Genomic DNA, 56,231 nt, shown 5'->3' on the forward strand with positions numbered 1-56,231 from the left:
TCGCCACCATCGTCTGTATCCGGCTGTTTGGTGATCTCGGGGTCGCCATCGCCACCTTCGGGCTGACCTTGGTGGTACTGGTATTCGGTGAAGTGACCCCCAAGACCCTGGCCGCCATGTTTCCGGAGAAGATCGCCTATCCCGCCTCCTGGATCCTCAAGGGGCTGATGGTGCCGCTCTCACCGCTGGTCTGGCTGATCAACGGCATCACCAGCGGCCTGCTCAAGATGCTGAAGATCAATCCCAACAAGGATGACTCCCTCAACACCGAGGAGCTGCGCACCATAGTCAATGAGGCGGGTAACCTGATCCCCCAGCGTCATCAGGAGATGCTGTTGAGCATTCTGGATCTCGACAAGATGCTGGTCGAGGACATCATGGTGCCACGCAGCGATATCTACGCCATCGACATCAACGATGACTGGAAGAGCATCCAGCGCCAGCTGGCCCACTGCGCTCACACCAAGATCCTGCTCTATCGCGACAATATCGACGACGTTGTCGGCTTTTTGCACGCGCGCGATGCCCTGCGACTGGTAGCCAGGGATCAGTTCAACAAATCGAGCCTGTTGCGGGAAGTGGACGAGATCTACTTCATTCCGGAAGGAACGCCGCTCAACGTGCAACTGGCCAAATTCCAACGCAACAAGGAGCGAATTGGCCTGATCGTCGACGAATACGGCGATATTCAGGGGCTAATCACTCTGGACGACATTCTGGAAGAGATCGTGGGCGACTTTACCACCTCCATGACGCCAGCGCCGAGCGACGAGATCCATCCCCAGTCAGATGGTTCTTATCTGGTCGAAGGCTCAGCCAATATTCGTGAGCTGAACAAGGAGATGAACTGGCATCTGCCCATCGATGGCCCGCGTACCCTCAACGGCCTGATCCTCGAATATCTGGAGGAGATCCCCCAGCCCAACATCGGGATCCGGCTGGCCGGTTATCCTATCGAGATCCTCGATGTGGAGAACAACATGGTCAAGATGGCGCGGATTATGCCGGCATCGTACCGGGCGGAATCGGATTCGCAAGATTGAAAAAGGGCTGCCAGTGGCAGCCCTTTTCTATTGCTCATCGTCATTGCTCATCTTCATCATCCGGCTCCAGCACCAGCGTCGGGATCAACTCGCCGAAGACCCGTTGCAGCTCGTCACGGTTGGCCAGCAGGTCTTGCAGCGTATAGCTGTCCATCACCGCCAGAAACGCATCCATCGCCTCTTTCAGCGCACTCTTGAGCAGACAGACAGAGACGATGTGGCAAGCGGGCGAGCCGCAGTCAATGCCGTCCAGATTGCCTTCCAGCGCCCTTATCACCTGCCCGATATTGATGGTAGCGGGATCGCAAGCCATGCGAATACCGCCATTCTTGCCCCGCTGGGATTGCAGATAGCCCAGCTTCACCAGCTGATTGACCACCTTCACCATGTGGTTGCGGGAAACACCATACAGGGCTGATACCTTGGCAACGCTCGACAACTCCCCTTCCGGCAGGGTGGCAAGATAGAGCAGGGCTCTCAATCCGAAATCTGTATAACTGGTTAGTCTCATAAAACCTGATTAGCGCGATGCGAAAAGTGGAGTATTGATTCAAATCAAATAAACATCTAGGATGCCACTTATTAAATGACATTTTATATGTTCAATTAGAACGAGGCCCCTATGCTAGATCAAACCACCGTTGCCGTCATCAAAAGCACCATTCCGCTGCTCGAATCGGCAGGTCCTGCCCTCACCCAGCACTTCTACCAACGGATGTTCAGCCATAACCCGGAGCTGAAAGATATCTTCAACCTGGCCCACCAACGCAGTGGCGGCCAGCCGCTGGCCCTGTTCAATGCAGTCGCCGCGTATGCAAAGAATATCGACAATCTGGGAGCGCTCGCCGGTGCGGTCGAGCGGATTGCGCACAAACATACCGGATTCCTGATCCAGCCAGAACAATATCACATTGTAGGTAGTCATCTCTTGGCCACGCTCAAAGAATTGGGCGGAAGTGCGGTCACCGACGAGGTGCTGGAGGCATGGGGCAAGGCGTATGGCGTGCTGGCAGACATCTTCATCGGCCGCGAGCGGGAGATCTATCAGGAGAAGGCAAGTCAGGATGGCGGCTGGCAAGGTACCCGCACCTTCATCATCAAGGAGAAGCGAGCCGAGAGCGACCTCATCACCTCCTTCCTGCTGGCACCGGAAGATGGCAAGCCGGTACTGACCTTCAAACCGGGCCAATACCTCAGCATCAAGCTGGTTCACCCCGAGCTGGAATATCAGGAGATCCGCCAGTACTCCCTCTCCGATGCCCCCAACGGGCAGGATTACCGCATCAGCGTCAAGCGTGAGCCGCAGGGTCAGGTCTCCAACCTGCTGCACGATCACCTGCAGGCGGGTGACAAGATCGAGGTGATGCCTCCTACCGGCGATTTCTACCTGAAAGCCGACAGCCAGACCCCGGTGGTACTGCTCTCAGCCGGTGTCGGCGTGACGCCGATGATGAGCATGCTCAACCAGCTGCTGGAAAGTGCTCATCAGGCCGAGATCACCTGGCTGCACGCCTGCGAACAGGGCGCTGTACACGCCTTCCGGGAGGATATTCAGCAAAAATCCCGCCAGCATCCCAACTTGCTGAGCCGGGTCTGGTATCGGGAGCCGGAGGCCAGCGATGTACAGGGTGAAGATTATGACCTGGCCGGCACCATGGATCTGACTGCCGTGAAAGAGCGCATCACGCCGCAGGCCCACTACTACTTCTGTGGCCCTGTCGGCTTCATGCAAGAGATCAAGCGGCAGCTGCTGGCGGCTGGGGTGTCAGCCGGGCAGCTCCATTACGAAGTTTTTGGCCCCCACCAAGATCTCTAAGGCGCAGGCAGCCATATAACAGAGGGAGGTTCCGGCTTGTCATGGCACGGCGGCTGGAACCGGACCCACAGGTGCAGATCTGTGGGTCATTTTTTTGGATCAGTGCATCGCCTTGGCGCGGGCCACCACGTTGGCCGGCATCCGGTTGCCAAGACGGCTGAGCAGACTCGCCGCCTTCTGGTGCAGCGCCTTGTCACCTATGACGGAGCCATGGAGCCAGCGATAGGCGTCCTCATAATCAAGCGGACTGCCCATCCCCTGCAACAGCATCTCGACCCACTCGATGCGAGCCCGCAGAAAACCGAGGCTGGCCGCCTCGCGCATCAGAGTTTCGGCTCGCACCAAATCCTTCTGCACCAAAGTTCCTTTCCAGTAGTAGCGCCCCAGCTGCTCCAGCGCTGGCGCCAACCCCTGATTGGCCGCCTCCCACATATATTGCACCCCGAGTTCGGCATTGGATTTGGTACAGACACCCCACGCCAGCATATCCCCCCAGAGGAATTGATAGGCCGGGATCTTCATCACCGAGGCGCGCGCTTCGATATCCTGAGTCAGCTGACAGCGATCCTGCTTCACCTGAGTGAGGTGACGCCCCTGCTCAATCCAGTTGAGCAACTCGTCCTGACGATAGAGTGGCACCGCCTGCAACTCGCCAGCGGCCAGAGGTGCGGGAGGCGCCACCACAGCAGCAGGTTCCACCGGTTTTGGCAGCGGCGCGGCCCCCTCGCCACTGCTGGCAACGGGGGTGACCGGCTCGGCCGGGAGCAAGACGGGGACTGCCTCAGAGGGCGCTGGCGTAGCAGCAGAGACAGGGGCCGTTGACACCGCAGCACTGCTTGCTGTCGGTGCCGATGCACTTGCTGCAGGCACATCGCTCGATACGGCAGCCGATACCGCCTCGGCACCATAGAGGGGCGCGGTGAATGTACCGACAAGAATGAGAAGGGTAAGGGGTTTCATCATAAGGATCTCCTGCTGCACTCTGTTATCGGCACCAAGCCCCATCCCCTTAGCCTGCCGGGCGGATCTCATCAATACAAAAGGGAGCCGAAGCTCCCTTGTTGGCACGGTTGACCCGCTTACTTGACGAAATCGACACCCAGCTGGATATCGGCTTTCAGGGTAGCCAGCATGCCTTCCATCGCTTCCTGCTCGAACGCGCTCAGCTTGCCGTAATCCAGTACGGTTTCGACGCCATTCTTGCCCAGCAGTACCGGCTGTGCGAAGAAGGTGGCGTGCTCGCCGTTGCCTTCAACGTAGGCGCACTCAACAACGTTGGCTTCGCCCTGCAGACCCTTGATGAGGGAGAGACCGAAACGGCAAGCCGCCTGACCCATGGAGAGGGTCGCAGAACCGCCACCGGCTTTGGCTTCCACCACTTCGGTACCGGCATTCTGGATGCGCTTGGTCATGGCTGCCACTTCTTCAGCGGTGAAGGAAGCGCCTTCAATCTGGGAGAGCAGCGGCAGGATGGTGACGCCACTGTGACCACCGATCACGTTGACGCGTACCTTGTCGATGTTCAACCCTTTGGCAGCGGCCACGAAGGTCTCGGCGCGGATCACGTCCAGGGTGGTGACACCGAACAGGCGACGCTTGTCATAGACACCGGCTTTCTTCAGCACTTCGGCGGCGATGGCAACGGTGGTGTTGACCGGGTTGGTGATGATGCCGATCAGTGCTTTCGGGCAAGTGGCCGCGCACTTCTCGACCAGATTCTTGACGATACCGGCGTTGATATTGAACAGGTCGGAGCGATCCATCCCCGGCTTGCGTGCCACACCAGCGGAGATCAGCACCACATCGGCCCCAACCAGCGCAGGAGTCGGATCTTCACCGCAGAAGCCCTTGATGGCGACGTCGGTAGGAATATGACTGAGGTCAACGGCCACACCCGGAGTAACCGGGGCGATGTCATACAGGCTCAGCTCGGAGCCAGCCGGCAGACGGTTTTTCAACAGCAGAGCGAGGGCTTGACCGATGCCACCAGCGGCACCCAGAACGGCAACTTTCATGATCAACTCCATGTTTAAGCGTAGGTTTAAGGTTGTTTGTTGTTGTGCGCCCAACCTTAATGGATCCCCCCATAAAAAACAATCTGATAACAGTTGCAGTCACGGGTTCTGTGAGCCACGAAACATGCGGGAGCAAAAATTGGAGGGAAATACAAAAAGTTGGAGGAGAAGCACAGTTTTTCTGCACTTCTCCTTACCATAAAGAGGTAGATCTGAGGGTCTCAGGATTGGAATGCCAGCGCCCGTTTTTCACACCAGCGAAAACCAATTGTTAACAATCCGTTCATCGCCAGATAAAGCCCGCCAGCCACCCCGAACACCGCCAGGGTATCGTAGGTCTGGGCGTTCAACCCCTGCGCCAGCCCCATGATGTCCATGATGGTGATGGTACTGGCGAGGGAGCTCCCCTTGAGCACCAGGATCACCTCGTTGGAGTAGGCAGGCACCAGATGACGGGCGGCATGGCGCACCTTCATCCACAAGGTCTGGCGGCCGTTAAAGCCAAGCGCACGACACGCCTCCACCTCACCAGCCGGGATGGCATCGAGCGCCCCCTTGAACAACCGGGTGGAGTAGGCCGCCGTGTTGAGGCCCAGCGCCAGCACGGCGCAGAACCAGGGCTGCTTGAGCAGCGGCCAGAGCGGGCTGGCTTTCAGCCACTCAAACTGACCCGGCCCGTAGTAAATCAGGAAGATCTGAATGAGCAGCGGCGTGCCGGTAAAGAGCAGCACCCACAGCTGCACCAGCTGGGTCGCCACCGGCAGGCGCAGCTCCAACACCCAGGTCATCAGGGCTGCCAACACAATCCCCAGCAGCAGGCTGAACAGGGTCAGCTCCAGCGTGGTGACCAGACCGCCCAGCAACGTAACGAGATACTCTTGCATCAGTCAGCCTCCGTAGCGGCGGGTGTAGCGGGCAGCCAGCCCGAGGCCATATTCACTCACCAGACTGATGGCCAGATAGATGAGGGCGGCGGCGGCATACCAGGTGAACGGCTCATAGGTACTGGCCGAGGCCATCTGGGCCTGACGCATCATCTCGTTGACCCCGATAAGCGACACCAGCGCGGTATCTTTCAGCAACACCAGCCACTGGTTGCCGAGGCCCGGCAGGGCATGACGCCACGCCTGCGGCAACACGATGCGAAAGAAGATGTGGCTCTTGCTCAACCCCAACGCCAGCGCCGCCAACCGTTGACCTGAAGGCACCGCATTGAGCGCCGCCCGCAGGGTCTGGGTCGCATAGCTGGCGAACAACAGGGAGAGCGCCAGCACGCCACAGGCGAACGGGCTGAACTCCACATACTCGCCAGTGATGAGGAACAACACCTGGGTCGAGCCGAAGTAGATGAACAGCACCACCAGCAACTCGGGCAGGCCACGGATCAGCGTGGTCAGGGTGGCCACTGGCCACACCAATGCACGCTGCTTGCTGAGCTCGGCGGCACTGAACGCCAGTGCCAATACCATGCCCCCGACCAGTGATGCCAAGGCCAGCCCGAGGGTCATCCAGGCTGCATCCAACAACAGGCTCAACATGGCTTACTGCGCGAAGTATTTGTCGAAGATTTTCTGATAGGTGCCGTTGGCCTTGATCTCGGCCAGCCCCTTGTTCAGCTGGGTCAGCAGCGCCTGATTGCCCTTGGCGACCGCGATGCCAAAGCCGGTACCGAAGTACTTGGCATCGGTCACCGGTGCACCCACCACCGCATACTCCTTGTGCTGCTTCAGCCAGTCGGCTGCGACAGCGGTATCAGCAAACACACCGTCGGTACGGCCATTCATCATGTCGAGGAAGGCGCTCTGGTAGCTGGCGTACGGCACGGTCAGCAGACCCTTGCTCACCCAGTTATCCACCAGATAGGACTGGTGAGAGGTACCGTTCTGCACACCGACTGTCTTGTCGACCATCTCTTCCGGCCCCTTGAAGGCCCCTTTCTTGGCGACGAATACTGCCGAGTTCTCGTAATAGATGTCGGAGAAATCGACCTGAGCGGAGCGCTCCGGGGTCACGTCCATGGCGGCAATGGCGGCATCATAGCGACGGAATTTGAGGCTGGGGATCAGGCTGTCAAAGGCCTGGTTATGGAAGCTGCACTCCAGCTTGGCCTGCTCGCAGATGGCGCGCGCCAGATCGATGTCAAAACCCTGAAACTCGTTCTTGTCATCCAGGTATTCGAACGGTGCGTAGGTGGCCTCGGTGGCGAACTTGATCTCTTTGGCCATGACGGAGGTACTCAACAGGCCCATGGCAGCAACCAACAACAGACTCTTTTTCATGACAGCTTCCTTATCGATTCAATATCAATGCATCAAGAATTCGGCAAACCGGCTGGTTTGCGGGAATTGGAAAATGGCGGCGGTGCCGGATTCGATGATCCGCCCCTTCTCCAGATAGATCACCTGACTGGCCACCTTGCGGGCAAAGTCGACCTCGTGGGTCACCACCACCTGGGTAATGCCGGTCTGGCTCAGGTTGCGGATGATCTCGGCCACCTCCTTGGTGATCTCGGGATCGAGGGCTGCAGTCGGCTCGTCAAACAGCAGCACTTCCGGGTCCATCATCAGGGTACGGGCAATGGCCACCCGCTGCTGCTGACCGCCAGAGAGACGGGCAGGCCAGGCATCGCGCTTGTCGGCCAGTTGCAGCTGGGCCAGCAGGTAGGCCCCCTTCTCGATGGCGGCCTCCTTGCTCATGCCGAGCACCTTGACCGGCGCTTCAATCAGATTCTCCATCACAGTGAGATGTGGCCAGAGATTGTACTGCTGGAACACCATGCCCACCTTGCGGCGCAGCAGTTGGGACTGGCGGTTGAATTCGGCAGCAGAGAGGGAGTTCGGGAAAGAAAATTCACTTTCGCCAATCCGCAGAACACCCGCATCCGGGGTATCCAGCAGATTCATCATCCGTAGCAGGGAACTCTTGCCAGCACCGCTCGGGCCCAGCAACACCAAGGTTTCACCGGGGGATGTCCGAAAGCTGACCTGTTGCAGAACCGGCACCTTGTGCCAAGACTTCTCGATACCTATTAATTCAATACCCATACAGCCCAATTGAATAAGTTTTCAAAATTTCATCCCGATTCTATCCCTAATAAAGGTTGATGCAAGCCATTTTTGAATCAATATGCAGAACAAGCGCCGCTTCCTTGCAAAAAACGGCATATGAATGCAAAATGGCCCCGCTGTTCGTATCTGCCGCCTGTATCGCGCAGGCCGCCACACCTCCTCATTCGTGAGACCAAGATGAAACACAACGACAAGCAAGAAAAACTGGCCAAGGCCTTTAAAGCCTTGCTGAAAGAAGAGCGCTTTGGCTCCCAGGCAGAAATCGTCACCGCCCTGCAAGAGCTGGGCTTCGAGAACATCAACCAGTCCAAGGTATCGCGCATGCTGAGCCGCTTCGGCGCCGTTCGCACTCGCAACGCCAAGATGGAGATGGTCTACTGCCTGCCGGTGGAACTGGGCGTGCCCACCACCTCCAGCCCGCTCAAGAATCTGGTACTGGACGTCGATCACAACGGCGCACTGGTGGTGATCCACACCAGCCCGGGTGCAGCCCAGCTGATCGCCCGCCTGCTCGACTCCCTCGGCAAGGCAGAGGGGATCCTCGGCACCATCGCCGGTGATGACACCATCTTCATCACCCCGACCAGCGACACCGATATCGAAGAGCTCTACCTCTCCGCCCTCGAGCTGTTCGAACAGACTCCGTAATGGCCGCTACCGCGTCATAGCGGTCACGCCAGAACGAAAAATCCCGGCCAAGGCCGGGATTTTTGTTTTCTGAGTCTTCGTCAGGCGGGCTTATTTGCCCTGCGCCATCAAAAAACCTTCCGATGGGGCGAAGAAAGCCGCGCCGGTCACCGCCTTGGTAAAGCGCAGCAGGTGGTCGAAGTGGCTGCCCTCCCCCTTGTACATGCTGGCCAGCATGGCGTTGAAGTGCTGAGGAGTGCGGCAGCAGGAGATGAAGTAGAGCCCCTGCTCGGTCATGGTGCCCCAGGGCATGCTCTGGCGCAGGATCTCCATGGACTCTCCCTTCGGAGTCTTGAGATTGACCCGCTTGATGTGGGCGGTCAGCGGTTTGGCGGCAGACTCATACTCGATGTTATCGGGCTTGGTGCGACCGATAATGTCTTCCTGCTCTTTTTGCGCCAGCTTCTCCCAGTCGCTCATGGCATGGACCCAGCGCTGGACATGAATGTAGGAGCCACCGGCAAACTCGCCTTCCGCCACCAGCGCCACTTCGGCACGGTGCTCATCCTGCGGGTTCTCGGTGCCATCGACGAAACCGGTCAGGTCACGGCAATCCAGGTTGCGGAAACCGCGCACCTCTTCGGCCAGCTCGACCAGTCCGGCCAGCAGTGCCATCACACGGTGACCTGCGTGGTGCAGCACATCCACCCGATCGGCGCGCAGCTGGATAAAGAGATCAAACGGGGTGTTGGGCGCTTCCTGACCATTGGCGGATTGCGCCATAAAGCTGCGGAACTGGGGTGGACGGGCGGCAGGGTAGAGACCATCCCAAGCGTCGGCGCCAACAGCAACCAGACCGCTGAAACCGGCATCAGGGAAATCGGCGGCGACCGCCTGCCACAGGGCGGGCAGTTTGGCCAGACGGCCGACCAGTTCGGCGGCATCGCCGGTACGATTGAACATCAGATAGAGGGCGTGCAGATTCGGCTCTGCGCAGATCCCGGCTTGGGCTTTCATATATCTCTCCCCTGAATAGGCGTTAGCGTTACGGGCTATTTGCGTTGCGCGATTATAAACCAGAGTGGATCCAGTTCTTTGATTTCACGACGATATCACGCGTTCAGGGCAAAGGGGCAAATAACACCAACCCATGGGGGGCAACCTTGATCCGTGCCCGCATCCCATCAAGGGGCTCGCCAATGCTCGCCTCCAGTTGCAGATCGCCACACTCGAACAGCACCCGGCAGTGGTGACCGAGGAACTGCTGCTCCACCACCTTAAGCTCGCCATCTGCGGCGCTCTCCAGCAGCAGTTGCTGGGGGCGGAGCATCAGCTGCAACTGCTCACCCACCGCCCGGCCATGAGGCTCACTGCCACAAATGACCCCGAGCGCCGTCTGCACGCAGTGGCTGTCCACCACCTCGGCAGCCAGATAGTTGACCCCACCGAGAAACTCCGCCACGAAGCGGTTTTGCGGACGGCGATAGAGCTGCTCCGGCTGGCCCACCTGTTCGATGTGACCAGCGCGAAACAGCGCCAGCCGATCGGCGAAGGCGAACGCCTCTTCCTTGCTGTGGCTGACGAAGATAGCGCCGATCCCCTGCTGCTTGAGCAGGGCGCGGATCTCGAGGATCAACTTCATCCGCACCTGGGTATCGATGTTGGAGAAGGGCTCATCCAGCAGCATCAGCCGTGGCTTGCACACCAGCGCCCGGGCGATGGCCACCCGCTGCTGCTGGCCGCCGGAGAGCTGGTGCGGATAACGATCCCCCAGCCCCTGCAGATTGACCAGCGCCAACGCCTCGTCAACCTGCTGCTGGCGGGCGCGGCGATCGAATTTGGTCAGACCGAAACCGACGTTGTCGGCCACCGTCAGGTGGGGGAAGAGGGCGTAATCCTGAAAGATCATGCCGATGTTGCGCGCCTCGGGCGGCACGCTGGCACCCGGCCCGTCGAGCAGGGTATCGCCGAGGCGAATCGAGCCATCGGCCAGCGGCAGCAGCCCGGCGATGGCCTTGAGCAGCGTGGTTTTGCCGCAGCCACTGGCTCCCAGCAGGCAGACGATCTCGTTGTCTGCCACCGTCAGGGAGAGCTGTTCCAGCACATTGCGGCCGTTGTAACGGCAGCTGACATTTTCAACCTGCAAACAGGACAAGGCTGACTTCCTCTCGTTTCTGGCGGCGCGCAGCCTTTTGGTTCAGCGCACCGCATGCAATTTCATTGGCCGACGTGGCGACTCAGTGGCCCGGACTGTCCAGACTGCGGTTGACCCAGATCAGCGGCAACAGCCCCACCAGCACGATGACGATGGCCCCCAGCGCGCCGCGCTCCAGCATCTCGTCCGAGACGAATTGGTAGACGTGGGTCGCCAGAGTATCGAAGTTGAACGGCCGCAGCAGCAGGGCGGCGGGCAGCTCCTTCATGGATTCGATGAATACCAGCATGGCACCGGCAAACAGACCTCGGCGCACCAGCGGCAGATGGACCCGCCGCAGCATGCCGCCATCCCCCTGCCCCAAGGAGCGGGCTGCCATGTCGAGACTGGGGGAGATCTTGCCCATGCTGCTCTCCACCGAGCCGATGGCGATGGCCACGAAGCGCACCAAATAGCCGAACACGATGGCGGTAATGGTGCCGGTCAGCAGCAAGCCCGGCCCCTGACGCCCGAGCCACTCGGCCAGATCGTTGATGGCAAAGTCGAGGGCGGTGAGCGGCACCAGCACCCCGATGGCGAGCACGGTGCCCGGCATGGCGTAACCCATGGCGGCGATGCGCAGGGGCAACAGACTCTTTATACCGCCATCGAGGCGGCGGAAGAAGCCGAGCAGCAGGGCGATGCCCATCGCCAGCAGGGCGGTTAGCGCCGAGATAGCCAAGCTGTTGCCGGCGAAGCGGACAAACTCCGGTGTCCACGACAACTCGAAGTAGCGCACCCCGTAATCGAGCAGGATGACGAACGGCAGGCCGAAACCGGCAAGCACCAGCCCCCAGCACCAGAGACCGGCCAACCAACGGCCAATCCCCTTGAGCGGATAGCGCAGCGGCTGCTCATGGCCCATGGACTTCTGGAACACCTGCTGCCGACTGCGCGAGCGGCGCTCCAGCGCGATCAGCAGCACCACAGCCAGCAGCATCAGGCAGGAGAGTTTGGCCGCGGTGGCCAGACTACCGTAGCCGAGCCAGGTGTCGTAGACCGCCGTGGTCAGGGTGTTGATGGCAAAGAAGTGGACGGTGGCAAAATCTGCCAGCGTCTCCATGGCCAGCAGCGATACCGCCACCATGATGGCGGGGCGCGCCAGCGGCAGACTGAGGCGACGAAAGCTCTGCCACGGGGTGCAGCCGAGCAGGCGGCTGGAGTGGATCAGGCTGACTGACTGCTCGAGAAAAGAGGCGCGGGTCAGCAGATAGACATAGGGGAACAGCACCAGCGCCAGCACCCAGGCGGCGCCACCAAGGGAGCGAATGGCAGGAAACCAGTAATCGGCAGGGCTGTTCCAGCCAAAGAGTGCTCGCAACCCGGCCTGTAGCGGGCCCGAGTAGTCGAGCAAGTCGGTATAGACGTAGGCGACGATATAGGAGGGCATGGCCATTGGCAGCATCAAGGCCCACTGCAGGGCACGGCGCCCCGGCACCTGACACATGGCCACCAGCCAGGCGGTGGGTACGCCAAACAGCAGGCTTAGCAATACTACGCCGACCACCAGCCCCAGGGTATTACCGAGATAATCGAGCAGCACGGTATCGGCGAGGTGGCGAAACAGCTCCCCCTCAGCCGAGAAGGCAGAGAAAAGCAGGGCTATAACCGGTAAACCCAGCAGCAGGGCGATGGCCCAGCTGCCGGTCATCCATCCAAAATTTTTCATGAGACCACAGATGTTGATGGGGCCGTTGGCCCCATCTGATTACAAATCGAACTTCACTTCATCCAGCAACTGCAAGGCGTCCTTGCGGTGCTTGGCGTAATCGCTGACCGGTAGTGCGTCAGACTTGAAACTGCCCCAGGACTTGACCATGGCGGAAGGCTCGACTCCGGCCTTGACCGGATATTCGGCGTTCACGTCCGCATACATGTGCTGGGCGGTGTCGCCAGCCAGAAACTCCATCAGCTTCTGGGCCTCGGCCTTGTTCTTGGCATACTTGGTCATGGCCACGCCGCTCACGTTGACGTGGGCACCGCGGTCAGCCTGGTTCGGGAAGTTGATATAGACCGCATCCGCCCAGGACTTCTGCGCCGGATCTTTCAACATGGCGCCCAGATAGTAGCTGTTGCCGAGTGACACGTCACAGATACCATCCTTGATCGCCTTGACCTGATCCCGGTCGTTGCCCTGCGGCTTGCGCGCCAGGTTGGCCTTGACCCCTTCCAGCCAGGTTTTGGTCTCGGCCATACCGTGATGGGCAATCATGGAGGAGACCAGCGCCACATTGTACTCATGCTTGCCGCTGCGGGTGCAGATTTTTCCTTTGAATTCAGGCTTGGCCAAGTCTTCGTAGCTGATGGTCTCGAGCTTGCCGAGGCGATCCTTGCTGGAGTAGATGGCGCGAACCCGGGTGGTCAGGGCGAACCAGCGATTCTCCGGATCACGATAGATGGCGGGGATGTTCTCCTGCAGGATCTTGCTGTCTACCGGCTGCACCAGCCCCTTGTCCACCAGATCGGTCAGACGGCTGATATCGACGGTCAGCATCAGGTCGGCCGGAGAGAGCTTGCCTTCCCGCTCCAGACGCTCGTTCAATCCCTCTTTGGCGAACACCACGTTCACCTTGATGCCAGATTCCTTCTCGAACTGCTGGATGATGGGCTTGATCAGCTCATCCTGCCGGTTGGAGTAGACATTCACTTCCCCGGCCGCCAATGCCGACTGAGCTGCCAACGCAGAGAAAGCCAGTGCCAACATCTTCATTTTCATCATCCATTCCTTGATTAGCTATACATAGTGATAACGATTTCCGTTTGCATTCTGCATACATCTTATAAGCGGATCAAGAAAGCTCGCCGTCGCCACATCACATATTTAATCGCCCATAATTGAAAAGGGCCGGATGGAATCCCATTCGGCCTCTTCTGAGCAAAACGTTATGTTGATCAGGCTTCAATAAGCGCTCACTCCATCGGGATTCCCCGAGATCGGGAGGTCAACAGATCTGTACGTCACGGATGCGGTTCATCACAGCGCCTCGTCGTCACTTTCGCCGGTGCGGATGCGCACCGCCTGCAGCAAGTCATAGACAAAGATCTTGCCGTCGCCGATCTTGCCGGTATAGGCCGCCTTGCAGATCGCCTCGATCACCCCTTCCACGTTATCATCGGCGGTAGCAATCTCCAGCTTCACCTTGGGCAGGAAGTCGACCTGATACTCGGCTCCCCGGTATAATTCGGTGTGTCCCTTCTGGCGGCCAAATCCCTTGACCTCGGACACGGTCAGCCCTTCCACCCCCAGGTTGGCAATAGCCTCGCGGACATCGTCCAACTTGAACGGTTTGATAATCGCACTAATCAGCTTCATCTGGTTGCTCCCAATCCATGGTGTGTCATGAATCGGGTTTCAATTCTTATGCCAAGTATTTTTATTGTTTTATTTCATATAGATAGAGTTTAATGCCTGCGCCATTCGTCAGGCACATCCCCATAACCGGCCAGCACGCCCCATAATGAGGCACCATGCTGCAGCGGTCAGCGGGTATGCACCAAACAAGAGCAAAACAGCATGTTAGTTATCTCCAACAGCGTCACGATTCCCTGGCATGAGCTGCAATTTCAGACCATGCGGGCACAGGGCAACGGTGGACAGCACGTCAACAAGACCGACTCCGCCGTCTGGCTGCGCTTCGATTACCGCAACTCTCCCAGCCTGACGCCCCTCTACAAGGAGGGTCTCGACAAGCTGAGCGACAGCCGGGTACACGATGGCTTTATCCTGATCCGGGTCGAGAGCCATCGCAGCCAGGACATGAACCGCAAGGAGGCGATGAACCGTCTGGTGGAGTTGCTGAAGAAAGCAGCCTGGCGCCCCAAGGCTCGCCATGCCACCAAGCCGACCCGCAGCACCCAGCGCAAACGGGTCGATGCCAAAAAGCGCAAGGGGGATATCAAATCCGCCCGCGGCAAACCGGTTCTGGACTGAGCCAGCCCCCAAAGGATGTCAGCCGATGAGATACAGTTTTTGCGACAGCGCCCGCGGCCCCCTGCTGGTCGCCATCGATCAGGATGGTCTGCGCTATGTGGAGTTCGTGCGGGGGGAGCAGCCGGTAACTCCGACCAATGAGTGGCAGCGTGATGACCTGGCTCTTGCTCCTTTCGTCGAGCAGTTCACCGCCTATTTTGCCGGAAAATTGCAGCAGTTCGATCTGCCCATGGCACCGAAGGGCACCCCGTTCCAGCAAACGGTGTGGAACGCTTTGTGTGATATCCCCTATGGCGAGACCGTGAGCTATCTCGAGATTGCCCAGGCTATCGGCAATCCCAAGGCAGTGCGAGCAGTAGGCGCTGCCAATGGCCGCAATCCGCTGAGCATCATAGTACCCTGCCATCGGGTGATCGGACGCAGCGGCGATCTAACCGGCTATGCTGGCGGCATTCCCATCAAGCGCTGGTTGCTGGCACTGGAACAGGCAGGCACAACATTCGAGCTGGCCCCATGAGACAATGAGCGTCCCCGGAGAGGAACGGGACAATATCGCGACCAGAATGAAAAGGCTTTCAATCAGTGGCCACGCCTTGCTGACAAGATGAACAGAAGATGAAGAATCGCCTCAGAACTACTTCAGATTGAGCTTGGCATGATGGCTCCATACTTGAATGGCACGGCTCATTCGCTGATTCAAGTAGCACCCATGTGACGCTTCCAATCTGTCTTTTTCCCCGCGCCTCCTCTGAGGCGCTTTTTTTGTGGCAACACAACAGGCCACCCTCTGACTGAGTGACCTGAGCATCGCACGCTCTGCACCTCCACAAAGACAAGAGGCGAAGGATCCCCCTTGGCCTCTGGCGTTATCGCTGGCTACTCGCTCTGGGGCAGGAACTGCAGCTCTGGCGCAGAAGAGGTCAGCACATCGGCGCAGTAATCCCAAGTGGAGATGCGATAGTGCTGCAGATCTTCATCCAGATGCAGGCCGTCCGACTCCTGATGGAACCAGCTGGCAAAACGGGATGGAGTGATGAGCTGGATCTGCTCTTCGATGGCGTGGCTATCCTTCCCCTCAGCCAGATCGCAATCCTCGATGACCCGCAGGGCATAAATATGGCGAAAATAGACCCTGCAGAGGATTTGCGGGGGTAGATCGATGCTGCGCGCCCGCCCCAGCATGATGGTCAGGGAGTCGCTCCAGAGATCCTGATGCAACTCGGCCACAACCAGACCGGGCGGGAGCTGGCGGGACGGAGCCCAAGGGACGGCAACCTGCCGAATGGCATTTTTCTGTTCCATATTCACCTCACGACAACTCGCTCCCTGTCTTGAGTCTATCTGAACCACATAGTCCCGGCGAAGGCAATCGATGGACAATAAAAACGGCAATAAAAAAGCCGACGTATCAAACGTCGGCGAATAAAAAGTGCTTACAACAGAGGATTCAAATATTCAGACCCGCGGGTCGAAAGATTGGTTCCCTCTTTTTGTAATTAATTTTCGGCGCGTTTAAACATCAGGGTATTGGCGTCCGACTCTTCCGGCACAAAGTAGTAGCCCTCGGCGTTGAAACCGGTCAGCTGCTCCACCTCGGTCAGACGGTGCTTGATGATGTGGCGAGCCATCATGCCGCGCGCCTTCTTGGCGTAGAAGCTGATGATCTTGAACTGGCCGTTCTTCTCATCCTTGAACACCGGTGTGACAATCCGCCCTTTCAGGCTCTTGGGTCGTACCGACTTGAAATACTCGTCGGAGGCCAGATTGATCAGCACTTCATCCCCCTGCGCAGCCAGCGCGTCATTGAGATGGTGAGTGATCACCTCCCCCCAGAACTGGTAGAGATCCTTGCCGCGACTATTGTTGAGCCTGGTCCCCATCTCCAGTCGATAGGGCATCATCAGGTCGAGGGGGCGAAGCACGCCGTAGAGGCCGGAGAGCATCCGCAGGTGTGCCTGAGCGAAGTCAAAATCGGCCTCGCTAAAATCCTCCACCGCCAAACCGGTGTAGACATCCCCCTTGAAAGCCAGCAGCGCCTGACGGGCATTGGCGGGGGTGAAATCTGGCTGCCACTCGGCAAAACGGGCGGCATTGAGACCGGCCAGCTTGTCGCTGATCTTCATCAGAGTGGCGATCTGGTCAGGGCTCAGTTGGCGGGCCCGGCGAATCAGTTCGGCGGAGTGATCCAGCAGCTCGGGTTGGGTGAAACGGGGGGTCACCAGCGGTGACTCGTAATCCAGCGTCTTGGCCGGGGAAACCACAATCAGCATAACGTTCCTTTCTGGCGAGGGGCCGAACAGCGGATCGGCCCCATGTTTCATTCATCCAGCGTCACATTTTCCAGTGTGCCGGACCCCAGCTGCTCGCGACCGGAGAGCTTGATCAGCAGCCGCAGGTCGTTGGCCGAGTCGGCATGGGCGAGGGCCTCACTGTAGCCAATCTGGCCGGCGCAGAACAGGCTGAAAAGCGCCTGATCGAAGGTCTGCATGCCCAGTTCGGCAGATTTGGTCATCACCTCCTTGAGACGGTGCATCTCTCCCTTGCGGATGATGTCGGTGATGAGCGGGGTATTGAGCAGGATCTCGAATGCCGCACTGCGCCGCAAACCATCGACACTCGGCACCAGTTGCTGGGCGACAATGGCTCTGAGGTTGAAGGAGAGATCGAACAGAAACTGGCGATGTTTCTCCTGCGGCACCAGATGGAGGATGCGATCCAGCGCCTGGTTGGCGTTGTTGGCATGCAAAGTGGCGAGACAGAGATGGCCAGTCTCGGCGAACTGAAGGGCAAACTCCATGGTCTCCTGACTTCGGATCTCGCCGATCAGGATCACGTCCGGTGCCTGACGCAGCGAGCTTTTCAGTGCTACATCGAACGACTCGGTGTCGATCCCCACCTCCCGCTGGGTCACCAGGCTACGGCCATGCTGATGGACGAACTCCACCGGGTCTTCCACCGTCAGGATATGACCATCGGCATGCTGGTTGCGATAGCCGATCATCGCCGCCTGAGTGGTCGATTTACCCGCCCCGGTGGCACCGACAAACAGCACCAGCCCGCGCTTGGCCATCGCCACCTCCTGCAGGATCCTGGGGAGCTGCAGATCTTCAAAGGTGGGAATGCGGGTCTCGATACGACGAATCACCATACCGGGCAGCTCCTGCTGCCAGAAGGCGCTGACCCGAAAGCGACCCAGCGCCTCGCGGTAAATCGCGTAGTTGGCCTCCTTGGTGCGGACATAGCGCTCGAAGTGATCGCTGCTGAGGGTATCCCTGACCAGCGTCAGCGCCCCTTTCTTGTCGAGCGCGTCTCCCCCCAGCGACACCAGATGGCCATTTACCTTGAGGGTGGGCGGCGAGCCCACCGTCACAAACAGATCCGATCCCTTTCGCTCGACCAGCTCGCTCAGCAGATCATCCAGATTCATCATTTATCCCTCCCTGGGTACAAGTCGCTTAAATGCTGTTGGGATCAACGGCCTTGGCCTTGGCATCGAGGGATGCCACCACGCCACGACTCACCAGCTGCTTGAGGCTCTGATCCATGGTCTGCATGCCGTGGGTCATCCCGGTCTGGATCACCGAGTAAAGCTGGGCAATCTTGTCCTCCCGAATGAGGTTACGCACCGCCGGAATGCCCATCATGATCTCGTGCGCTGCCACCCGACCGCCACCAATGCGCTTGAGCAGGGTCTGGGAGATGACCGCCCGCAGGGATTCGGAGAGCATGGAGCGTACCATGTCCTTCTCCGCACCAGGGAAGACGTCGATGATACGGTCGATGGTCTTGGCCGCCGACGAGGTGTGCAGAGTGCCAAACACCAAGTGGCCGGTTTCGGCGGCAGTCATGGCCAGACGAATGGTCTCAAGGTCGCGCATCTCGCCCACCAGAATGATGTCCGGGTCTTCCCGCAGTGCCGAGCGCAGGGCGTTGCTGAAGCTCTTGGTATCACGGTGTACTTCCCGCTGGTTCACCAGGCAGCGCTTGTTCTCGTGGACGAATTCGATGGGGTCCTCGATGGTGAGGATGTGGTGATGGAAGTTCTCGTTGATGTAGTTGACCATGGCCGCCAGGGTGGTCGACTTACCGGAACCGGTCGGGCCGGTCACCAACACCAGACCCCGCGGGAACTCGGCAATCTTGCGGAAGATCTCCGGCGCATCGAGATCTTCGAGGCTCAGCACAGTGCTGGGGATGGTACGAAATACCGCGCCCGAACCGCGCGCCTGCTGGAAGGCGTTGACCCGGAAACGGGCCAGATTGGGCACCTCGAACGAGAAATCGACCTCGAAGTTCTCCTCCAGCTCCTTGCGCTGATGGTCGTTCATGATGTCGTAAATGAGGGCATGCACTTCCCGGTGTTCCAGGGCGGGCAAATTGATCTTGCGAACCTCACCATCAACCCTGATCATCGGGGGAACCCCGGCCGAGAGGTGTAGATCCGAGGCTTTATGCTTTACACTGAAAGCCAATAACTCTGTGATATCCATAGACTTGTCATTCTCCCATCACAAGATCACTAACGAAATATGAACCAGATTGCCCAGCACCTGTTTCAGGTAAAGGAACGTATTGCCCAGGCCGCCGAACGGGCTAGCCGCAACCTGCAGCAGATCCGCCTGCTGGCCGTGAGCAAGACCAAGCCGGTCGAGGCCATCATGGCCGCCCATGCCGCAGGTCAGCGCTGCTTTGGCGAATCCTACGCTCAGGAAGCAGCGGCCAAGATCGATACCTTGCGCCAGCAGCCGGAATATAGCGACATAGAGTGGCACTTTATCGGCCCTTTGCAATCGAACAAATCCAAACTGGTCGCCGAACGGTTCGACTGGGTGCAGAGCGTGGATCGGGACAAGCTGATCGACCGCCTCAACAACCAGCGCCCAACTACAATGGCACCGCTAAATGTTTGTCTGCAAATCAATATTAGCGGAGAGAGCAGCAAATCCGGAACGTCGGAACAAGAGATTTTCCGCCTTGCCGAGCAGGTCTCTCAAAGTGAGCGACTGGTGCTGCGGGGACTGATGGCCATTCCAGAGCACACCAGTGACGAGCGCGTACTGGCCGCCCAAATGACCCGCATGCAGACTCTGTTCACCGAGCTTGCGCGACAATACCCCACGGTGGATACCCTCTCGATGGGCATGACCGAGGATCTTGAACTGGCGATCGCCCACGGCAGCACCATGGTGCGGGTCGGCACCGCCATCTTCGGCGCCCGTGACTACTCATAGGCAAGGCCAGCGGATAACCCATACGTCCGCCTCTTGCCCGACTTCATCAACAGGAGCGTTTGATGGAACACCGAATTCTGGCGTCAGGTGGTGCAGGCAGCGCCAACCCCGCCGCGACCCCATGTGCTACAGGAGCATCTGATGCAGCATAGAACGCTGGCCTTTATAGGCGCGGGCAACATGAGCCGCAGCATCATCGCCGGACTGGTCAAGGCGGGTTATCCCGCCGGGCAGATCACGGCCGCCAACCCCAGTCTGCCCAAGCTGGAGACGCTGGCGAGCGAACATGGCATTCGCATCACCCAGAGTAATGCCGAGGCGGCCCGCGACGCCGAAGTGATCGTGCTGGCAGTCAAGCCGCAGCTGATGGCCGGCATGCTGGCAGCACTGGTTGAAGAGCTGGGCTCCCTTGAAGGCAAGCTGCTCATCTCCATCGCGGCCGGTATCAAGGTGGCGCGCCTTGGCGAGATGGCCGGTGGCCACGACCGCATCATCCGCACCATGCCCAATACCCCTGCCCTGCTGGGTCTGGGCATGACCGGCCTCTACGCCCCCGAGCATATTGGAGCCAGTGATCGCGCGTTTGCCGAGCAGATGATGCAGGCGGTCGGCAAGACCCTCTGGGTGGAGCAGGAGTCTGGCATCAACGGCGTCATCGCCGCGGCGGGCAGTGCTCCGGCCTACTTCTTCCTCTTTATGCAGGCCATCGCCGAAGAGGCCGAAGCGATGGGTTTCTCGCCCGATCAGGCACGCCTGCTGGTGCAGCAGACCGCGCTGGGCGCAGCCGCCATGGTGGAGCAGAACCCTGAGCTGTCGCTGCAAACCCTGCGTGAGCAGGTCACCAGCAAGGGCGGCACCACAGCCGAAGCCATCAAGACATTCCAGCAGCAGGGGCTGATGCCGCTGACTGCGCAAGCCATGCAGGCGGCCGTTGCTCGTGCCACCGAAATGGAAACCCTCTTCTAACAGGAGCCCAGATGAACACTGCTTACTTTCTGATTAACACCGTTTTCGATCTCTACCTGATGGTGATCCTGCTGCGCGTCTGGCTGCAGTGGGCCCGCGCTGACTTCTACAACCCGATGAGCCAGATGGTGGTCAAGCTGACCAATCCGCTGGTGATCCCGCTGCGCCGCGTTATCCCGGGCTTGGGCGGCATCGATCTCGCTTCCGTGGTGCTGGCGCTGGCCATCGCCTTCGCCAAGCTGGCCCTGCTCAAGAGCATGAACGTACTGCTGGCGGACTGGCTCAGCATCAGCCTGTTTGCCGCGCTGACCGTGCTGAAGAAAGCCGGCTCGATGATCTTCTGGGTACTGCTGATCCGCGCCATCCTGAGCTGGGTCAGCCAGGGCCGCAACCCCATCGAATACGTGATGCATCAGCTGACCGAGCCATTCCTCGCCCCTATCCGCCGCGTACTGCCGGCACTGGGCGGGCTGGATCTCTCGGTGCTGGTCGCCTTTATCGGCCTGCAAGCCATCAACTACCTGCTGGGTGACCTGTTTGGCCAGCTGTGGTGGATGATTTGATGCCAGCCGTCCTGCAACAAGGGGATGAACTGGTACTGCATCTGGTGATCCAGCCCAAGGCGAGTCGGGATCAGATCATCGGATTGCATGGCGAAGAGCTGAAAGTGGCCATCACGGCGCCGCCCGTCGATGGCCAAGCCAACAGCCATCTGATCAAGTTTCTGGCCAAGCAGTTCAAGGTGGCCAAGGGACAGATCACCATAGTGCGGGGCGAGCTTGGACGGCACAAAACCGTCGCCATCGACAGTCCCAAACAGTTGCCGCAAGAAGTGAGTGCACTGCTGAATGACACGCAAGGTTGAATGAATCGGCCTGCGCCAACCGTAGATATGAGAGGGATGACAGATGAAAACAGCCTGGATGAGTGGCCTGCTGGCACTGCTGATGACCCTGCCGCTCAAGGCAGAACAGATGAAGGAGCTGGGGCCCTGGCTGGTACACTACAACGCCTTCAACTCCAGCTTCCTCACACCGGAGGTCGCCAAAGCGTATGGACTGGAGCGCAGTCGCTACAACGCCATCATCAATATCGCGGTACAGGACAAGCAGAAAGTGGCGCAAGCCGTGGGGATCACCGGTGAGGCCAAGAACCTGACCGGCACCATCCGCACCCTGAACTTTCAGGAGGTAAAAGAGGGCGATGCCATCTACTATCTGGCGACCCTCCCCTACCGCAACGAAGATACCTATCAGTTCACCCTGAAGATCATGGGCGGTGGGCAGCAACAGAACCTCAGCTTCCAGCAGACCTTCTACGTCGACTGAGCAGCAACAAGAAGCCCCGACCAAGGCCGGGGCTTCATTTTATCCATATGACAAGGGCGCCATCAGGGCGCCCTTGTTACATCTATTCCGTACCGCGACTGTTACAGGGCGAGGAACAGACCGGCCAGACAGGCGCTCATCAGGTTCGCCAGCACGCCGGAGAGAATGGCGCGCATGCCGTAACGGGCGATGAAGGATTTGCGCTCCGGCACCATGGAGCCCAGACCGCCGATCAGGATCGCCATGGAGGAGATGTTGGCAAAGCCGCACAGGGCGAAGGTCACGATGGCCTTGCTCGACTCGCTCAGGGTCTGATCCTGCACCAGGCCGATAAAGGCGACGAACTCGTTGACCACGATCTTGGTACCGATCAGGGCGCCAGCGGCTTGTGCCTGATCCCAGGGCACACCGATCAGCCAGGAGACGGGGGCAAACAGCCAGCCCAGAATGATCTGGAAGCTCAGATCCAGCCCTGCCAGACCGCCAGCCCAGCCGAGCAGGCCATTGAGCATGGCGATCACACCAACGAAGGCCAGCAGGGTCGCACCGACCGCCACCGCAATATTGAGGCCGGACATGGCGCCATCGGCCGCCGCTTCAATCACGTTGGTGGCACGGGGGATCTCAACATCCTGATGGTGATCGACCTCTTCAGCTCCCGGCGGCACCAGGATTTTGGCCATCGCCAGACCGGCAGGGGCCGACATGAAGGCGGCAGCGATCAGGTATTTCAACTCAACCCCGAGGCTGGCATAGCCCACCAGAGTGCCACCGGCGACGGAAGCGAGACCACAGCTCATCACCGCGAAGAACTGGGAATCGGACATCTTGGAGAGGTAGGGTTTGACCACCAGCGGCGCTTCCACCATGCCGACGAAGATGTTGGCGGTCGCGGAGAGGCTCTCGGCACGGCCGGTGCCCAGCAATTTCTGCAAGCCACCACCCAGCAGGGCGATCACCCGCGGCATGATGCCGATGTGGTAGAGGATGGCGATCACCGCGGAGAAGAAGATGATGACCGGCAACACGTTGAAGGCAAAGATGAAGCCCAGCTTGAACTTGGCCAGATCGCCGAACAGGAAGGCGATCCCCTCCTGACCATAACCGATCACGCTGCTTACGCTCTCGCTGACCCCGTTCAGCACGTGCTGACCGGCAGGCAGCCAGAGCACCAGACCGGCAAACATGACTTGCAGACAGAGGGCAAGACCAACTGTTCGCAATGGGATACGACGACGATTATCAGAGCAGATGACGGCAAGCGCCAGGATACTCAGGATGCCGAGCAGGGCAATCATAGGGACTCCATCAGGTGGGGCAAAAGATGGGCGCGGATTCTGCGCCTCTCACCCCGTCACTGCAAGTCCGCTTGGTTACAAGCCTGTTAGAAAAAACGTTTGCACGATATCGGTTGCGCCAACTGGCTGATTTGGTTCGGTTTTAGTATCAGGAGAAATCGAGAGTTTTTATATGGAAACAATCATTCCTCACTGCCGGACAATTTACCCCCGAGCCAGGGGACCAGTCGCTGCTCCCAATAGGGTTCGGGGCCAAATCTGGCCTTGAGGAAATCGATGAAGAGACGGATCTTGGGATCCAGATGTTCGCGCCTGGCATAAACGGCGTGTACCGCCATCTGCTGGTTCGGTCGCCATCCTGGCAACACCGGGATTAGCTTGCCGCTCTGTAACTCCTTGTCCAGCAAGTAGTTGGCGATATAGGCGATGCCGAGCCCGGCCAGTGCCGCATCCCGCACCGCCTCCGCCATATCCACCCGATAGTTGCCCGCCACCTGCACCGTCTGGCGCTCCTTGCCCTGGCGAAACGACCACTGGTGATAGCGCCGCTCCCGACTCTGGTAAGTGATGCAGTTGTGCTGGGCCAGATCCTTGGGATGGAGCGGCGTACCGTGGCTCAGCAGGTAATCCGGCGAAGCCGCCACCACGAAGCCAATGTCGGCCAGCCGCTGTCCCACCAGCCCTTCCGGCTTGTCCTCATAGGTGGTGAGCCAGAGATCCAGCCCCTCATCCACCAGATTGGTTCTGTGGTCGAACAGCGAGACCTCCAGCTCCAGCTCGGGATAGCGATCCTGAAACGCCTTGAGATGAGGAATGACGTGCAGACGACCAAAAGATTGGCCCACCCCGAGATGGAGCACGCCACTCACCTTGCCACGCCGCTCGGCGATCATGGAGTCAGCCTCCTGCGCCACCGCCACCAGCGCATGGCAGTGACGGGCATACTCCTGACCCAGCTCGGTCAGGACGAAGCGGCGGGTGGTGCGCTGCACCAGCTGGGCGCCAAGGGTGGTCTCCAGCAGCGCCAGCTGCTTGCTGATATGGGATTTGGAGACCCCGAGACGACGGGCGGCGGCAGAGATCCCCTGCTCGCGCACCAGCGCATCGAAGATCACCATTTGAGGAAGACGTTGCAGCACAGGATAACCGGATTGAGTGGCGGTAGCCCATTATTCCAGAGCCGCCCGCCAAGGGGTAGGGTCAGAGCCCCAGCGCCCGGGTGATCTGCAGTTTGAGGGGGTCGTCAGCCGGATTCTGGTTGGCGCCGTAGCTGGCGATCAGCTTGCCATCGCGTCCCACCAGATACTTGTGGAAGTTCCAGTTCGGCTCATCCCCATCAGCGGCCGCCGCCAACCCCTTGAACAGTGGCACAGCATCGGAGCCCCGCACCGCTACCCGATTGAACATCGGGAAGGTGACGCCATAGTCGCGGCGGCATACCTCGGCGGTCTTGGTCTCGTTGCCCGCCTCCTGCCAGAAGTCGTTGGAGGGGAAGCCCAGAATAATCAGCCCTTTATCCTTGTAGCTCTGGTAGAGCTTCTCCAGATCTCGGAACTGGCCGCTGTAGCCGCAATAGGAGGCGGTATTGACCACCAGCACTACCTTGTCCTCGGTCAGCTGACAGAGGTTGTGGCGCTGGGCATTGTTGAGCTCCCGCATCTCCACATTGAAATAATCTGGGCACGCCGCAGAGGCCGCGCCAGCCCCCAATAACAGCAACAGAGTGAACCATTTCATCGCCAAGACTCCTTTTGTTTTGTCCATCATACGCGGTTACCAGAGCCGCAGTTCACTCTCAATGCAATGGAATGCCGGTCAGCCAGCCGTGGCCCCAGAACACCAGCAGCGCGGTGGCAGCCAGGCCCGCCCCGACGCTGATGCCTGTGCCAGTCCAGTTGGCCGCCGGACGGGGATATCGCTGCCAGTCCCGCACCGAAATCCAGACCATGCTCACCAGCGCCCAGAGCCCGATGCCGCCAAACAATACCAGAGAGCGCGCCTCGCTGTTGACCAGCAGATGGGCCACCGCCCAGAGCAGGGTACCGAGCAGTTGGGGATGCACCAGCCAGCGCCGCAGATGGTTGGGCCCCTGGCCGGAGAAGAAAAGGATCAGCGCAAAGGGCATCATCACCGTCATGGTCATCGGCCCCCAATCCGGCAGGAAGTAGAGCGGCAGCGAGCTGGCCGAGCGCCAACCGGCGATGATGCAGGCAATGGCGACAAACACCAGCAGGGAGAAGAGCCCCTTGTAGCGATTCTCCCCCAGCCGCTCGCGCAGCCGCGCCCGATGGGCCACCGCAAAACAGGGGTAGAGATGGATCAGGGTAAACAGCGCAACCCCCAGGGTCAGCAGGAACATGAGTCTCTCCTTGTACTTGGTACGACCACTATGCCGTAAAGGGAGATGTGCGCCTATCAAAACCGCGCTGACCCATGGAGTCAAAAGTGTGGCAAGACAAAGGAGCAGAAAGAAAAGAGCCGATCACGATGGATCGGCAAATAAGTGCCAGGGCAGTCAGACATCTCGCGAGATGGGAGATGCCCCAAACGGGGATATTGAGTGGCCGATGGGGCGCATCGGCCGAACCGGATCAGCCCTTGAGCTGATAGAGCGCTGCTACGTTGCGCGCAGTGAGTTGAATGTTGGTGCTGGCGCTCTCCAGCGCCTCCGGCAGAGACATGGCGCGGTTGACTACGGCGAATACCGCGTCCAGCCCGTGATCGTGTACCACACCGCAATCGTCGGTCAGGCAACCGGAGATGCCGATCACCGGCTTGCCGAACTGCTTGGCGCAACGTGCGACACCGATTGGCGTCTTGCCGTGGATGGTCTGGCTGTCGATGCGCCCTTCGCCGGTGATGACCAGATCCGCATCGGCCACTTCCTCGGCCAGTTTCAGTGCTTCGATGACGATCTGGATGCCGGGCTTGAGCTCGGCACCAAGCAGACCGACCAGTGCGGCCCCCATGCCACCGGCAGCGCCCGCCCCCGGAATATCCTTCACCTGCTTGCCAAGGGCCTGCTCAATGCAGTCGGCATAACGGGAGAGGTTGGCATCAAGTTCGACAACCATTTCAGGCGTTGCCCCCTTCTGCGGGCCAAACACCGCAGAGGCGCCTTTCGGGCCGCAGAGCGGGTTGTTCACATCACACGCCACCTCGATAACCAGCTCGCTCAGACGCGGATCCAGACCGCTCAGGTCGATGGTCTCGAGCTCACCGAGACCCGCGCCACCCAGCTCGATGGCAGAGCCATCGGCTTTGAGCAACTTGCCGCCGAGCGCCTGGATCATACCGGCTCCGCCGTCATTGGTGGCGCTGCCGCCGATACCGAGGATCAGATGCTTCACCCCCATCTCCAGCGCGGCCAGGATCAGCTCGCCGGTACCGAAGCTGGAGGTGAGCAGTGGATTGCGCTGCTCGGGCGCCACCAGATGGATGCCGGAGGCGGCGGCCATCTCGATGACGGCGCGCTCGCCATCGCCCAGCAGGCCGACGAAGCCCTGCACCTTGTTGCCAAGAGGCGCGGTCACTTCGACCGGCAGGATGCGGCCACCGGTGGCATCGACCAGCGATTGCACCGTGCCCTCACCGCCATCGGCCATCGGCAATTTGACGTAGGTGGCATTCGGCAGTACCTGCTTGAAACCGGCCTCGATGGCATCAGCCACCGCCATGGCGCTCAGACTCTCCTTGAATGAATCGGGGGCAATAACAATTTTCATATCAATTCCTTAGGCGAGGCCAAACACGCCAAACATCAGGGTGGAGACAGTGGCAATGGTCAGACCGACTGCAGTTTCGTAAGGGATAAGTTTCAGGCGCTCACCCACGCCCATGTGGACGCTGCCACCGGTGGCATGGAAAAAAGAGCCGTGGGGCATGTGGTCAAACACAGTGGCACCGGCATGGATCATCGCCGCCCCGGCCAGACTGCTGATCCCCAGTTCAATCAGGGTGGAGCTGAATACGTTGGAGGCCACCACGGTACCGGCGGTGGTCGAGGCGGTCGCCAGCGACATCAGGGCACCGGAGATAGGCGCCAGCAGGTAAGAAGGCAGACCGGAGGCGGTCAGGCCGCTGATCAACACATCCTTCAGACCGGAGTTGGCGATGATTCCTGCCAGGGTACCGGTACCCAGCAGCATGATGGCGACTGGCGCCATACGGGCGAGGCCGGAGACCACAAACTGGTTCACCTTGCGGAATTTACCCATCATCAGGGCACCGACCAGACCACCAAGCGGCAGCGCAATCAGCGGATCCACCACGATACCGGCGACCGGGCGTAGGGCCAGCAGCAGGATGGCGACCAGCGGTGCACTGATGGCGGCGGCAAAGCCCGGCAACTTGGCACCGGCAAAGCTCACCACCTCATCAGCAGCAACCTTGCTGCCCTTGTTGTTCAGCCGCTTGGCCAGCCAGTAGGCCATCACCAGACCGAACAGACCCGGAATGATGCCCGCCGCCATCACAGAGGTGAGGGGCAGATGGAAGGCATCAGCCGCGGCAATAGCGTTAGGGTTGGGGGACATGACGTTACCCGCCTTGCCGCCGCCGATCATCGCCAGCAGGATGGCCGCCTTGGAGAGGTCGGCACGGCGGGCGATGGCCAGCGCGATGGGGGCGACCGTGATAACGGCCACATCCACGAAGACGCCGACCGCAGTCAGGATCAGGGTTGCCAGCGCCAGCGCCAGCAGGGCGCGGGTTTCACCGAGTTTCTTGACGATGGTCTCGGCGATAGTGGTGGCAGCGCCCGATTCGATCAGTACACCCGCCAGCACACCGGCCGCCAGGATCCGCATCACCGCAGTGGTGATCCCCTGGGCGCCGCCGATCATCAGGGCGACGGTCTGGGTCAGATCGGCACCGCCAATCAGGCCACCGGCCAGGGCACCCACGATCATGCCGTAAGCGGGCGGCACCTTCTTCAAAATGAGGATGATGGCGATGGAGAGCGCCGCGATGGCGCCAAGGGCTGTAACCGGGATCATGACGGACACCTTCAATGGGAGTGAATGGCCGCCATTATGGAGATCTGCAATCAGAATGCTTTGGCTTACAAACCAAAAATTGCGTCATGTAAAAGTGTTTTTTTGTCCAACTTCACAATCACAAGTCGAGATTAAGGCCGAGATAGAGCAAAAATTTGTCGTCTAACTTGTTGAAATTCAACCCGGTTATCTGCTCTATCCGCCCCAGCCGATAGCGCAGGGTATTGGGGTGAATGAACAGCGCTTCGGCACAGCGATGCAGATCACAATCCTGCAAGAAATAGTGGCGCAGGGTCTTCTGCAGCGCCCCCTTGCCATCTTCCCGGGCCAGTTTCTGCAGCGGTGCGCGCAGCTGATCCGCCTGCCAGGAGTCCGCCAGACTCCCCAGCAGCACCGGCAAACGGTAGTCCTCAAAGAAGTAGACCTGTTTGCGCGGCGCCTGCCGCATGCCACGGCGCAGGGTATCCCGCGCCGTCTGGTAAGAGCGCGCCAGCCCGTCGATCCCGGCGAAGTAATCGCCCACCGCGATATGCACCTTGAAGTGGGGAATGCGGGCCAGCAACTGCTTGATCCGGCTGCGCTCCTGCGCCGATTGCCAGACGCCATCACTCAACTGCGCCGGTTTGAGCACCACTATCTCGTCGAGCCCGTTGATGGCGACCAGATTGTCCCGCTCCGGATTTTCCAGCTGATGGACCAGCTCTCGCAGACGAGCCGGATCCGCCTCCTCCAGCGCCAGCACGGCCACCACCCGAGGCTGGGCCAACTCCAGTCCGAGAAAACGGGCCGCCTGCTGCAATTGATCGACTCGCCCCTCACCACGAATGAGCTGCAACACCAGCTCCTCCTTGTGGCGCTTGTCCCACTGCAGCTGCTCGGTGAGCGCCGCCTGCTCCAGGATCAGCTCGGCGGTCATTCGCACCAGCTCAGCGTAAGCACGCACTTCCTCCGGATCGCCGGAGATGCCGATCACCCCGATCAGCTCCCCCTGATAGGAGATGGGCAAATTGATGCCTGGTCGCACCCCTTTGAGCTGCAGGGCTGTCGCTTCGCTAATCTCCACCACCCGGTTTTCAGTGAGCGCCAGCACGGCCCCTTCGTGACGCTGATGGATCCGCTCCGGATTGCCGGACGCAATGATGAGGCCGTGTTCGTCCATCACGTTGACCGAAAAGGAGAGGATCTTCATCGCCCGCGCGACGATCTGGCGGGCAAGGTTATCGTTTAGCTGCATAACATCTCCGGACAAGGGGCTGACCTGGCTACGTCACCACGAGGCGATTCAGGGCACATGGGCGCAAAGATGCCACATCATCAAGACAAGCGAGAGGGGGATCGCTAGAATAGGCCACTTTACCCGATGTGTGCCCCGCCATGGAGCAGGAATTGCGTGCTTGCACCCGCCTGCCCGTGCTGGCCCATCCCTCCGATCTGGACTGTGCTATGGATTATGAATTTCGCCGCGACCCGTTTGGTGGCTATCGCGCCCGGTTCTCCATGGGCCATGAAGCCATCGGTCAGTGGCTGATCGACGAGGTTGGCAAGGATGAGGAGAAGCTCGACGAGCTCTTCTCCATCATTGATCAGCTCTCCAACCGCACCCGAGTCGAATACCGGCTCAACGGCGGTGACTACTCCCTGCTGCTGACCCATGAAGAGGCGGAGGTGAAAGCCAACGCCCTCAATATCGAGCTGGGTGAGGATCTTGACGATCTCGCCTACTACGATGATGAACAGCTGGCCATGTGCGGGCTGGAAGATTTTGCCCAGGTGCTCGGCTCCTGGCGCGCCTTTATCCGTAACGAGGATATGGGCTGATTGACCCAATGTCGGGCAAATGTGCCCTTTTGCCTAACTCAACAGGATTGACTATGTCTATTTACGATTTTGATGACGAACTGCCGGAAGACGAAGAACAGGAATCCACCAAGAAAGCGGCTGCACCTGCCAAGAAGAAAGGCAAGCAGGTGATGAACACTCAGGTCAACCTGAGCCCGCGCGATGCCAGCCGTCTGAACGGCATGCACGTTGAAGCGATCGCCACGCTGGACGACGTCAGCCTGCCGAAGAACGTCATCTTCAAGGCTGGCCTGATCGCCCTGGGCGAACTGGAAGCCGGCAAGCGCGCCGATATCATCGCCCGCGTGATCGCAGAATCAGGCCGCTAATCGCCCCTGAAGGCATAAAGAAAGCCGGAGCCACTGCTCCGGCTTTTTAATTGGTGCCAATCTGCTCTGACTCAGGGTTGCTCACAGCGCAGCAGACGTGGCTGTCCCCAGGGAACCAGTTGGTCGTAATGGCCACTGGCACGTGCCGCAGCCAAGGCTTCGTTGAAGCGTTCTATCAGTTCGCGTCCATTTTGCATCTTGCGCGACACCAGCAAATAGAAGGTATCCCGCTGGCGAAAATAGGGGAGCGGTTGCAGATAGTTCGGGTCGCCGAACACCTGCATGCTGGCGGCCGCCGTCACCGCATCATTCATCGGCATCAGATCAACCCGTTTCCGCTCAAGCAGTTGCAGACATTGCACCAAACTCTTGGGGCGAGTGAGCCGCAATGAAAAACGGGCAATCACCTCATCTGCGTGACTGGTGCTCCAGCTGGCAGGAATACAGACTCTCAACCCCTGCCACTTGCCATCGAGTACCGCATCACTGCCACGATAGGTGAACCAGGAGAGGTGATCGATATGAATGGGGGCGCTGTAATAGAACAGCTTGGCTCGCTCACGCGTCCAGGCATAAGGGAAGGTGGCGGATGCCAGGCCGTTGCGAACCAGCTCGTAGCCCCGGTTCCATGGCAGGTAATCCACCTTCAGCTCGTCATAGCCAGCCTCGCGCAGCAGGGTCGTCACCAGCCGGGTGCTCTGCCCACCATCAGGCAGCCCGGCCCCGGAATAGGGCGAAAAATCTCCGGTTACCAGCGACAGGGGGGCGCATGACAACCATCCACACCAACAACAGAACAACCAGCCATAGTGCTTCATCGCCATCCCTCTCTTTACTCTCCAGTTCAGTATAGGAGGCTGACCCAAATAACCCGGTCTGGTTGCCTTTGCGCCAACGCCCCTGCTAAGGTGCAGCGCTTTTATTACAGAGGAGTTCCGATGTTACCCCTACCTGACATACTGATCTGGGCAGCACTGGCACTGGCCACCCTGCTCTGTATGGCACGCCAACGCCTGCCAGGTTTCCTGCTGCTTGCTGTGGCTCTGCTGCTGGCGCTCTGGCTGGATCGCATCACCACGACCGCACTGCTGGTGACGCTGGCAGCCCTGCTGCTGGCCTGGCGTCTGCCCACCTTCTCCGGCCATAGCCGCCCCCTCGCATGGTCAGCCCTGCTGGCATGGGCGGTGGCACTGACCCTGCACCTGATCCCCGGTTTCAGCAATCTCAAGGTGCTGGATCAGGTACTGGCAGGCCCCGCCAGTGTGCCATTCAACATGTATCTGAACCTCGACAAGCCACTGCTCTTCTTTGGGCTGCTGCTGGCCTGTCCGACGCTGCTTGGTAAGGGAGGCGCTATCCGCTGGCGTCCGCTGGCTCTGTTACTGCTGCCGCTGGGTGCCCTGCTGGTCATCGCCTGGCAGTTGGGGGCACTGAAACCAGAAGTGGGTCTGCCCCACTGGTGGTGGCTGTTTGCACTCAACAACCTGCTGTTCACCTGCGTGGCGGAAGAGGCGCTGTTTCGAGGCGCTATTCAGCAGGGGCTGACCGAGCGTTACCGCCCCTGGATTGGCATCATCGTGGCCGCGCTACTGTTCGGAGCCATCCACCTGCCCGGTGGCCCACTGCTGGCGCTGTTTGCGACCCTGGCAGGCTGCTGCTACGGCTTGGTATTCCAGCTCAGCGGGCGACTCTCCGTGGCCATCCTGATCCACTTCGCCTTCAACTTCGCCCATCTGGTGCTCTTCACCTACCCGCTGGCCAGAGCCTGACGGTCAACTGCGCGGCGTCTTGCCCTTGAACTGCTTGACGCTGCGTTTGGCCTGAGTACGGCGATTGGCCTGCTTGTCACGAGGGGGGCGTTTGCCCTCCCCGCTGGCAGGCTGGTCGGTGACCGGGAATCCCGCCAGATCTCCCAGCGGCAGCTCGCGGCCGGTCAGGGTGCGGATGGCTTGCAGCATGTCACTCTCGCCATGACAAACCAGCGAGATGGCCAACCCCTCGCGGCCAGCCCTGGCGGTACGCCCGATGCGGTGAACGTAGACAGGGGCACTGGCGGGCAAGTCCAGATTGATCACCAGCGGCAGCGCCTCCACATGGATGCCGCGCGCCATCAGGTCGGTGGCCACCAGCACCCGCACCCGACCCTCCTTGAAATCATTGAGCGCCTGCTCGCGCACCGCCTGCTCCTTCTCGCCATGGAGAGCAGCCACCGCAATGCCCGCCTTGGCCAGCTTTCTGGCGACCCCGTCGGCATCATCCCGCGCACTGATAAAGACCAGCACCTGCGGCCACGCCTGCTCCTTGAGCAGGCTGATGAGCGCCGGCACCTTGCTGCTCTTGTTGACCAGATAGAGTCGCTCTTCGATCTCGTTCACCACGCTGTTGAGGGGTGTGGCCTCGATACGGGTTGGCTCACGCAGCAGGCCGTTGGCCAGCGCCTCCAGCTCGGCAGGCAAGGTGGCGGAGAAGAGCAGGGTCTGGCGATCCACCGGAATAAAGCCGAGCAGCGCCTTGATGTCGGGAGCAAAGCCCATCTCCAGCAGACGATCCGCCTCATCCAGCACCAGCAGCTGCAGACCATCCAGCCCCAACAACTGTTGGGTCAGCAGATCCCGCAACCGCCCGGGTGTAGCCACCAGCAGCTGTGGCCCCTGCGCCAGTTCGGCCTGTTGCCGCTCCTGCGCAACGCCCCCACACAACGTCACGATGCACAATCCCAGCGCCTCGGCCCCCTCTTTAAGCGCGGCAGATACCTGAATCGCCAGCTCGCGGGTTGGCACCAGCACCAGACCCTGCACCTGGCTGGAGGCAGAATCGAGCCGTTGCAGCAGCGGCAAACCAAACGCCAGCGTCTTGCCGCTGCCGGTCTGGGCCAGTGCCAGCAGATCCTGCCCCGCCAACGCCGCCGGAATCGCCAGCTGCTGGATGCGGGTCGGCGTCTGCAAGGTGGTGGACAAAGAGGCCAGCAGAGCGGGATGGAGGGCAAGTTCGCGAAAGGTCATGGCGCTACGTCAACAAAGAAGTGGGAGGCGAAGTCTAGTGAGCGGGGGCCGAGAAGTAAAACCCTATCCATGATGGCCAGGCCAAGGGGGGATTGCAACGGGCTGACTACACTTGAGCTGACCCATCACAGAGAAAACTGTCATGACCAGACACATCCCCATCCTGCTGCTGACCAGTGCGCTGCTTGGCAGCATCTCGCTCGGCCTGTCCGGCAGCACGGCGAGCGACAGTGCGGCCGAACAGGCCAAACCGGTGCGTACTCTTAACGCGCATCTCGGTGAGCTGCCGGGACTGATCAATGCCGACAAGACAGGACCTTTCGTTGATTTAGTGCGCGCCATCGACGATCTTCATCCCGATGTGACCATCAGAATCACCATCTATCCCATCGCCCGGGCCATGGCCGGAGTGATCGCTGGCAAGGCAGATCTCGGTCTGCCCGCCATCCGCAATCTCAGGGAGGTCGATATGCTCCCCTACCGTTTCAGTACCCGCAGCTTTGGCAAGGTGGCCCATGTGATTTACAGCAATACTGCCCATCCGGTCACCACAGATATGGCCTATGGCATAGTGCCCACCAAACGGGATCTGCTGATTGAAGCCGTTCCCGACTATATGCCCTTCTCGGTACAGCGCTCGATGAGTATCGAGCAGTCACTGCGCAAACTGTCTCGGGGTCGCATAGACGCCTTTGTCTGGGCACAAGAAGAGGCGGACCTGATGCTGAAAAATCTGAAGCTGACCAATATTCGCCGTGAATTCTTTGGTGATTTCGAGGATGTCTTCATCATCCAGAAAGGGGGGAGCGGGGATGAAATAGACGAATTTTTAAGTCGTTCCATTGAGCAACTCGCCGCCACCGGCAAACTGGCCGAGATCTACGAGAAGATCCACCGCCCCTATGTGGAGTGGCAACCCTCCCCACCCGCCAAGGCTGAACCGGCGACCACCCCGCCCGCAACACCCTGAACAGACAATTCCCGCATAAAAAATCCCGCCGAAGCGGGATTTTTTATGGCTTGCAGCCTTACAGCACGGCCAGAGCAGCGGCGTAGTTCGGCTCGTCGGCCACTTCTGCGACCAGCTCACTGTGCAGCACCTTGTTGTCACCATCCAGTACCACGATGGCGCGAGCGGTCAGACCTACCAGCGGGCCGGAAGAGAAGGCAACGCCGTAATCCTCCATAAAGGCCGCACCGCGCAGGGTGGAGAGGGTCACTACCTTGTCCAGACCTTCGGCGCCGCAGAAGCGGGACTGGGCGAACGGCAGATCGGCGGAGATGCACAGCACGACAGTGTTATCCAGCGCGCTGGCCTGCTCGTTGAACTTGCGCACAGAGGTCGCGCAGGTGGGAGTATCGACGCTCGGGAAAATATTCAGGATTTTGCGCTGACCGGCAAAGCTTGCCAGGGTCACGTCGGAAAGATCCTTGGCCACCAGGGAGAAGGGCTTGGCTTGCTCACCGGCGACCGGGAAGTGACCAGCGACGGAAACCGGGTTGCCTTGCAGAGTGACTGAGTTGCTCATGTGTTATGTCCTTTATTGGTGTAGTAAAAATCCGAGTGATCAGTATAGGGGCGGCGGGACCAGACAAACACCCGCGAAGACAAGGGATATAAAGGGGTTGACCTTGGACTTAACACCAAGGTTTAGACTCCTTCTCGGTAATCAGGGATCTCGCAGGGGCGGGATCCATCAAGAGGGACTCATCATGAGCAAATCCTGCTGCAATCATCAGCACGCCGCCCCCATCAAGGCCGTCAGCAAGGCGGCCTCTGGCCAGAGTGAACATCACCACGATAGCCACTGCTGCGACAACACCACGCCCGTCAGTTGCTGTTCAACCCAGACGCCTCATGAGCACACATCCCGTGACGGCAATGAATCCCCCGGGGATGAAGAGCCTCCCCGAGGAGGCTGTCACGATCAAGCGTGCTGCAGCGCCTCCTTATCACCAGCTCACGAGCATGAGCATGAGCATGAGCACGATATGCCCCCTGCAGACCCGCTGGTTGCGCCGGTGCAAGGCAACAGCCGCCACAGCTGGCAGGTATTGGGGATGGATTGCCCCAGCTGCGCCCGCAAGATCGAGACAGCCGTCTGCCGGGTGAGCGGCGTGCAGCAGGCACGCGTGCTGTTTGCCACCGAGAAGCTGGTAGTGGATCTGGCCCCAGGCCTCTCCCCGGATCCCGTCACCGCCGCCGTGCTGGCCGCAGGTTTCCAGCTCAAGGGGGAAAGTGCTGACAAGCAGGCAGCTGGCCGTAAGCAAGCTTCACAACAGCCCCTGCAAGGAAATCTATTCGGTAACTTGTTGGGCAAATATTGGCAACCCCTGTCACTGGCGGGTCTGATGCTGGTTGCCGCCCTGCTGCCGAAAGAGCTCGGTCAGCCACTCTTTACCCTGGCGACCCTCTGGGGTCTGTGGCCCATCTCCCGCAAGGCGTGGGCGCTGACCAAGAGCGGCTCCCCCTTCGCCATCGAGACCCTGATGACGGTCGCCGCCGTGGGCGCCCTGTTCCTCGGCGAAACCGCCGAAGCGGCCATGGTGCTGCTGCTCTTTATGCTGGGTGAACATCTGGAGGCCTACGCCGCCGGACGCGCCCGGGCCGGAGTGACCGCGCTGATGGCGCTGGTGCCTGAGAAGGCGCTGCGGATCTGTGCCACTGCCGAGGGCGAGGTGCGGGAAGAGGTCGGCGCCGATGAGCTGCGTCCCGGCGACATTATCGAAATCGCTCCGGGTGCCCGCTTGCCTGCCGACGCCCGCCTGCTCGATGAGCTCGGTGCGTTTGACGAGAGCGCCCTGACTGGCGAATCCATTCCGGTGGAACGTCGCCAGGGGGACAAGGTGCCGGCCGGCAGTCTGGCTGCCGATCGAGTGCTGCGCCTTGAGGTGGTGTCCGAACCCGGCAACAACGCCATCGACCGCATTCTGCACCTCATCGAGGAGGCCGAAAGCCAGCGCGCGCCCATCGAGCGCTTTATCGGCCGCTTCAGCCGCTGGTATACCCCGGCCATGATGCTGGTCGCCCTGCTGGTGGTGCTGGTGCCGCCCCTTGCCTTCGGCCAGAGCTGGGACGAGTGGATCTATCGTGGCCTAGCACTGCTGCTCATTGGTTGCCCCTGCGCGCTGGTCATCTCCACCCCGGCAGCGGTTACCTCGGCACTGGCCGCCGCCACCCGTCAGGGGGCGCTGATCAAAGGGGGGGCCGCGCTGGAGCGATTGGCCCATATCGATACCGTGGCGTTTGACAAGACCGGCACCCTGACCCTGGGCAAGCCGCAACTGACCGAGCTGGTCAGCCTCAATGGCCAACCGGAGACCGAGTTGCTGGCACTGGCGGCTGCCATCGAGCAGGGCTCCCACCACCCGCTGGCCCGCGCCGTGGTCGCCAACGCGACCGAACAGGGGCTGACGCTGGCGGAGGCCCGCGACCTGCGCGCACTGCCGGGCATGGGGGTTGAGGGACGCATCAACGGTGAACTGTGGCAACTGCTGGCACCGAGCCGGGTGGCGGCCCTGAATATGGAACAGCAAACCCGGATTGCTTCGCTGGAGCAACAGGGCAAGACGGTGGTCGTGCTATGCCAGAGCAGCGGCGACCAGGCGCTGCCGGTCGCCCTGCTGGCGCTGCGGGATCAGATCCGGCCGGAGGCGGCGGCTGCGCTGCAAGAGCTCAACCGGCTCGGGCTCAACAGCATTATGTTGACCGGCGATAACCCCCGTGCCGCCGAGGCGATCGCCACCGAGCTGGGCATGGGCTGGCGCGCCGGTCTGCTGCCGGAGAACAAGGTAGAAGAGATCGCCAAGCTGGCCAGCACCCGGAAGGTTGCCATGATCGGCGATGGCATCAACGATGCCCCCGCCATGAAGCGGGCCAGTATCGGCATCGCCATGGGGGGCGGCACCGATGTGGCGCTGGAGACCGCCGATGCGGCGCTGACCCACAACCAGCTCGGCGGTATTGCCGCGATGATCCGGCTGTCGCGGGCGGCACTGGCCAATATTCACCAGAATATTGCGCTGGCGCTGGGGCTTAAAGCCATCTTCCTGGTCACCAGCCTGCTCGGCATCACCGGACTGTGGATTGCGGTGCTGGCCGATACCGGCGCCACCGCGCTGGTGACCGCCAACGCCTTGCGGCTGCTGCGCAAGCGTTAAGCCAGCCAATGGCATCCCAGCCAAAAGCCGTCCCCCAACCGGGACGGCTTTTCTTTTTCCTCTCATTTCTCTCACGGCACCCCGTAAAAGAAAAAGCGCGCCTGCCGGTCGGCAGTCGCGCTTTGCTTACTCTCTCGGAGTTATCCCACCCTTGGCAAGGTGGAATTCAACCCGGGGGCGCCGAGCCATCCCCCGGACTCAATGGCTTGCTTACTTGACGCTGCACTCCTGAATGACGGCAGTACCTGCCTTGACGCCAGCCGGGTCAACCTTCACCAGCACACTCCACAGCCCCTGCGGCAAGGTGATGCTGTTATTGGCACTGCCCCCCTTGGAGAAGGCGAACGAATAGCCGGTTTCAGCGTTCACCGCGCCGCCACCGTTGAGCAGGTACTCCTTGCTCCAGTCCTCGTTGGCGACCTTGAACTCGGTGCTGCCAGCGTAGTTGAACGCCGCCTGATAGATGGCGAGATCGCCGTCCATCCCCTTGTAGCTCAGCTGGTACTGAGGTTGGGCTCCCCAGCCGGAGAGCTCACCCTTGACGAAGAGGTTGTAGCCAAGCGGATTGCCCGCCACCGTATCCAGCACCTTGCAGCTCTGCACAGGCTCGGTGAAGCTGACGCTCAGGGTCGGTTTGTCCTTGTTCATGGCGGTAAAGACAAACTTGTAGCTGCCTGCCTTGGCCAGATCGACACCGATATTGCCGGTTTCTCCCCCCTTGCAAAGGGTCAGCGGAGTGCCAACCACCAGCTTGTCACCGGCGTTACAGCTGCCGTAGTTGACCGGCCCCCAGCTGGCGTCAGCGATCTTGACGCTGGTGGTACCCAGCTTGTCGGTGCTCACCTCGGTAGTGAACTCGTACATAAAGTTGCCGCTGAAGGTCATCTGGTTGGTGTTGCCCCACTCATCGAGGAACCCCTTCAGATAAACATCGGTGTTGCCAAACGGTGGCAGGGTGCTCAGGTCGGTCTTCTTGCTGACCGGCAGGCCCGCACCCTGTGCACCAGACTGCGGCTTGACGAACACAGCGGCAGACCAGGCCCCCAGCGTCAGCTGGCCGTTATCATAGGCGGCGCCGCTGGCGATGCTGTCGACTGCGCGATGCTTGCTGCTTAGCACCATACCGCTCAGATCGATCGGCTGATCGTTACCGTCACGGAAGTCGCCGATGCTCTGGCTCTGGTTGCTGGCGTTGATCATCACCACCAGACCGTCGATGGCCGGATCCAGATCCGCTCCGGCACTGACGCCATCATCCACCGTCATGACGATAAGGCCGGGCACCTGATCCGGGCCGGTATTGCGGAAGTCGACCCGCTTGATCACCTCGGCGCCACTGCCCAGACGCAGCAGGCGGGAGGAGTTGCGCAGCTCCGCCAGCTCCTGATAGAAGCTCACCATCTGCGCCATCTCGGCCGAGCCAGGCTTGGCATGCTTGCCGAGCACCTGCTCGATCAGTGGATAGTTGTCGCCATCCTTGTCCTTGCGCGGCAATCCCTTGTCGAAGTTGTTGTCGCCCAGGGTGTAGTCGACCTTGTTGTACCAGTCGCCCGAGTCATAGCTGTCCCGCTCCATGGATTTGGAACGCAGCAGCTCGACACCGGCGTGGGTGAAGGGAATGCCCTGACCCAGCATGGCAGTCGCTAGCGAGACCCCCTGCATCCGCACCAGATCGGCTCCGGCAGGCGCCTTGTAGATCAGGTTGTCGAACAGGGTCTGGTTGTCGTGCTTGTCGACGTAGTTCTGCACTTCCACCGGATCCTGGGCATAACCGGCAGGTTGACCGTTGTAGTCGATCTCGGCGCCTTTCTTTGGCATGCCATCCTTGTCGGTCAGCACGAACTCCTTGAGGTTGCCCGCCATGCCGAGCCGCACCAGATCGGACTGGTGCAAGGCCGTTGCCAGCTCCACCTTGCTCATTTCGTTAGGATCGACGAAGGCACCGTTGCCAAAGCCCTGGGTCTTGCGAATGGTATCGCCACCGTCAAACGGACTGCCGCCGCGCACCGCATCGCGCAAGCGGTCGGAGAAGGAGCCGATGCCAGTACCACCCAGATGCTTCTGGGTCGCCTGCACGAAGCGCTTGTCATCCTGCACTTCGCCGAAGTTCCACCCCTCGCCGTAGAAGTACATCTCGGGATTGACCTTCTTCACCGCGGCCAGCGCCTGCACCATCTGATCTTTCGGATGGTGGCCCATCAGGTCGAAGCGGAAGGCGTCGATCTTGTAGTCGCGCGCCCAGGTGACCAGAGAGTCATCCATCAGCTTGGCGAACATGGCGTGTTCCGGCGCCGTGTTGGAGCAGCAGGTGGAGTTCTCCACCGAGCCGGTCTCCGGATTGAGGCGCTGATAGTACCAGGGCACTATCTTGTCGAGCACCGACTTGGGGCCGAGCCCGGATTCGTTGGTATGGTTGTAGACCACATCCATCACCACGTTCATGCCGATGTTCTGCTTGATGGCCTTGACCATCTCGCGGAACTCCAGAATACGTTTGGTCCCCTCGGCGTTGGTGGCGTAGGAGCCTTCCGGCGTGGTGTAGTGGTAGGGATCATAACCCCAGTTGAAGGAGTCGACGCCGCGCAGATAGCCGGAGAGCTCCTGCACCTGCGGATTATCCTTGCTGTCGCCACCTTGCAGGTCGGCCAGCACATCTCCCACGGTCTGACCGCCACCGCAATAGCCACCAAATCTGGATGTTTTCACATCCGGATTGACCTGACAGAGCTTGCTGAAGTCATCGCCGAGATTGGCTACCTTGGCCGGATCCTCGTTGACGGTAGCGATATCAAACACCGGCAGCAGGTGCAGGTGGCTGACGCCGCTTTTTGCCAGCGCTTTCAGATGGTTGACCGGTACAGAGTCGGGCTGGGTCAGACCGACAAACTTGCCGCGCTTCTCTTCATCGGTGGAGGCATCGTTACCGGTCAGGTCGCGAATATGGGCCTCATAGATGGTGATGTCGGCGGGGTTCTGCTGGCTGTGGGGCGCCTTGAGGCTGTCCCATCCTTCCGGTTTCAGGGCCGGATCGTCGAGATCCACTACCTGACTGAACTCGGAGTTCATCGCCAGACTCAGGGAGTAGGGATCGGTCACCTCATAGTGCTCAACCTTGCGGCTCAGCGGATGGTAGACCTCCATGTCGTAGCGGTAGAACTGGCCGATCAGCTCGCTGCCCCCCTCATAACTCCAGCTGCCGCTGGCGCTGTCGAAGGTCATCGCCACTTCACCACTCTTCTGGTGGCTGGCGTTGTAGAGGGCCAGCTTGACCGACTTGGCGGTCGGCGCCCAGAGGCGGAAGGTCACCCGGTTACCCTCCACCACGGCACCATAGCTCAGCTTGGTCGCCTCGGGAGCATAGAGCGCATCGAGGGCGCCGGCGCTCTGCACCAGGGTCGCCCCCTGCAGGATACCGTCGGCATCGGTGCCGATAGCCACCAGCTCACCCTTGAGCAGGGGCTTGAGATCTTTCCCGGCAGGCAGGGCAAAGGCGGCCGCATCCTTGAGGTGCGGATATTTGGCCTGCTGCTCGGCAGTCAGGCTGGTCGCGGTCAGGCTGATATAGGGGAAATCGAACACCCCATCGGCATTGGCCTTGATGGTGCCCGAGTCGGTGTAATAGAGGCGAACGTGGGGCTTGTCCTTGCCCCCTTGCCAAATCAGGGTATTGCCATCGATCAAATGAGCGCTGGCCCCCGCCACGCCAAAGGCGGCGGTAAAGGCTTCGGCACGGCTGCCAAACAGATCTTTCTTGCCCGCGACAATGGCCACGGTGCGATCCGGGTGCTCACTGAAGATCACCTTCATATCGCTGCCGGTCAGGTTGGCCAGATCGCCGTTGCGGGCGATAAAGTTGATGCACCCTTCCACCTTGTTGAGCGGAACGACCCAGGCCGGACCAAAGCTGTCGGCGGTGGCCGGTGTCTTGCTCTTGTCATCCCACCCGGTATTCAGGCCGCTATCTGCCGTTGCCTGGCAGGCGTCGTTGTTCCAAAGGTGCAGGCTGTAGCTGTCAAACGGTGCCTTGGCGCCTTTGGCTGCCGACTGGGTATCCACCAGTGCAATGACCACCTGATTGTCGCCGGCAACCAGCAACTCTTTCGGGGGATCCATCTTGGGCAGACGAGCGACAGGCCCATCGGTGACTTCAGGTGTAGGCGGTGTAGGGGGGACGGGGTTCACACCGGAGGCATCAGAGCTGTTGTCATTACAGCCAGACAAAAGCGCGAGCAGTGAGGCTGTTACCAGCGCCACTTTGGTCTTTTTCATATCCATATTTTTATAATTCCCGCTGTAGTTAGTCTCGATAGTCGAGCACCCGGTCATTGCCAGGCGGTGCCATATTAATCAGCGGCAATCGATTCAAATGTGAGCGAGAGGGCAAAAAAACCATCCAGTTTCAACAAGATAACGTTTTCAGACTGAAACTTCGATCCGGCTCACAGACCTCGCGGCCATTTGGCCTCATATCTGGAAAACGGCAGTCACGGGGTCAGAAAAGCAATGTCTGATCAAGTGGATAGACAAGGAGTAAGCAATGAAACGGATTGAAGAGCAGGCAAGACGACTCGATCAGGAGTATCAGGCGATCGGGCAGCTGTTCGACCAGTTCTGCCAGCAGGCTGGCGCCCTGGCCGAACAGTATCACTTCTTCAACTGGCCCGATTATGAAGACTCACCCCCGCTGAGCCGCGCCTTCACTCTGCTGGGGGAACCCCGCGAACTGCGGCTGCGCTGTCAGCCCGGTGAACGCTCCGCCCTCAATGGCCTGATCCAGGTGGTCTCGGAGGATGGCACCATAGATGCCAGCCTCGGATTTCGCGCCGATGGCCAGTTGCTGCTGGAGTCCGGCAAACTGCTGGACAACCCGCCCGGACTGCTGCTCAAGTTGCTGCTCGGCGCAATCTGGCAACACAAGCCGCAGGCCGATCTCTCACAACAGGAGATCTAGCTGCGGAGCCAACTGTTGAGTCGTTCTGGCTATTGTGGCCGCAGCACGCATCCACAATAGCCTGTGTCGAATGAAGGCGTGGTGGATTTACACCAGAGCATCACTCCTCGCTACGCCCAGCCCCCCGGCAGCAAATGTCCTGCTACTCCGGTTGCAACGGCTCCGCCACCTTGCCCTCCAGCTTTCTGACCGGCTTTTGCAGGATCAGGTTGGCCGGATAGGTGACCAGATCGCCGTTGTCATCACGCACCCGCACATAGAAGAGGCCGATCTCGGTGATGACGCCGGTGACCGAATCATCCTTGTCGAGGATGCGGATCCGGTCGCCAATCTTGTAGGGGAAGGCGAAGAAGATGGTGATGCTGGCGGTGATGTTGGAGAGGATCGACCACTGGGCGACCATGGCGACCCCCAATACCGCAAAGAAGGAGGACGCGAGCACCACCAGTCGGGAGAAGTCGAGCCCCCACACCCCGGCCAGCACCAGCAAGGTGGCACAGCCGAGCAGGAAGTGGAACACATGGGCCACGTAGAGCACCCGGTTCTCGCTCACCTGCCTGCTCTGACCGAGCGCCAGCAGGCTCTTGTGAATCAGCCGCCGGATCAGGGTATGCCCCAGCAACAGCAGTAGGGTCAGACCAATTGATTGCCACATGGGTTATGCCTCCTTACCACCAGCGCCGATGTTTGAGCCAGATAGCCAGCCCGCTGGCCAGCGCCACCAGCGAACCACAGAAGACCCAGAAGGCGGTCGGATTCTCGGCCCCGGGAATGCCCCCCAGGTTGATGCCAAACAGGCCGGTCAGGAAGCTGGCAGGTAAAAAGAGCAGCGCCATCACCGACATCTGGTAGGCGCGGCGGTTGGTCGCCTCCGCCATCAGATTGTTGATCTCGTCTGCCAGCACAGCGGTGCGTGCCACTCCCGCATCGAGGTCGTCGAGCCAGCGCCGCAGCCGATCGGCGATATCGAGCAGACGACGGCGATCATCCTCATCCAGCCAGCTGATCTTCTCGTTGGCAAGGCGCGCCACCAGATCCCGCTGGGGGGAGAGGTAGCGGCGGATCATGATGAGCTGCTTGCGGATCAGCGCCAAGCGGCCATTGGCGGGCATGTCGCGCATCAGCACCATCTCCTCCAGATCGAGGATCTTGTCGTGCAGTTCCTCGACAAACTCCCCCGCCCGATCGGTCAGGGCATCACAAATCTCCACCAGCCAGTCGGCCGGGGTATCGGCGCCGCCCCCCAGCTTGAGCTGGTTGAAGACATCCTGCTCGGAGAGCAGCGGACGACGACGGCTGCTGATGATGAGATCCGGGGTGATGAAGATGCGCAGCGCCACCATCTCTTCGGGCCTGTGATCCTTGTTGTGGTTGATGCCGCGCAGGATCAGCAGCACCGTCTCCCCCATCCGCACCAGCTTGGGACGATTGCTCTGGCCGAGCAGCGACTCCCTGGCCGCCTCGCTGAGCAAAGGGGTCTGCAACAGCCAGCGCGCCGAATCGGGATTGCCGTAATCCAGATGCAGCCAGCCGGGATGTGCCGCCGGGACTTCGCTTCCCGCCGTCAGCGGCGCCATGCCACCCTTGCCATCCAGGGTCAGGGCATAAATCACTTCACCGGGCACCCGATCCATCTCGTCTCCTTCTCGTTTCATATGCTGGCCCCAGCTTACACCAAAGGCGGGGCCGACTCAGCCCCGCGCCGGGAAGGGGAGGCCTGTGTTAACATGCCAGCTCTCGTTTTCCATCCGCGTTCACTACAGGAAACCATGCCATGCCCATCTGGGTTGATGCCGATGCCTGCCCCATTCCGGTCAAGGAGATCCTCTACCGCGCCGCCCACCGCGCCCAGATCGTCACCACCCTGGTGGCCAATCAGGGATTGCGGGTGCCCCCCTCGCCTTTCATCAAAACCCAGCAGGTGGAGAAGGGATTCGATGTGGCAGATCATGTCATCGCCCAGCAGGTTCAGCCCGGCGATCTGGTGATCACCGGTGATATCCCCCTCGCCTCCTGGGTGATCGATGCTGGCGGCGAGGCACTCAATCCCCGCGGCGAGATCTACACCCGCGAGACCATCAAGGCGCGGCTCGGCATGCGCAACTTTATGGAAGAGCTGCGCTCGGCCGGCGTGCAAACCGGCGGCCCGGCCCCCTTCAATGCCGCCGACAAGCAGCGCTTCGCCAACGCCCTCGACAAGTGGCTGGTCAAAGGCAAGTTATAAATAGGCTATAAAGGCGCCCAATTTGGGCGCTTTTTCGCCGTAACATCCTGATTTTTAAAATAAGAGCTGACCACAACCGTCAGGCTGGTAAGATGCGCCGCCATCTTGTCCACGCCGTAATCATCATGACCGCCCAAGGGCACCTGCTCTTCTCCGTTACCTGCACCCTGATCGCCCACAAACTGCAGCTCACTCCGGCCCTGGCAGATGCCAGTCTGTGGCAGACCATCCCTGCCGCGCTGGCCAGCGCCCTGTTGCCCGACCTCGACCACCCCAAATCTGTGCTGGGGCAGCGACTGCCGTGGATCTCGAAACCTCTGTCGCGGCTGTTCGGCCATCGCGGTTTCACCCACAGTCTGCTGGCGGTCGCCGCCGCCGTCTGGGGGCTGAACCAGAGCCTGCCGCCGGACACCTTGCCCATGGGGGTCAAGGATGCCCTGATCGTCGGCTACCTCAGCCATCTGCTGGGGGACTGGCTCACCCCGGCGGGCATTCCGCTCTTCTGGCCCATCAAGCGCCGTTACCGCCTGCCGGGCTGGCCGCTGCGCAGTGGCGGCGCCATCGAAACCGGCTTTTGCACCCTCACCCTGCTGGTTGCCGGCTGGTGGTGCGGCTGGCGCCTGTAAGCCAGAAATAAAAAAGCCCCTGACGAGGTCAGGGGCTCAAACCGTGGCAGATGCCACTAGAGGATCAGATCATGATGCCTGCGATAACAGCAGAGAGCAGGCTGACCAGAGTTGAACCGTAGACCAGCTTCAGACCGAAGCGGGAAACCATGTTGCCCTTCTCTTCGTTCAGCGCTTTTACCGCACCGGCGATGATGCCGATGGAGCTGAAGTTGGCGAAAGAGACCATGAAGATGGAGAGGATGCCGACGGTACGCGGGGAGAGCTCGGCAGCAATCTTGCCCAGATCCATCATGGCCACGAACTCGTTGGTCACCAGCTTGGTCGCCATGATGGAGCCCGCTTGCAGCGCTTCACCACTCGGGATACCCAGAATCCAGGCGATTGGATAGAAGAGGTAGCCCATGACGTACTGGAAGTTGACACCAAACGTCAGCTCGAACAGGTAGTTGACCAGGGCGATCAGGGCAATAAAGCCCACCAGCATGGCCGCCACGATAACGGCAACGGAAAAACCGGCCATGATGTACTCGCCCAGCATCTCGAAGAAGTTCTCTCTCTTCGGCGTATGGTGCTCGTCGCCCTCGGCCAGCGCCTTGGCATCGGTCACGGTATTGTCCGGGTCGTACGGGTTGATCAGCGACAGCACGACAAAGGTGCTGAACATGTTGAGCACCAGCGCAGCCACCACGTAACGCGGCTCGATCAGCTGCATGTAGGCACCGACGATGGACATGGAGACGGTGGACATCGCCGTCGCCGCCAGGGTGTACATCTGCTTCTCGTTCAGGTGCGGCAGGATGTTCTTGAGCGCGATGAAGTTCTCGGATTGACCGACGATCATGGAGCTGATGGCGTTGAAGGACTCCAGCTTGCCCATGCCGTTGATCTTGGCCAACACGGTACCGATACCGCGGATCACCAGCGGCAACAGGCGGATGTACTGCAGAATACCGATCAACACGGAGATGAAGACGATGGGCATCAACACCATCAGGAAGAAGGTAAATGAACCTTCATTCATCATGCCGCCAAATACAAAGTCGGTTCCCTGCTTGGCAAACTCCATCAGCTTGGTGAAGCCGGCCGCGAAGCCACCCACCACAGCCAGACCCACTTCCGAGTTCAACATGAACCAGGCCAGCGCCAGCTCGACCACCAGCAGTTGGCCGATATAACGCAGCTTGATCTGTCTCCAGTTGTGGCGGTTAGCCAGCAGAGAAAGAGCGAGGACCATCACCAGTCCGAGCACAAAGTGAACGTATTCCATACCTGTAGCACCTGAGTGAATTGTAATTTTCGACCGGCGCCATCATAGACATTTGCACATTTAAAAATCAGAGAGTCATCACAATCCCGTGTAATAATATGCATGCAGGATAATACAAACGTTTTTAAATTAATTACGCAACAACCTGATATTAATCGCACAACTTTGACGACGACAAATTCATTAAAAAACATGATATTACATAATTAAAATGGCATTTTCATGGCCCTCCAAAATATCTTTATATCATTTTCGCAACATTGTGCTTAATGCCACACTCGCCAATAGAATATTTTTCAACCATTATATTTAAACAACAGAAATGGCAAACGTTTATCCGCAATAAATAATTACACGCATGTTTGAATAATTACCCCGATATCCTTTCACATATTGCTCACAACCAATCTGGCAACAAATACCCCCATAATGTGCCCCCCATGGCCAGCCGTTCAAAAATCCGCCACATCCGGTGCCACATTCTGGTATGATGCGCGGCCTTAGCGCTCGCGCATCCCCGTTTTCTCCGAAATAGAGTCCTTTTGTGAACAACAGCGAATTTAGCAGCCTCAATCTCTCCCCCGCCCTGCAAGAGAACCTCACCAGCCTGGGTTACCTGCAGATGACCCCGATCCAGGCCCAGAGCCTGCCCCTGGTGCTCGATGGCAAAGACCTGATCGCCAAGGCAAAAACCGGCAGCGGCAAGACCGCCGCCTTCGGCCTCGGCCTGCTGGCCAAGCTCAACGTCAACCGCCTCGAAGTGCAGGCGCTGGTGCTCTGCCCGACCCGCGAACTGGCGGATCAGGTGGCCACCGAGATCCGTCGTCTGGCGCGCGCCCTGCCCAACGTCAAGCTGGTGACCCTGTGCGGCGGCACCCCGACCGCACCGCAGTCCGCCACCCTGAGCTTTGGTGCCCACATCGCTGTTGGCACCCCGGGTCGCATTCTCAAACATCTGGAGCAAGGTACGCTGGAGCTCTCCGGCCTCAAGACGCTGGTGCTGGATGAAGCGGATCGCATGCTGGACATGGGCTTTGGCGAAGATATCAACCGGGTCATCAGCTATGCCCCCCAACAGCGTCAGACCCTGCTCTTCTCCGCGACCTATCCGGAAGGGATCGCCCAGATGAGCCGCGGCGTGCAGCGCAATCCGGTCGAGGTGAGCGTGGAGTCCCTGCACGAGGGGAGCGCCATCGAACAGAAGCTCTATGAAGTGCCTGCCGGTCAGCGCCTCGACGCCCTCACCTGGCTGCTGAGTCACTACCAGCCCAGCTCCTGCGTGGTGTTCTGCAACACCAAGCGCGCCTGTAACGACGTGGCCGACCATCTGGCCGCCAAGGGCTTCTCAGCGCTGGCGCTGAACGGCGATCTGGAACAGCGCGAGCGGGATCAGGTGCTGGTGCGCTTTGCCAACGGCAGCGCCACCATTCTGGTGGCCACCGACGTGGCGGCCCGCGGCCTCGACATCAAGGAGCTGGGCGCCGTCATCAACTACGAGCTGACCTATGATCCGGAAGTGCACGTACACCGCATCGGCCGTACCGGTCGTGCTGGCCAGCAGGGTCTGGCCCTGAGCCTCTATCAGCCGAACGAGGCCCAGCGCGTCAACTTTATCGAAGAGTACCAGCAGGCTCCGATGCCGCTGGGTGATCTCGACAGCATCGGCCGCGACATCAAGCCGATCGCCCCGCAGATGGTGACCCTCTCCATCGATGCAGGCCGCAAGACCAAGGTGCGGGCCGGTGACATTCTGGGCGCCCTGACCGGTGAAGGCGGCATTGCCGGCGCCGACGTGGGCAAGATCCAGATCTCCGAACAGTACTCCTACGTCGCGGTGAAGCGCAGCGTGGCGAGCGCCGCCCTCAAGCGGTTGCAGGAAGGCAAGATCAAGGGTCGCAGCTACCGCGCCCGCAAACTGGGCTAAGGTTCTTTGCAAGCCGTTAGCCAGACCACAGGCGCCTGACAGGCGCCTGTTTCATATCTCCGATGCCGCCATGCGGCAAGACAGGCACCATGACCCAAGCAATCCAAACCGATGTGAGCTGCCAGAACTGCGAAGCCTGCTGCTGCCGCCTCGAAGTGATGCTCTTTACCGATACCGGCGTGCCGGACCGTTATGTACTGGAACGGGATGGCGAGATACCGGTCATGCGCCGGCTGGACGATGGCTGGTGCGCCGCCCTCGACCGCAACACCATGATGTGCCGTATCTACGAGGTGCGGCCGCTGATCTGCCGTGAATTCGAAATGGGTGAGCCCGACTGCGTTGACGAACGGGACAAGTGGTTTATCAAGCTGGATTGACCAGGATCCTCGAATGCACTCACCACGATGATGTGCCCCATCCATGTACGAGTACGAGGTGCGGCCGTTGATCTGCCGCGAATTCGAAATGGGTGAACCCGACTGCGTTGACGAACGGGACAAGTGGTTTATCAAGCTGGATTGAGCCAAGGCCAGTCAGGATACGGGTGGTCAAGCGCTCGCAGGTTCACAGGGAGCGGTGTTGAGCTGCTCTCCCAGCCACTGGATGGCCGCTGCCTCTTGCTCGAAGTAACGTACCGCCCGAAAGGGTAATCCCTTGAAGATGTTATCCGCCAGATAGCGCTTGAAGCCCCCTACGAAGACCACCGCCAGAAACTGACACCCACTCTCGGCACACCAGCCAAACTGGCGACGAAAACGGGCCAGCACCTCGGGCCCGGCCGCTTCAAACTCGGTCGCGACCTCGACAATCCCCCAGGGGCCATCCATCAATCCGGCCAGTTCGTGACGAAAGCGCGCCTCATAGGCCATGGCACCTGCCAGATTGAAGGGGCCACTCGGGCGGCAGATCAGCATCTGGCCCCTGCGCTCCATGTCGAATTGCCCATGTGGCTGCATGACTGCTCCCATTCCGTTACCACCACCATCGCCTGCAAATTGTTACCACAAGGTAATAATTTATAAGGAAAAGTCCAGCAGCAAACAGGCTTTTCCCAAAGCGTGCTCATCCTATCCAGCAAACCGTCGGCACCTCATGTTACCGGCAGCCCGCACTGAATCGATCTCAAGATGTGCGATTGCAGTTAACGAAACGTTACTGCTATTATCCGCGCCGCCACAAACATTCCACCTGCCGAAAGGTTTGGCACCTCAACAAGGATGTGCAATGAAAAACAGGGACTCGAGTCATCACCAACGGATCTGGCGCTGGCACTTCTACGCCGGTCTCTTTGTCGCCCCTTTCCTGATCCTGCTGTCACTGACCGGGATCGTCTATCTGTTCAAACCCCAGCTCGACAACCTGATGTACCCAGAGCTGATGGAGGTCGCCCCCGCCAGCCAGACCCTGAGTGCCGACCAGCTGCTGGCCAAGGCGATGATGACCATGCCCGATGCCAGCCTGCGTAAATACCTGCCGCCTGCCGCTCCCGACCTGAGCGCTCAGTTCATCGTCAATCAGGGGGAGCGCGAACTGACCCTGTTTATGGATCCCGCCAGCGGCGCCCTGCTCGGCACCATGGATAACAAGTGGAATCTGCAAGCGGTGGCTCGCTCCCTGCACGCCGACCTGCTGCTCGGCACCACGGGGGATCGGCTGATCGAACTGGCGGCAGGCTGGGGGCTAGTACTGCTGCTGAGCGGCCTCTACCTCTGGTGGCCACGCAAGGGGCCCGGGGTGGGTGGCATTCTTTGGCCCAGAGTCAGCCAGCGCGGACGCCTCTGGTGGCGGGATCTGCACGCAGTGGTCGGCTTCTGGGGCGCTGGTTTCCTGCTGCTGTTGCTGTTGAGCGGCATGACCTGGACCGGTTTCTGGGGCGATCAGTTTGCCGCGGTCTGGAACCGCTTCCCCGCCGCCATGTGGAACGAGGTGCCCAAATCGGCACCGCTGGCTCGCAGCCTCAATCAGGCCCACGAGCAGACCGTCCCCTGGGCGGTGGAGAACACCCCTATGCCCAGCTCGCAGCCTGTTGATGAGGGGCACGATCACGGCGCCATGAACCACGGCGAGCACGAGGGAATGGTGATGGCCAGCCAGCGGATCCCGCTGCAACAGGTGGTGGATATCGCCACTGCCCGGAAGGTGAGTCCGGGGTACAGCATCACCCCGCCGGTCGGCACCACCGGCGTCTACACCATCGCCCTGTTTGCCGACGATCCACGCAACGACGCCACCCTGCATATCGATCAATACAGCGGCAAGGTGCTGGCCGATGTGCGCTGGCAGGATTACGGCACGGTTGCCAAGACGGTGGAGAGCGGCGTCATGCTGCACATGGGCAAGCTCTACGGCTGGCCCCATCAGCTGGCCATGCTGACCATCTGCCTGATGGTGCTGGCCAGCGCCGTGAGTGGTCTGTGGATCTGGTGGTGCCGCCGTCCGCAGGGCCGTCTCGCCGCGCCGCCACTGCCTGCCAAACTCCCGCCGATGCGCGGTGCCATCGCCCTGCTGATCCTGCTGGGGATCGCCTTCCCGCTGGTGGGCACATCCATGATCGCCATCTGGCTGCTGGATACCCTGATTTTCTCCCGTCACCCGCTCAGGGCGGCGCGCGCCAGCTAAACCCGCCAAAACCAAAAAGGGCTCCCATCTCGGGAGCCCTTTTCATTATTCGCCTTGGCGAGCTGCGACCAGCTGTCAGGAGAGCGCCAACCCGATGGAGAGCAGCAGACTGAACAGAAAGGCGCTGATGGCGGTCTTCTTGAGGGAACCGGTCAGCACCTCGCCATCGTAGCTTTCGCGAAGAGTCTTGGCCGCATCGCTGAGGGGCTTCATGGCGGGCAGGAAGATCCACGGCCAGAAGCTGGCGGGCTGGATCAGGATAAAGGCGATGGTTGCCAGCAGCGCCGCCCCCAGCAGTACCCAGTGATAGGCAATGGCGCGGTTGCGGCCAAGGCGCACCGCCAGGGTGATCTTGCCGCTGGCGGCGTCGGTCTCGATGTCGCGCACATTGTTGATATTGAGCACGGCGGTGGCCAGCAGGCCACAGGCGGTGGCGGGCAGCAGCAGATCCCACTCCAGCGTCTTGGTGAAGAGGTAGTAGGAGCCGAGCACCCCCAGCAGACCGAAGAAGAGGAACACCGAGATATCGCCAAACCCGCGATAGCCGTAAGGGGTCTTGCCGACGGTGTAGGTCACCGCCGCGACAATGGCCGCCCCCCCCAGCACCACAAATGCCAAAATCTGCAGCCACTGGCCGCCGAAGGCACAGCCCAGCAGCAGCAGGCCACTGGCCACCGCCGCCAGCGCAGTCAGCCCCATCGCCACGCACATCTGCTTTTTGGTGATAAGACCGGAGACCACCGCCCGCTGCGGGCCGATCCGCTCGCCGTTGTCGGCGCCGGAGACCGCATCGCCGTAATCGTTGGCCAGATTGGAGAGGATCTGCAGCAAGATGGCGGTCAACAGGGAGAGCGCCATGATGGTGCCATCGAAGGCACCACGACTGGCAGCCAGCCCCGAGCCCAGCAGGATGGAAGAGCAGGCGAGCGGCAATGTTCGCAAACGCGCCGCCAGCAACCAAACAGAGAAGGTATTTGTCATTTTGTGATGGCCAAACAATCGGATATTGATCGTGTTAAGGGTTATCGAACCGGATTTGGGTATACTTGGCCCCGGAGAGTGAAGCTCCCGCGGGCGATTTACATGGACGAATGGGCAGATAATATATAGGAAATCATCGCCCTTTGGCATAAACCTACGGCATCCAGCTACCGGATCGCTCGTTACTACCCGGCTCAGAAAAGAATCCATGTTGGCTCAGACCCATATCAAGCAACAACTGGACGCCCTGCGTCACAGCAACGTCAGCGGCTTCGTACGGTTGCGAGTGGCGATCGAAATCCGCTCCTTTCTGGGCTGGCTCGCGGCGCAAACCCTCTATCCCCGCATCTACTGGCAGGCCCGTGGAGAGGCTCGTCCCGAGTATGTCGCGCTGGGCGCCATCCATGAATTGACCAAGCCGCACGCCATCAAGCAGGTGTGCACTAACACAGCCAACCAGCATCATGACGACAGCCCCCGCTACTATGGCGGACTGGCGTTTGATCCGGCCCAATCCGGCTGGCAAGGGTTTGGCTCCTGCCGTTTCGTGCTGCCCCGCATCGAGCTGGTGCGCCGTGGCGAGTGCGTCAGCCTCTGCCTCAACCTCTGGCTGGATGACGACAATCTCGAGGCCGAACTGCAGGCGGCAGAAGCCGCCCTCGATGCCCTGCGCCCGGAAGCCCCGCTGCCCGCCCTGCAAAAGCAGCCCTGGCAGCGACAGGATTGCCCCGGCCCCGCCCAGTGGCAGACGCTGGTGGAGCGCGTCACCGCCCCCGATTTTCAGGCCCACACCCCCAAGGTGGTGCTGTCGCGGGAGAGCTTGCTGACCAGTCCGAACCATGATGCGGATATCAATCCCTGGGCCATGCTCGACCAGTGGGCCCGCCACGCCCAGGACTGCTTCCACTTCGGTTTTCAATTCTCCCCCGAGCAGGCCTTTATCGCCTGCTCCCCCGAGCGGCTCTACCGCCGGGAAGATCGCCACCTCTTTACCGAGGCGCTGGCGGGCACCATCCGCCGCTCCGGCGATGAAGAGGTGGATGCCCAACTGGCTGCCGAGCTGCTGGCCGACAGCAAGAACCGGCTGGAGAACCGGCTGGTACATGCCGACATCCTCAGCCGTCTGGCGCCACTGACCCACGATGCCACCCTGACCGAGCCGCGCATTCTGAAACTGCGGCTGCTGCAACACCTCAAGTGCGATATCGAAGCCGAGCTCAAGCCCGGGGTCTGCGACTGGCAGTTGCTCGACGCCCTCCACCCGACGCCGGCGGTGGGCGGCGCCCCGCGCGAGGCAGCGCTCGCCTTTATCCGCGAGTTCGAGCCCTACGATCGGGGCTGGTACGCCGGTGCCTGCGGCATGCTGAGCCGGGAGACCTCGGAGTTCTCGGTCGCTATTCGCAGCGCCCGAATTCAGCCGGGCAGCGTCACCCTGTTTGCCGGTGCCGGCATTGTCGCCGGTTCCGAGCCTGCCGCAGAGTGGGCCGAACTCGACAACAAGATCGCCAATGTGCTCTCCCTGCTGGGATAGTCATTCACCCTTTTCACGCTACGAGAGCCCCTATGCCCACCCGTAAAGAGCCTGCCAGCGAAGAGTTTGCTTGCCCCCCGTTTTCGAGCCAGCACGCCACCTTCAACCACGTCTGGTCCTCCCTCTTGCTGGAGGAGCTCTTTCGCCTCGGGGTGCGCGACATCGCGCTGGCCCCCGGCTCCCGCTCTGCGCCGCTGACCATGGCCGCCGCGGCCCATCAGGGCTTTCGTCGTCACTTGCACTTTGACGAGCGCGGCCTCGGCTTTATGGCGCTGGGGCTAGCCAAGGGGAGCAACCGGCCGGTGGCGGTGATCATGACCTCGGGCACCGCGGTAGCCAACCTCTGGCCCGCCGTGGCAGAGGCCCAGCTCACCGGCGTGCCGCTGATTATTCTCTCCGCCGATCGTCCTCACGAACTTATCGACAACGGCGCCAATCAGGCGATCGACCAGCAAGGGATCTTCGGCCGCTACCCCGTCTATCAGCAGAACCTGCCGAGCCCCACCCCGACCATTCCGGCGGCGTTTGTGCTGAGTTCGGTGGACCAAGCCTTGGCCAAACAGGCGCTCACCCCCGGGGTGGTGCACTTCAACTGCATGTACCCCGAGCCCCTCTACCCGGGCGAGCACTATCAGGATTTCTCCGACTATCTGGCCCCCCTCGGTGACTGGCTCGGCTCGCGCAAGCCATGGAGCCCGTGGCAGCAAAACGAGCCGAGCTGCCCACCTCAGGCAGAGTGGGAAAGCTTTCGGCAACAGCGCGGCATCGTTGTAGCTGGCCGCATTACTGACCCGAAGCAGGCACAGGCCGCCGCCGCGCTGGCGGAGCAACTCGGCTGGCCGCTGCTGGCGGATCTGCAGAGCCAGATCCGCTTCGACAGCCGCAACCTCATCCACATGGATATGGCGCTCAACGACCCTGAATTCGTCGCCGAGCTGGGCCGGGCCGAGGTGCTGCTGCAATTTGGCGCGCGGCTTGTCTCCAAGCGGCTCGGCCAGTTCATCAAACACCATTCATGGCAGGATTACTGGCTGGTGGATCCGCAACCGGCGCGGCTCGATCCCGACTACCGGCTGCGCAACCGGCTGCTCTGCAGCGCCAGCGCTTTCGCTGCGGCCCATCCGGCCACCATACAAGACCCTTGGCACACATTGGCCAAGCTGCAACACAATGCCAGTCAGCAGATCGCCGCTGCCTGCGAGCACTTCTCCGAGCTCGGGGTCTGCCATCGCCTCAACCGCCTGATCGAAGGCCAACTGTTTGTCGGCAACAGCATGCCTGCTCGACTGATGGATATGCTCGGCGAAACGGGCAAGGGGCCGAGCCGGGTGATGACCAACCGCGGTGCCTCCGGCATCGACGGCCTCATCGCCACTGCTTACGGATTTGCGCAAAGCAGCAACCAACCCACCACCCTGCTGCTTGGGGATCTCAGCGCCCTGCACGATCTCAACAGCCTCGCGCTGCTCAGCAAGGCAAGCCGACCGCTGGTGGTGATCTTGCTCAACAACGATGGCGGCAGCATCTTTCGTATGTTGCCGGTGCCCACCGAAGGGGAGCTGCTGGAGAGCTACTACCGGCTGCCCCACGGTCTCAGCTTTGAACATGCCGCCGCCATGTTTGGCCTCGCCTATCGGGCGCCGACCACACTGGCCGAGTTCGAACAGGATTACAGCGCCGCCCTCCAACATGGCGTTACCTTGATCGAGATCCGGGTACCGAGCGAGCAGGTGGCCGATGATCTCAAGGCGCTGGGGGCCGCCATCCGTGGCAAATAAAAATGCCCATGTGCCGCTGGTGCTGCTGCACGGCCTGCTGGGGGATGGCGGCGACTGGCAACCGGTGATCGACCGGCTGCCCGCCATCCACTGCATCGCCCTCGATCTGCCGGGTCACGGCCAGCATAGCGATCTCAACGTCAACGACTTTGAGCAGAGCCACCAGTGGCTGGTCACCGAGCTGGCCAGCCGCAACATTGAACGCTATCTGCTGGCGGGTTATTCGCTGGGGGGGCGACTGGCCCTCTATCACGCCAGCCGCAAGCCCGCCGGGCTGCGGGGGCTGCTGCTGGAGAACTGCCACCCGGGGCTACCAGACAATGAGCGGCCCGCCCGCATCCAGCACGATGAACAGTGGGCGCGGCGCTTCGAGCGCGAGCGCCTGGCTGACGTGCTGGCAGACTGGTACCGGCAAGGGGTGTTTGCCGATCTCGACGACGCGGCCCGGGCCCGCCAGATCGCCCACCGCCTTGGCAACG

56 protein-coding genes (2 of these 56 running past the window's edge) are annotated in these 56,231 nt (G+C 60.4%); 24 read left to right on the forward strand and 32 right to left on the reverse strand.

Annotated features, from left to right (window positions below):
* A protein-coding gene (locus G5168_RS08580; protein WP_005348906.1) for an HlyC/CorC family transporter crosses the window boundary here: on the forward strand, positions 1–1,043 show its 3' portion. Its footprint begins 238 nt before the window's first position; the window shows 1,043 of its 1,281 coding nt (coding positions 239–1,281); the start codon falls outside the window, past its left edge; the stop codon is at positions 1,041–1,043.
* A gap of 40 nt (positions 1,044–1,083) precedes the next feature.
* On the opposite strand, the gene G5168_RS08585 is transcribed toward G5168_RS08580, so the two are convergent.
* A complete protein-coding gene (locus G5168_RS08585) occupies positions 1,084–1,554 on the reverse strand; it encodes an Rrf2 family transcriptional regulator (protein WP_005340388.1) in 471 nt (156 codons plus the stop codon).
* A gap of 111 nt (positions 1,555–1,665) precedes the next feature.
* Between G5168_RS08585 and hmpA the strand changes: the two genes are divergently transcribed.
* Positions 1,666–2,859 (forward strand): NO-inducible flavohemoprotein, encoded by a 1,194-nt coding sequence (gene hmpA / locus G5168_RS08590; RefSeq protein ID WP_201990764.1) that lies wholly within the window; start codon positions 1,666–1,668, stop codon positions 2,857–2,859.
* Positions 2,860–2,958: 99 nt separating this feature from the next.
* On the opposite strand, the gene G5168_RS08595 is transcribed toward hmpA, so the two are convergent.
* From G5168_RS08595 to G5168_RS08620, 6 genes are all read right to left on the reverse strand, one after another.
* Complete coding sequence (locus G5168_RS08595) at positions 2,959–3,543, reverse strand: tetratricopeptide repeat protein (protein WP_103251390.1); 585 nt, start codon at positions 3,541–3,543, stop codon at positions 2,959–2,961.
* 395 nt (positions 3,544–3,938) lie between these two features.
* Positions 3,939–4,874 (reverse strand): malate dehydrogenase, encoded by a 936-nt coding sequence (mdh, locus tag G5168_RS08600; protein WP_005340384.1) that lies wholly within the window; start codon positions 4,872–4,874, stop codon positions 3,939–3,941.
* Between the two features lie 221 nt (positions 4,875–5,095).
* The gene (gene artM / locus G5168_RS08605) at positions 5,096–5,758 is read right to left on the reverse strand and encodes an arginine ABC transporter permease ArtM (protein WP_005348902.1); all 663 of its coding nucleotides are present in this window, start codon (positions 5,756–5,758) and stop codon (positions 5,096–5,098) included.
* Positions 5,759–5,761: 3 nt separating this feature from the next.
* Positions 5,762–6,412 (reverse strand): arginine ABC transporter permease ArtQ, encoded by a 651-nt coding sequence (gene artQ, locus G5168_RS08610; RefSeq protein ID WP_043826111.1) that lies wholly within the window; start codon positions 6,410–6,412, stop codon positions 5,762–5,764.
* 3 nt (positions 6,413–6,415) lie between these two features.
* On the reverse strand, positions 6,416–7,153 hold the full coding sequence (locus G5168_RS08615) for a transporter substrate-binding domain-containing protein (protein ID WP_227341901.1): 738 nt from the start codon (positions 7,151–7,153) through the stop codon (positions 6,416–6,418).
* Between the two features lie 24 nt (positions 7,154–7,177).
* Positions 7,178–7,918, reverse strand: a complete 741-nt coding sequence (locus G5168_RS08620) for an ATP-binding cassette domain-containing protein (protein ID WP_421252080.1) — start codon at positions 7,916–7,918, stop codon at positions 7,178–7,180.
* Between the two features lie 201 nt (positions 7,919–8,119).
* Between G5168_RS08620 and argR the strand changes: the two genes are divergently transcribed.
* Positions 8,120–8,590 (forward strand): transcriptional regulator ArgR, encoded by a 471-nt coding sequence (gene argR / locus G5168_RS08625; protein WP_005340378.1) that lies wholly within the window; start codon positions 8,120–8,122, stop codon positions 8,588–8,590.
* 90 nt (positions 8,591–8,680) lie between these two features.
* Here argR and G5168_RS08630 read toward each other — a convergent pair whose 3' ends face one another.
* The 5 genes from G5168_RS08630 to glnK all read right to left on the reverse strand — a co-directional run bounded on the left by G5168_RS08630 (position 8,681) and on the right by glnK (position 14,076).
* Positions 8,681–9,586 carry a Dyp-type peroxidase gene (locus G5168_RS08630; RefSeq protein WP_201990763.1) on the reverse strand — a complete coding sequence of 302 codons (906 nt, stop codon included), beginning with the start codon at positions 9,584–9,586 and terminating at the stop codon, positions 8,681–8,683.
* A gap of 103 nt (positions 9,587–9,689) precedes the next feature.
* Positions 9,690–10,724 carry an ABC transporter ATP-binding protein gene (locus G5168_RS08635; RefSeq protein ID WP_337073205.1) on the reverse strand — a complete coding sequence of 345 codons (1,035 nt, stop codon included), beginning with the start codon at positions 10,722–10,724 and terminating at the stop codon, positions 9,690–9,692.
* An 82-nt stretch (positions 10,725–10,806) separates the two neighbouring features.
* Positions 10,807–12,432 carry an ABC transporter permease gene (locus tag G5168_RS08640; protein WP_421172264.1) on the reverse strand — a complete coding sequence of 542 codons (1,626 nt, stop codon included), beginning with the start codon at positions 12,430–12,432 and terminating at the stop codon, positions 10,807–10,809.
* Positions 12,433–12,471: 39 nt separating this feature from the next.
* A complete protein-coding gene (locus tag G5168_RS08645) occupies positions 12,472–13,479 on the reverse strand; it encodes a Fe(3+) ABC transporter substrate-binding protein (RefSeq protein ID WP_021230948.1) in 1,008 nt (335 codons plus the stop codon).
* A gap of 258 nt (positions 13,480–13,737) precedes the next feature.
* Entirely contained in the window at positions 13,738–14,076 is a 339-nt protein-coding gene (glnK, locus tag G5168_RS08650; RefSeq protein WP_005341406.1) for a P-II family nitrogen regulator, read from the reverse strand.
* A 201-nt stretch (positions 14,077–14,277) separates the two neighbouring features.
* Here glnK and arfB point away from each other — a divergent pair, with 201 nt between their 5' ends.
* On the forward strand, positions 14,278–14,694 hold the full coding sequence (arfB, locus tag G5168_RS08655; RefSeq protein ID WP_421252081.1) for an alternative ribosome rescue aminoacyl-tRNA hydrolase ArfB: 417 nt from the start codon (positions 14,278–14,280) through the stop codon (positions 14,692–14,694).
* A gap of 25 nt (positions 14,695–14,719) precedes the next feature.
* Positions 14,720–15,211: a methylated-DNA--[protein]-cysteine S-methyltransferase gene (locus G5168_RS08660; RefSeq protein WP_227341897.1), complete on the forward strand. Its 492-nt coding sequence runs from the start codon at positions 14,720–14,722 to the stop codon at positions 15,209–15,211.
* A gap of 359 nt (positions 15,212–15,570) precedes the next feature.
* On the opposite strand, the gene G5168_RS08665 is transcribed toward G5168_RS08660, so the two are convergent.
* The 4 genes from G5168_RS08665 to tapT all read right to left on the reverse strand — a co-directional run bounded on the left by G5168_RS08665 (position 15,571) and on the right by tapT (position 19,184).
* Positions 15,571–15,996, reverse strand: coding sequence for a hypothetical protein (locus tag G5168_RS08665; protein WP_005340360.1), 426 nt, complete (start codon positions 15,994–15,996; stop codon positions 15,571–15,573).
* 194 nt (positions 15,997–16,190) lie between these two features.
* A complete protein-coding gene (gene yaaA, locus G5168_RS08670) occupies positions 16,191–16,964 on the reverse strand; it encodes a peroxide stress protein YaaA (RefSeq protein WP_201937767.1) in 774 nt (257 codons plus the stop codon).
* Between the two features lie 47 nt (positions 16,965–17,011).
* Positions 17,012–18,121 (reverse strand): type IVa pilus ATPase TapU, encoded by a 1,110-nt coding sequence (gene tapU, locus G5168_RS08675; RefSeq protein ID WP_227342977.1) that lies wholly within the window; start codon positions 18,119–18,121, stop codon positions 17,012–17,014.
* 28 nt (positions 18,122–18,149) lie between these two features.
* Positions 18,150–19,184 carry a type IVa pilus ATPase TapT gene (gene tapT / locus G5168_RS08680; protein ID WP_005340354.1) on the reverse strand — a complete coding sequence of 345 codons (1,035 nt, stop codon included), beginning with the start codon at positions 19,182–19,184 and terminating at the stop codon, positions 18,150–18,152.
* Positions 19,185–19,223: 39 nt separating this feature from the next.
* On the opposite strand from tapT, the gene G5168_RS08685 reads away from it, so the two are divergent.
* The 5 genes from G5168_RS08685 (at position 19,224) to G5168_RS08705 (ending at position 22,219) form a co-directional block, all read left to right on the forward strand.
* A complete protein-coding gene (locus tag G5168_RS08685; RefSeq protein WP_100654584.1) occupies positions 19,224–19,925 on the forward strand; it encodes a YggS family pyridoxal phosphate-dependent enzyme in 702 nt (233 codons plus the stop codon).
* Positions 19,926–20,066: 141 nt separating this feature from the next.
* Entirely contained in the window at positions 20,067–20,891 is an 825-nt protein-coding gene (proC, locus tag G5168_RS08690; RefSeq protein WP_201990756.1) for a pyrroline-5-carboxylate reductase, read from the forward strand.
* Positions 20,892–20,902: 11 nt separating this feature from the next.
* On the forward strand, positions 20,903–21,454 hold the full coding sequence (locus tag G5168_RS08695; RefSeq protein ID WP_047436998.1) for a YggT family protein: 552 nt from the start codon (positions 20,903–20,905) through the stop codon (positions 21,452–21,454).
* The gene (yggU, locus tag G5168_RS08700; protein WP_005340341.1) at positions 21,454–21,756 is read left to right on the forward strand and encodes a DUF167 family protein YggU; all 303 of its coding nucleotides are present in this window, start codon (positions 21,454–21,456) and stop codon (positions 21,754–21,756) included. The genes G5168_RS08695 and yggU overlap by 1 nt, the downstream gene beginning before the upstream one ends.
* A 43-nt stretch (positions 21,757–21,799) precedes the next feature.
* Positions 21,800–22,219: a DUF4426 domain-containing protein gene (locus G5168_RS08705; RefSeq protein WP_005340339.1), complete on the forward strand. Its 420-nt coding sequence runs from the start codon at positions 21,800–21,802 to the stop codon at positions 22,217–22,219.
* Between the two features lie 101 nt (positions 22,220–22,320).
* On the opposite strand, the gene G5168_RS08710 is transcribed toward G5168_RS08705, so the two are convergent.
* From G5168_RS08710 to G5168_RS08740, 7 genes are all read right to left on the reverse strand, one after another.
* Positions 22,321–23,517, reverse strand: a complete 1,197-nt coding sequence (locus G5168_RS08710) for a NupC/NupG family nucleoside CNT transporter (protein ID WP_227341896.1) — start codon at positions 23,515–23,517, stop codon at positions 22,321–22,323.
* 182 nt (positions 23,518–23,699) lie between these two features.
* A complete protein-coding gene (locus tag G5168_RS08715) occupies positions 23,700–24,635 on the reverse strand; it encodes a LysR family transcriptional regulator (RefSeq protein ID WP_042053315.1) in 936 nt (311 codons plus the stop codon).
* An 82-nt stretch (positions 24,636–24,717) separates the two neighbouring features.
* The gene (locus G5168_RS08720; protein ID WP_227341895.1) at positions 24,718–25,254 is read right to left on the reverse strand and encodes a glutathione peroxidase; all 537 of its coding nucleotides are present in this window, start codon (positions 25,252–25,254) and stop codon (positions 24,718–24,720) included.
* Positions 25,255–25,312: 58 nt separating this feature from the next.
* Positions 25,313–25,876: an NnrU family protein gene (locus G5168_RS08725; protein WP_042053314.1), complete on the reverse strand. Its 564-nt coding sequence runs from the start codon at positions 25,874–25,876 to the stop codon at positions 25,313–25,315.
* A 232-nt stretch (positions 25,877–26,108) separates the two neighbouring features.
* Positions 26,109–27,242, reverse strand: coding sequence for a glycerate kinase (locus G5168_RS08730; RefSeq protein ID WP_266134741.1), 1,134 nt, complete (start codon positions 27,240–27,242; stop codon positions 26,109–26,111).
* Positions 27,243–27,251: 9 nt separating this feature from the next.
* The gene (locus tag G5168_RS08735; RefSeq protein WP_421252082.1) at positions 27,252–28,514 is read right to left on the reverse strand and encodes a GntP family permease; all 1,263 of its coding nucleotides are present in this window, start codon (positions 28,512–28,514) and stop codon (positions 27,252–27,254) included.
* Between the two features lie 118 nt (positions 28,515–28,632).
* Positions 28,633–29,748 (reverse strand): sugar diacid recognition domain-containing protein, encoded by a 1,116-nt coding sequence (locus G5168_RS08740; RefSeq protein ID WP_005357925.1) that lies wholly within the window; start codon positions 29,746–29,748, stop codon positions 28,633–28,635.
* A gap of 209 nt (positions 29,749–29,957) precedes the next feature.
* Between G5168_RS08740 and G5168_RS08745 the strand changes: the two genes are divergently transcribed.
* Complete coding sequence (locus G5168_RS08745; protein ID WP_031227767.1) at positions 29,958–30,332, forward strand: YacL family protein; 375 nt, start codon at positions 29,958–29,960, stop codon at positions 30,330–30,332.
* Positions 30,333–30,385: 53 nt separating this feature from the next.
* Positions 30,386–30,682: a hypothetical protein gene (locus G5168_RS08750; RefSeq protein ID WP_005348860.1), complete on the forward strand. Its 297-nt coding sequence runs from the start codon at positions 30,386–30,388 to the stop codon at positions 30,680–30,682.
* Between the two features lie 71 nt (positions 30,683–30,753).
* Here the strand turns inward: G5168_RS08750 and G5168_RS08755 are convergent, their stop codons facing one another.
* Complete coding sequence (locus tag G5168_RS08755) at positions 30,754–31,458, reverse strand: substrate-binding periplasmic protein (protein WP_421252083.1); 705 nt, start codon at positions 31,456–31,458, stop codon at positions 30,754–30,756.
* A gap of 162 nt (positions 31,459–31,620) precedes the next feature.
* Between G5168_RS08755 and G5168_RS08760 the strand changes: the two genes are divergently transcribed.
* Positions 31,621–32,451, forward strand: coding sequence for a CPBP family intramembrane glutamic endopeptidase (locus tag G5168_RS08760; RefSeq protein ID WP_227341890.1), 831 nt, complete (start codon positions 31,621–31,623; stop codon positions 32,449–32,451).
* Between the two features lie 3 nt (positions 32,452–32,454).
* Here G5168_RS08760 and G5168_RS08765 read toward each other — a convergent pair whose 3' ends face one another.
* Positions 32,455–33,684, reverse strand: a complete 1,230-nt coding sequence (locus G5168_RS08765) for a DEAD/DEAH box helicase (RefSeq protein WP_421252084.1) — start codon at positions 33,682–33,684, stop codon at positions 32,455–32,457.
* A 142-nt stretch (positions 33,685–33,826) separates the two neighbouring features.
* Here G5168_RS08765 and G5168_RS08770 point away from each other — a divergent pair, with 142 nt between their 5' ends.
* Positions 33,827–34,654 (forward strand): transporter substrate-binding domain-containing protein, encoded by an 828-nt coding sequence (locus G5168_RS08770; RefSeq protein WP_100646827.1) that lies wholly within the window; start codon positions 33,827–33,829, stop codon positions 34,652–34,654.
* A 58-nt stretch (positions 34,655–34,712) separates the two neighbouring features.
* Here the strand turns inward: G5168_RS08770 and tpx are convergent, their stop codons facing one another.
* Positions 34,713–35,213: a thiol peroxidase gene (tpx, locus tag G5168_RS08775; RefSeq protein ID WP_021230929.1), complete on the reverse strand. Its 501-nt coding sequence runs from the start codon at positions 35,211–35,213 to the stop codon at positions 34,713–34,715.
* Positions 35,214–35,397: 184 nt separating this feature from the next.
* Here tpx and G5168_RS08780 point away from each other — a divergent pair, with 184 nt between their 5' ends.
* On the forward strand, positions 35,398–37,845 hold the full coding sequence (locus G5168_RS08780; protein ID WP_421252085.1) for a zinc/cadmium/mercury/lead-transporting ATPase: 2,448 nt from the start codon (positions 35,398–35,400) through the stop codon (positions 37,843–37,845).
* Between the two features lie 210 nt (positions 37,846–38,055).
* On the opposite strand, the gene pulA is transcribed toward G5168_RS08780, so the two are convergent.
* On the reverse strand, positions 38,056–42,120 hold the full coding sequence (gene pulA / locus G5168_RS08785) for a pullulanase-type alpha-1,6-glucosidase (RefSeq protein WP_421252086.1): 4,065 nt from the start codon (positions 42,118–42,120) through the stop codon (positions 38,056–38,058).
* Positions 42,121–42,382: 262 nt separating this feature from the next.
* On the opposite strand from pulA, the gene G5168_RS08790 reads away from it, so the two are divergent.
* Positions 42,383–42,796, forward strand: coding sequence for a hypothetical protein (locus tag G5168_RS08790; protein ID WP_216952830.1), 414 nt, complete (start codon positions 42,383–42,385; stop codon positions 42,794–42,796).
* Positions 42,797–42,938: 142 nt separating this feature from the next.
* Here the strand turns inward: G5168_RS08790 and G5168_RS08795 are convergent, their stop codons facing one another.
* Together G5168_RS08795 and zntB are read right to left on the reverse strand one after the other, a co-directional pair.
* The gene (locus G5168_RS08795) at positions 42,939–43,451 is read right to left on the reverse strand and encodes a mechanosensitive ion channel domain-containing protein (protein WP_005354921.1); all 513 of its coding nucleotides are present in this window, start codon (positions 43,449–43,451) and stop codon (positions 42,939–42,941) included.
* A 13-nt stretch (positions 43,452–43,464) separates the two neighbouring features.
* Positions 43,465–44,430, reverse strand: a complete 966-nt coding sequence (zntB, locus tag G5168_RS08800) for a zinc transporter ZntB (protein WP_005341467.1) — start codon at positions 44,428–44,430, stop codon at positions 43,465–43,467.
* A gap of 140 nt (positions 44,431–44,570) precedes the next feature.
* Between zntB and G5168_RS08805 the strand changes: the two genes are divergently transcribed.
* Positions 44,571–45,020: a YaiI/YqxD family protein gene (locus tag G5168_RS08805; protein WP_064339342.1), complete on the forward strand. Its 450-nt coding sequence runs from the start codon at positions 44,571–44,573 to the stop codon at positions 45,018–45,020.
* Positions 45,021–45,145: 125 nt separating this feature from the next.
* Complete coding sequence (locus G5168_RS08810) at positions 45,146–45,646, forward strand: metal-dependent hydrolase (RefSeq protein ID WP_041234360.1); 501 nt, start codon at positions 45,146–45,148, stop codon at positions 45,644–45,646.
* Positions 45,647–45,710: 64 nt separating this feature from the next.
* On the opposite strand, the gene G5168_RS08815 is transcribed toward G5168_RS08810, so the two are convergent.
* Positions 45,711–46,916 carry a NupC/NupG family nucleoside CNT transporter gene (locus tag G5168_RS08815; protein ID WP_421252087.1) on the reverse strand — a complete coding sequence of 402 codons (1,206 nt, stop codon included), beginning with the start codon at positions 46,914–46,916 and terminating at the stop codon, positions 45,711–45,713.
* A 544-nt stretch (positions 46,917–47,460) separates the two neighbouring features.
* Between G5168_RS08815 and dbpA the strand changes: the two genes are divergently transcribed.
* Entirely contained in the window at positions 47,461–48,840 is a 1,380-nt protein-coding gene (gene dbpA / locus G5168_RS08820; protein WP_042053613.1) for an ATP-dependent RNA helicase DbpA, read from the forward strand.
* A gap of 89 nt (positions 48,841–48,929) precedes the next feature.
* The gene (locus tag G5168_RS08825; RefSeq protein ID WP_005341481.1) at positions 48,930–49,220 is read left to right on the forward strand and encodes a YkgJ family cysteine cluster protein; all 291 of its coding nucleotides are present in this window, start codon (positions 48,930–48,932) and stop codon (positions 49,218–49,220) included.
* A 171-nt stretch (positions 49,221–49,391) separates the two neighbouring features.
* Here the strand turns inward: G5168_RS08825 and G5168_RS08830 are convergent, their stop codons facing one another.
* A complete protein-coding gene (locus tag G5168_RS08830) occupies positions 49,392–49,799 on the reverse strand; it encodes a hypothetical protein (RefSeq protein ID WP_005335923.1) in 408 nt (135 codons plus the stop codon).
* Positions 49,800–50,067: 268 nt separating this feature from the next.
* Between G5168_RS08830 and G5168_RS08835 the strand changes: the two genes are divergently transcribed.
* The gene (locus tag G5168_RS08835) at positions 50,068–51,462 is read left to right on the forward strand and encodes a PepSY-associated TM helix domain-containing protein (protein WP_227341886.1); all 1,395 of its coding nucleotides are present in this window, start codon (positions 50,068–50,070) and stop codon (positions 51,460–51,462) included.
* Between the two features lie 75 nt (positions 51,463–51,537).
* Here G5168_RS08835 and G5168_RS08840 read toward each other — a convergent pair whose 3' ends face one another.
* On the reverse strand, positions 51,538–52,443 hold the full coding sequence (locus G5168_RS08840; RefSeq protein WP_005363134.1) for a 1,4-dihydroxy-2-naphthoate polyprenyltransferase: 906 nt from the start codon (positions 52,441–52,443) through the stop codon (positions 51,538–51,540).
* 208 nt (positions 52,444–52,651) lie between these two features.
* Between G5168_RS08840 and G5168_RS08845 the strand changes: the two genes are divergently transcribed.
* The 3 genes in view from G5168_RS08845 to menH are tightly spaced (at most 32 nt apart) and all read left to right on the forward strand, a layout consistent with a single transcriptional unit that may run on beyond the window.
* Entirely contained in the window at positions 52,652–53,974 is a 1,323-nt protein-coding gene (locus tag G5168_RS08845; protein ID WP_227341885.1) for an isochorismate synthase, read from the forward strand.
* A gap of 32 nt (positions 53,975–54,006) precedes the next feature.
* Complete coding sequence (menD, locus tag G5168_RS08850; protein ID WP_227341884.1) at positions 54,007–55,752, forward strand: 2-succinyl-5-enolpyruvyl-6-hydroxy-3-cyclohexene-1-carboxylic-acid synthase; 1,746 nt, start codon at positions 54,007–54,009, stop codon at positions 55,750–55,752.
* Positions 55,712–56,231, forward strand: the 5' portion of a protein-coding gene (gene menH / locus G5168_RS08855) for a 2-succinyl-6-hydroxy-2,4-cyclohexadiene-1-carboxylate synthase (RefSeq protein ID WP_227341883.1). The gene runs 278 nt beyond the window's last position; 520 of the gene's 798 nt are visible here — the first part of the coding sequence; it begins with the start codon at positions 55,712–55,714; its stop codon lies beyond the right edge, outside the window. The genes menD and menH overlap by 41 nt, the downstream gene beginning before the upstream one ends.

Origin of the sequence: Aeromonas sp. 600724 (assembly GCF_049175135.1) — a bacterium.
Classification (GTDB): domain Bacteria; phylum Pseudomonadota; class Gammaproteobacteria; order Enterobacterales; family Aeromonadaceae; genus Aeromonas; species Aeromonas veronii_A.

Bases quoted from the DNA above. Each gene is read 5' to 3' on its own strand.
- menD (WP_227341884.1), top strand. From the start codon at position 54,007: ATGCCCACCCGTAAAGAGCCTGCCAGCGAAGAGTTTGCTTGCCCCCCG.
- G5168_RS08810 (WP_041234360.1), top strand. From the start codon at position 45,146: ATGACCGCCCAAGGGCACCTGCTCTTCTCCGTTACCTGCACCCTGATC.
- G5168_RS08720 (WP_227341895.1), bottom strand. From the start codon at position 25,254: ATGAAATGGTTCACTCTGTTGCTGTTATTGGGGGCTGGCGCGGCCTCT.
- G5168_RS08795 (WP_005354921.1), bottom strand. From the start codon at position 43,451: ATGTGGCAATCAATTGGTCTGACCCTACTGCTGTTGCTGGGGCATACC.
- G5168_RS08780 (WP_421252085.1), top strand. From the start codon at position 35,398: ATGAGCAAATCCTGCTGCAATCATCAGCACGCCGCCCCCATCAAGGCC.
- arfB (WP_421252081.1), top strand. From the start codon at position 14,278: ATGTTAGTTATCTCCAACAGCGTCACGATTCCCTGGCATGAGCTGCAA.
- hmpA (WP_201990764.1), top strand. From the start codon at position 1,666: ATGCTAGATCAAACCACCGTTGCCGTCATCAAAAGCACCATTCCGCTG.
- tpx (WP_021230929.1), bottom strand. From the start codon at position 35,213: ATGAGCAACTCAGTCACTCTGCAAGGCAACCCGGTTTCCGTCGCTGGT.
- G5168_RS08745 (WP_031227767.1), top strand. From the start codon at position 29,958: ATGGATTATGAATTTCGCCGCGACCCGTTTGGTGGCTATCGCGCCCGG.
- G5168_RS08740 (WP_005357925.1), bottom strand. From the start codon at position 29,748: ATGCAGCTAAACGATAACCTTGCCCGCCAGATCGTCGCGCGGGCGATG.
- G5168_RS08765 (WP_421252084.1), bottom strand. From the start codon at position 33,684: ATGACCTTTCGCGAACTTGCCCTCCATCCCGCTCTGCTGGCCTCTTTG.
- G5168_RS08705 (WP_005340339.1), top strand. From the start codon at position 21,800: ATGAAAACAGCCTGGATGAGTGGCCTGCTGGCACTGCTGATGACCCTG.
- G5168_RS08710 (WP_227341896.1), bottom strand. From the start codon at position 23,517: ATGATTGCCCTGCTCGGCATCCTGAGTATCCTGGCGCTTGCCGTCATC.
- yggU (WP_005340341.1), top strand. From the start codon at position 21,454: ATGCCAGCCGTCCTGCAACAAGGGGATGAACTGGTACTGCATCTGGTG.
- G5168_RS08640 (WP_421172264.1), bottom strand. From the start codon at position 12,432: ATGAAAAATTTTGGATGGATGACCGGCAGCTGGGCCATCGCCCTGCTG.
- yaaA (WP_201937767.1), bottom strand. From the start codon at position 16,964: ATGCTGATTGTGGTTTCCCCGGCCAAGACGCTGGATTACGAGTCACCG.
- G5168_RS08790 (WP_216952830.1), top strand. From the start codon at position 42,383: ATGAAACGGATTGAAGAGCAGGCAAGACGACTCGATCAGGAGTATCAG.
- glnK (WP_005341406.1), bottom strand. From the start codon at position 14,076: ATGAAGCTGATTAGTGCGATTATCAAACCGTTCAAGTTGGACGATGTC.
- G5168_RS08830 (WP_005335923.1), bottom strand. From the start codon at position 49,799: ATGCAGCCACATGGGCAATTCGACATGGAGCGCAGGGGCCAGATGCTG.
- G5168_RS08840 (WP_005363134.1), bottom strand. From the start codon at position 52,443: ATGACAAATACCTTCTCTGTTTGGTTGCTGGCGGCGCGTTTGCGAACA.
- pulA (WP_421252086.1), bottom strand. From the start codon at position 42,120: ATGGATATGAAAAAGACCAAAGTGGCGCTGGTAACAGCCTCACTGCTC.
- G5168_RS08760 (WP_227341890.1), top strand. From the start codon at position 31,621: ATGTTACCCCTACCTGACATACTGATCTGGGCAGCACTGGCACTGGCC.
- G5168_RS08845 (WP_227341885.1), top strand. From the start codon at position 52,652: ATGTTGGCTCAGACCCATATCAAGCAACAACTGGACGCCCTGCGTCAC.
- G5168_RS08725 (WP_042053314.1), bottom strand. From the start codon at position 25,876: ATGTTCCTGCTGACCCTGGGGGTTGCGCTGTTTACCCTGATCCATCTC.
- G5168_RS08825 (WP_005341481.1), top strand. From the start codon at position 48,930: ATGACCCAAGCAATCCAAACCGATGTGAGCTGCCAGAACTGCGAAGCC.
- G5168_RS08665 (WP_005340360.1), bottom strand. From the start codon at position 15,996: ATGGAACAGAAAAATGCCATTCGGCAGGTTGCCGTCCCTTGGGCTCCG.
- argR (WP_005340378.1), top strand. From the start codon at position 8,120: ATGAAACACAACGACAAGCAAGAAAAACTGGCCAAGGCCTTTAAAGCC.
- G5168_RS08695 (WP_047436998.1), top strand. From the start codon at position 20,903: ATGAACACTGCTTACTTTCTGATTAACACCGTTTTCGATCTCTACCTG.
- G5168_RS08715 (WP_042053315.1), bottom strand. From the start codon at position 24,635: ATGGTGATCTTCGATGCGCTGGTGCGCGAGCAGGGGATCTCTGCCGCC.
- artM (WP_005348902.1), bottom strand. From the start codon at position 5,758: ATGCAAGAGTATCTCGTTACGTTGCTGGGCGGTCTGGTCACCACGCTG.
- G5168_RS08645 (WP_021230948.1), bottom strand. From the start codon at position 13,479: ATGAAAATGAAGATGTTGGCACTGGCTTTCTCTGCGTTGGCAGCTCAG.
- G5168_RS08660 (WP_227341897.1), top strand. From the start codon at position 14,720: ATGAGATACAGTTTTTGCGACAGCGCCCGCGGCCCCCTGCTGGTCGCC.
- proC (WP_201990756.1), top strand. From the start codon at position 20,067: ATGCAGCATAGAACGCTGGCCTTTATAGGCGCGGGCAACATGAGCCGC.
- G5168_RS08815 (WP_421252087.1), bottom strand. From the start codon at position 46,916: ATGGAATACGTTCACTTTGTGCTCGGACTGGTGATGGTCCTCGCTCTT.
- G5168_RS08805 (WP_064339342.1), top strand. From the start codon at position 44,571: ATGCCCATCTGGGTTGATGCCGATGCCTGCCCCATTCCGGTCAAGGAG.
- G5168_RS08770 (WP_100646827.1), top strand. From the start codon at position 33,827: ATGACCAGACACATCCCCATCCTGCTGCTGACCAGTGCGCTGCTTGGC.
- artQ (WP_043826111.1), bottom strand. From the start codon at position 6,412: ATGTTGAGCCTGTTGTTGGATGCAGCCTGGATGACCCTCGGGCTGGCC.
- G5168_RS08835 (WP_227341886.1), top strand. From the start codon at position 50,068: ATGAAAAACAGGGACTCGAGTCATCACCAACGGATCTGGCGCTGGCAC.
- G5168_RS08735 (WP_421252082.1), bottom strand. From the start codon at position 28,514: ATGATCCCGGTTACAGCCCTTGGCGCCATCGCGGCGCTCTCCATCGCC.
- G5168_RS08585 (WP_005340388.1), bottom strand. From the start codon at position 1,554: ATGAGACTAACCAGTTATACAGATTTCGGATTGAGAGCCCTGCTCTAT.
- G5168_RS08730 (WP_266134741.1), bottom strand. From the start codon at position 27,242: ATGAAAATTGTTATTGCCCCCGATTCATTCAAGGAGAGTCTGAGCGCC.
- tapT (WP_005340354.1), bottom strand. From the start codon at position 19,184: ATGGATATCACAGAGTTATTGGCTTTCAGTGTAAAGCATAAAGCCTCG.
- mdh (WP_005340384.1), bottom strand. From the start codon at position 4,874: ATGAAAGTTGCCGTTCTGGGTGCCGCTGGTGGCATCGGTCAAGCCCTC.
- zntB (WP_005341467.1), bottom strand. From the start codon at position 44,430: ATGGATCGGGTGCCCGGTGAAGTGATTTATGCCCTGACCCTGGATGGC.
- G5168_RS08615 (WP_227341901.1), bottom strand. From the start codon at position 7,153: ATGAAAAAGAGTCTGTTGTTGGTTGCTGCCATGGGCCTGTTGAGTACC.
- G5168_RS08750 (WP_005348860.1), top strand. From the start codon at position 30,386: ATGTCTATTTACGATTTTGATGACGAACTGCCGGAAGACGAAGAACAG.
- G5168_RS08620 (WP_421252080.1), bottom strand. From the start codon at position 7,918: ATGGGTATTGAATTAATAGGTATCGAGAAGTCTTGGCACAAGGTGCCG.
- G5168_RS08685 (WP_100654584.1), top strand. From the start codon at position 19,224: ATGAACCAGATTGCCCAGCACCTGTTTCAGGTAAAGGAACGTATTGCC.
- tapU (WP_227342977.1), bottom strand. From the start codon at position 18,121: ATGAATCTGGATGATCTGCTGAGCGAGCTGGTCGAGCGAAAGGGATCG.
- G5168_RS08630 (WP_201990763.1), bottom strand. From the start codon at position 9,586: ATGAAAGCCCAAGCCGGGATCTGCGCAGAGCCGAATCTGCACGCCCTC.